Below are 57,671 nucleotides of genomic sequence, written 5' to 3'. Positions count from 1 at the left end.
GGCCTGCGCCCAGACGGTGACGGCGCGAAGTGCCACTCCCGCGGCCCCCCAGACAAGCTGCTCAGCCCAGCCGGGATTGTGCACCATCAGCCCCGCGAGCATCGACGCCACCGCCTGTCCCATGAGCACCAGCGAGAGTGCCTTCAAGGCGGCGAGCAGGCCCAGCAGATAAAGGGCGGACCGCGTTGCAGGGCCGGCCGGGAACGGTCTCATCAGGTTCTAGTCCTTGGGGGCGAGCGTCTTGGCGGCGATCGCGGGCAGGAAGCTGTGGGCCTGGGGAATATGCGCGGCACTCACGCGGCGCCGGAACACCCAATACGTCCAGGCCTGGTACGCCAGGACCAGTGGCAGCCCGATGCAAGCCACAATGCTCATCAGGCCCAGCGTGTAGTCCGAGGAGGAGGCGTTGGAGACCGTCAGGTCGAACGCGGGGTTCAGCGTGGACGGCAACACCACCGGGAACGCGGCGCCGAAGATTGACGCGCTGCCAAGCAGAAGGAAGACGCCCAGGGACAGGAACGCCCTTCCCTCGGCACCGTTGCGGGCGAAGTTCCATGCCGCTGCGGCCGCCAGCACGGCGAGCACGACGGCGGCCACGGTCCAGGCCTCGCCGCTGAGCAGCTGCAGACTGACGGCCCAGCCCGCAATCGGCAGGAGCAGCACCGGCAGCAGCCGGACGAACCACCGGCGCGCCCGGTGGCGGACGTCGCCGTCGGTCTTCAGTGCCAGGAAAGCCAGCCCGTGCAGGAGCGAGAACCCGACGACGGCGAGGCCGCCGAGCACGGCGTAGCCGTTGAACCACGCGAACGGGCCGCCCTCGCGGTCACCGTTCGCGTTCAGCGGGAGCCCGGTGGTGGTCAGGGCCAGTGCGGCGCCCACGCCGAAGGCCGCCACGAGCGAGCCTGCCGAGATGGCCCAGTCCCAGCGCGCACGCCACTGCGGGGTGTCCACCTTGCCGCGGTACTCGAACGCCACGGCCCTGAAGATGAGCGCGACGAGGACCAGCAGGAGCGGCAGGTACAGTGCCGAGAACAGGGAGGCGTACCAGAGCGGGAAGGCCGCGAAGGTGGCGCCTCCGGCGGTCAGGAGCCAGACCTCGTTGCCGTCCCAGACCGGCCCGATCGTGTTGAGCAGGACGCGGCGTTCGGTGTTGTTCCTGGCGAACCCCTTCATCAGCATGCCGACGCCGAGGTCAAAGCCCTCGAGAAAGAGATAGCCCGTCCACAGCACCGCGATGGCAATGAACCAGATGGTGGGTAGCAGTTCCATGCTGAGAATCCTCTGCGCTTCCAGGTTGCGGTGGCTTAGTAGGCGAAGGCCAGGACGTCGTCCCCGGCTCCGGGTTTGCCGGGTCCCGGCGTCTTGTCTTCGTTTTCGTCGGCGGCGGCGTGGGCGAGTTCGGGCATGGCCGAGACCACCCCGCCACGGATGTAGGTCACCAGGAGCCTGACCTCGACCACCAGAAGCACCGCGTAGACGGCTGTCAGGACCAGGAGCGAGGTCAGGATTTCCCCGGCGGACACTCCCGGGGAGACGGCCGCGGCGGTGAACATGAAGACCTGGTCGATCCCGCTGGGATCAGGGTTCGGGGCGACGACGAAGGGCTGGCGGCCCATCTCCGTGAAGATCCAGCCCGCGGCGTTGGCGCCGAAGGGTGCCAGGATCCCGAAGACGGCCAGGCGCATGAGGCCACGGGAGGCCGGCACCGTCCCCTTGCGGGTGAGCCAGAGCGCCACGAGGGCAGCGAGCGCGGCGACTCCGCCGAACCCGATCATCATCCGGAAGCCCCAGTAGGTGACCTCCATGACGGGCACGTACTGGATGTCCTGGCCGGCGCGGGCACCGTAGATGGGGTTGTCCGGCAGGGTGGTGCCGTACTTTGCCTTGTACTCGTCCAGCAGGCTGTTGACGCCTTTGACCTCGGTGGTGAAATCGCCCTTGGCCAGGAACGACAGGATGCCGGGGACCTCGATCACGGCGACGATGTCGTTGCAGTTCTTCGATCCGAGGTTGCCGACGCTGAGGACGGAGAATCCGGTGCCGTCGTGGCAGGCGGCTTCGGCGGCAGCCATCTTCATGGGCTGCTGTTCGAACATCAGCTTGCCCTGCAGGTCGCCGGTGACGGCGGTTCCGGCGAAGGAGATCATTGCAACGACGGCACCGATCCTCAGCGAACGGATCCACACGGCGTGATCGGTGCGGTCGCGACCGGAGATGGCGGCCTCGCCGGGAATCACCTTGCCGTCGGGCCCGACGGTGTCGATCCCGTCGTGCCGGCGGCGCCACAGGTGGTACCAGGCGATGCCAAGCAGGAAGCCGCCGGCAACGGCCAGTGCGCCGAAGAGGGTGTGGGGGACGGCGACAAGGGCCGTGTTGTTTGTGAAGACGGCCCAGGCATCCGTCATGTGGGGCCGGCCGTTGACCATTTCGACGCCCACGGGGTGCTGCATCCAGCTGTTGGCAACGATGATGAAATAGGCGGAGAAAGCGGAGCCGATCACGGTGACCCAGAGGCAGGCCAGGTGGACGCCGCGTTTGAGCTGCTTCCAGCCGAAGATCCACAGGCCCAGGAACGTGGACTCCACGAAGAACGCCAGGAGGGCCTCCATGGCCAGCGGGGCACCGAAGACGTCGCCCACGAAGCGGCTGTATTCGCTCCAGGCCATGCCGAACTGGAATTCCTGCACAATGCCGGTAGCGACACCCATGATGAAGTTGATCAGGAAAAGCTTGCCCCAGAACTTCGTCATCCGCAGGTACTCAGCCTTGCCGGTGCGGTACCAGAGCGTCTGGATCACGGCCACGACCAGGCCAAGGCCGATCGTCAGGGGCACCATCATGAAGTGGTACACGGTGGTGATTCCGAATTGCCAGCGTGCGATTTCCAAGGCGTCCAAGGCAGTCCCTACTTTTGGCTAGGTTCGAGCAAGTTCTACACAGCGTAGAACTGATACTTCTACAGAGTGTAGAACACATCGGCGCTTCCCAGTAACCCAGACTCCCACGGCCCGTCACAGCCCGCAATGGGGCCGCGCGCCCGACGCCGACACCGCCGCGCGATGCCGCGCAACGCCGCCCGACACGCCGAAGCGCCACAGTTCTACCTCATGTAGAAAGAATGCGCAAAACACGGTAAATTTAAGAGTGAAGTATTCACGCCCCGCCCCGGCCACAGACGCATCACGCCGGAGCGGCCATCAAAGAAGGACGATCGAATGGCAAGTCTCGGTGAACTGGAACGGGCAGTGATGGATCTGCTCTGGGCAGGCCAAGAGGCTGCAACGGCCAACACCCTGCGTGACCTGCTCGCGCAGAGCACTCAAGCCCAGGACGGCACGGCCGGCCACGAGGGCAAGGACCTGGCCGTCACCACGGTGCTCACCGTACTCTCCCGCCTTGAGCGGAAGGGCCTCGTCGAGCGCGAACGCGGCACGCGTCCGCACCGCTACCAGGCGGTCTCCAGCCGTGCAGACCACACCGCGGAACTCATGCATGAGGTCCTGGGCTCCGCGCCGGACCGTGAAGCTGTGCTGGCACGGTTCATTGGCTCGGTCACGGACACTGAAGCGGAGACACTGCGCAAACTGCTGGGCCGCAGCTAGCGCCCGATGTTCTGGACCTCATATCTTCTGGCGGTCCTGGCGGTAGTACTGGCCTGGCCGGTGCCCATCGTTCTTTCGCGCGCCCAGTGGCCGGCCCGCTCCCCCTTCACGGCGATGCTTCTTTGGCAGGCAATCGCGCTCGCCGGCGGGCTGTCCATGATCGGCGCCATGCTGGTCTACGGGCTGGAGCCGGTCGGGGACAACCTGCTGGCAGGTCTCAAGGCCCTGGCCGGAATGGTCTTCAACAACGCGCCCACGACGGACCTGGGCTTCTGGCACATCTTTGCGCTTTCCGCCGCGGCACTCCTGACGGCCCACCTCGTCTTCACCCTGCTGCTCACCTACTACAAGATCCAGCGGCAGCGGCGGCGGCACCGGGAACTCCTGGCCCTCCTCGCCTCGCCGTCCGATGACGGCCCGGGGACCATGGTCATCAGCGTGGACTCCCCGGTGGCCTACTGCCTCCCGGGCGGGGCACGGTCCGTGACGGTCTTGTCGGACGGGCTGATGGCGGCCCTGGAACCCGCCGAACTGCGTGCCGTGCTCATCCACGAAAACGCCCACTTGAGCCAGCGGCACCACCTTCTGCTGTGGGCTTTCGCCGCCTGGCGCCAGGCACTTCCCTGGCTTCCTACCACGCGGCTGGCCCAGGAAGCGGTCAACTCCCTGATCGAGATGCTGGCCGACGACGTCGCGCTGAAGACCGAGAGCCGGGCCACCCTCATCAAGGCGATCGCCATCGTGGCGAGCGGCTCCACGGGCACGCCGGCCAGCCGGCTGGCCTTCAGCGAAAATGGGATGGCCGACGGCGATACCGGCCAGCCGGGCGCAACGGGAGGGTCCGGATCGGCAGGCACGACGGCGTCGCGCGTCAGCCGCCTGCTCTCGCCGCAGCCTCCGCTTCCGGAAGCACTGCGTACCGTGGTCCTGGCGGCCTGCGTGCTCCTGCTGGCGCTGCCGACGGCGCTGCTGCTCGTCCCGGGCCTGCTCGGCTGAACCAGTCCGCTCAATCACGGCACCCGGTTCAAGCGCACATCCCGCCCAAATCAGCGTGAGGGCCGGCCTGGAGCCCGGCTTGACACGCGCCCCGGTTTAGATGACGCTCAGGCGTCGATCCGTTCCCGGTCCAGGCTCGCGGCGCCGGCGATGATGAAGTCCTTGCGCGGCGCCACGTCGGAGCCCATGAGCAGGTCAAAGGTGTCCTCGGCCTGCTTCGCGTTCTCGATCCCCACTTTGCGCAGCGTGCGGTGCCGGGGGTCCATCGTGGTCTCGGCCAACTGCTCCGCGTCCATCTCCCCAAGGCCCTTGTAGCGCTGGATCGGCTCCTTGTACCGCTTGCCCTCCTTGGCCAGCCTGGCCAGCAGGACGTGTAGCTCCGCCTCCGAATAGGTGTAGATCATCTCGTTGGCCTTCTGGCCCGCGTTGACGACCTCGACGCGGTGCAGCGGCGGGACGGCGGCAAAAACACGGCCCTCATCGATCATGGGCCGCATGTAGCGGAAGAACAGCGTCAGGAGCAGCGTCCGGATGTGGGCGCCGTCGACGTCGGCGTCCGTCATGAGGATGACCTTGCCGTAGCGGGCGGCGCCAATATCAAAACTCCGGCCCGAGCCGGCACCCACCACCTGGATGAGGGCGGCACATTCGGCGTTGGAGAGCATGTCCCCCACCGAGGCCTTCTGGACGTTGAGGATCTTGCCACGGATGGGCAGCAGCGCCTGGAAGTCCGAGGAGCGCGCCAGCTTGGCCGTGCCGAGGGCCGAGTCGCCTTCCACAATGAAGAGTTCGGAACGGCCGACGTCGTCCGTGCGGCAGTCCGCGAGCTTGGTGGGCATCGACGAGGTCTCGAGCGCGTTCTTGCGGCGCTGCGTTTCCTTGTGGACGCGGGCCGAGATGCGCGACTTCATCTCGCTGACGATCTTCTCCAGGAGCAGCGCGGACTGGGCCTTGTCGTTGCGGTTCGCGGACGTCAGCTTGGCGTTGATCTCCTGCTCCACTACCTTGGCCACGATGGCGCGGACGGCGGAAGTGCCGAGGATTTCCTTCGTCTGCCCCTCGAACTGCGGCTCGGCCAGGCGGACTGTCAGGACCGCAGTGAGCCCGGCGAAGATGTCGTCCTTTTCGATCTTGTCGTTGCCGGCCTTGAGCTTGCGGGCATTGGTCTCGACGGCTTTTCGGAAGGTCTTGAGCAGCGCCTGCTCGAAACCGGACTGGTGGGTTCCGCCCTTGGGCGTGGAGATGATATTGACGAAAGTGCGCACCGTGCTGTCGTAACCGATCCCCCAGCGGAGCGCGACGTCGACCTCGCAGTCCCGCTCGACCTCCGCGAGCTGGCTGTGGCCCTTTTCGTCGATGACGGGCACCGTCTCCTTGAACTTCCCGGCCCCGTGCAGGCGCCAGATGTCCGTCACGGCGGGGTCTGCGGCGAGGAAGTCGACGAACTCGGAGATGCCGCCGTCGTGGTGGAAGATTTCCTCGTGCGGCCCCGACTCCCCCGGCGTGCCCGCAATCCTGCGTTCGTCCCGGACCGTCAGCTTCAGCCCGGGGACCAGGAAGGACGTCTGGCGGGCACGCGCGGCGAGCTCGTCATAAGAGAACTTGGCGTCCGGCGTGAAAATCTGCCGGTCCGCCCAGTAGCGGATGCGCGTTCCGGTGACGCCGCGTTTGGCCTTGCCCACGATGTCCAGTACTGAACCGTCCACGAACGGCTCGAAGACTGCTGCCGGGTCCGGCTTGGTGCCCGGGTCCTTGAAGCGGCCGGGCTCGCCCCGGCGGAAGGACATCTTGTAGGTCTTGCCGCCGCGGTCGACTTCGACGTCCAGCCGGGAGGACAGGGCGTTCACAACCGACGCGCCGACGCCGTGCAGGCCGCCGGACGCGGTATAGGAACCGCCGCCGAACTTGCCGCCGGCGTGCAGTTTCGTGAAGACCACCTCGACGCCGGAAAGGCCCGTCTTGGGTTCGATGTCCACCGGGACGCCGCGGCCGTCGTCGTGGATTTCCACCGAATTGTCCGCGTGCAGGATGATTTTGATGTCGTGGCCGAAGCCTGCGAGGGCCTCATCGACGGAGTTGTCGATGATTTCCCAGAGGCAGTGCATGAGGCCGCGGGAGTCCGTGGAGCCGATGTACATGCCCGGGCGCTTGCGGACGGCCTCGAGGCCCTCCAGCACGGAGAGGTGCCGGGCGGTGTAATCAGAACTGGGTGCCACTGGTCGTGAACTCCTTTTGCAACGGGACCTGCCACAGCGGGCAGTCAGAGCATTTTGACGCTCTTCCTAGGGTAGTCGGACTGCCGCCGTTCACCGGGTTGCCACTCCTCCGGGGGCCGCACACCGGGGTACCCGTTACCGAGACGTGATACGCGTACAGCGAAAGTGGGCCATCCTTGCGATGGTTCCGCAGCGAATGCTGGTTATATAGGTATACCGAACTACCAAGGAGGCCGAACATGACAACAGCAGTTGCGAACCGCACACTCACCACCGTTGACCGGTGCGATCGTTGCGGAGCACAGGCATATGTCCGGGTTGTTCTCGGAGCCTCCGGCGGTGAGCTGCTTTTCTGCGGCCACCACGCCCGCGCCGTAGAACCGACACTCAAGCCGCTCAGCTCAGACTGGCACGACGAGACTGCACGGCTGAATGAGAAGGCGCCGGTTCCGGTCGACTAGTTCCGTTAGCGTTCAGCCGAGCTGACCTGAGACCAAACTGGCCAGGGCCCCTCCACTCCGGAGGGGCCCTGGTACTTTAACAACGCGGTGCCACTCCCCGCCCATTCATCCGAAGATTATGGGCGCGAAGTGACTCCGCGCTGCGCTGTGCGGGTTCTAGTCCAGGTAGTCGCGCAGGACCTGGGACCGCGACGGGTGCCGCAGCTTGGACATCGTCTTTGATTCGATCTGGCGGATCCGCTCGCGCGTGACGCCGTAGACCTTGCCGATTTCGTCTAAAGTCTTCGGCTGTCCGTCGGTCAGGCCAAAGCGCATCGCCACGACGCCTGCTTCACGCTCGGAGAGCGTGTCCAGCACCGAGTGCAGCTGTTCCTGCAGGAGGGTGAAGCTCACGGCATCCGCCGGAACCACGGCCTCGGAGTCTTCGATGAGGTCGCCGAATTCGGAGTCGCCGTCCTCGCCGAGCGGGGTGTGCAAGGAGATGGGCTCGCGGCCGTACTTCTGGACTTCGACGACCTTCTCGGGGGTCATGTCGAGCTCGAGGGCCAGCTCCTCGGGGGTGGGTTCGCGGCCGAGGTCCTGAAGCATCTGCCGCTGGACGCGGGCCAGCTTGTTGATGACTTCCACCATGTGCACCGGGATACGGATGGTGCGGGCCTGGTCTGCCATGGCACGGGTGATCGCCTGGCGGATCCACCAGGTGGCGTAGGTCGAGAACTTGAAGCCCTTGGTGTAGTCGAACTTCTCGACTGCACGGATCAGGCCCAGGTTCCCTTCCTGGATGAGGTCCAGGAACAACATGCCGCGGCCGGTGTACCGTTTGGCGAGCGAGACCACGAGGCGGAGGTTGGCCTCCAGCAGGTGGTTCTTGGCGCGCTTGCCGTCGTGGATCACGAACTCGAGCTCACGCTTGAGCTTCGGGTCCATGGTGCCGTCGTCGGCGTTGATCTTTTCTTCGGCGAACAGGCCGGCTTCGATCCGGAGAGCGAGGTCCACCTCCTGCTCGGCGTTCAGCAGGGCGACCTTGCCGATCTGCTTGAGGTAATCCTTGACGGGGTCGGCCGTGGCGCCGGCCGACATGACCTGCTGCACCGGGGCGTCGTCGTCATCAGCGTCGGAGTAGACGAAGCCGGAGCCGGTGGTGGCTGCTGCCTTGCCTGCTGTTTCTTCGCCGTCCTCACCGAGTTCGGCGGCGCCGGGCGTGATGTCATCGAGGTCCTCGTCGACGTCGGCATCGTCCGAGTCGTCGTCGCCACGGGCGGATTTGCCTGCGGCTTCTGCCGCGGCTTTAGCGCCGGGCTTAGGCCCGCGCTTCTTGGGCTCAGGCTTGGCGGCCGCCGAAGCGGTCTCGCCGCCCTCGGCGGAAGCTGCGTCTTTGACAGCCTTGTTGGCTGCACGCGTGGCGGCGCGTTTGGCGTTCGTCGCCGCCTTCTTCTCCTCAGGGGACAATTCGGCCTGGTCGGCGGGTTCCTTCTTCGCGGAAGACGGGGTCACAGAAAACCTTTCTAGCAGCGGTCTGTGGAATCACCATACGGGCAACACCACTATGACCCTGTCAAGTCCGTGTTTCACATCATGTGCAACCACGGCCAGCAGAGCCACTAAGTAGAACTGCCGGGGCGGCCATAATGTTCCCTGTTTCCAAGGTTCATTGCGGGCACTTGATACACGGACCCAACCGGGTCTCGGCAACCATTGTCTCACGGTTTTTCGAATCGGCCCCCTTCCCCGGGCCCCGCGTGCGCAATATTTGGGCAGCTCCTCACGCTGCGTCCGGTGTGAACTTCTGCCACGCCGCGTCCCGCTTCGACGCCCAGCCGCAGACCGTGCCACGCCGGGCCAGTTCAGCCAACAGGTCCGCCAGCCGGTAACCCGGGCATTCCTGCAGCGCCCGGCTGAACAGCGCGTCCGCGAAGGACCCGCGGCCGCGGCACCACTCGATCCAGCCACGCGCCGTGAGCGAGGCGGCCCGCGATTCCCCGCTGCCGTCAGCGCCCAGCAGCGTGAGGACACGTTCCAGCCGCACCATCAGGGCCCAGTCCGGGACCGCGGGCGCGAGACCCAGCAGAACCTCTCCATAGCCGGGAGCCTCAGGCGGATGGCCGCCGGTCCCGCCGGGCGGGCTGCCCGCGCCAAGGGGTGGCGCCGCGGCAGGGAAGCCGTCCAGCGGCGGCATCGGCGCGGGCGGCCCGGCGCTGCCGTCGAAGATCCCGAATTCCACGGGGCCGCGTTCGGCCGCCGCGTGGCCCGCGGCAGCCATCACCAGCACGGCGTCGCGCCAGGCCTGGACGCAGAGGCTGGCCCGCAGATAGCCGGCGAGCCCCACAGGCAGGTCCGGGGTAGGGCCGGGCCGCAGTTGCCGGGCCGGCACGGCGTGCAGGACCCGGGCCCAGACGTCGAGCACCTGCGTGAACTGGGTCCGGCTCCGCCGGCGTCGGAAGAATTTTTTCGCCCAGTCGAGCTCGGCTTCAAGCGCCGCCGGATCCTCAGGCTGCGGGGGCTCGGCGGCGGCACCCGGGGCGGCCCCGACCATACTGCCGCGCAACACCATCTCGGCGTTGAGCCTGCTGTTCCTGATCTCCTCGACAGGCCGGCCGGGAGCGCAACAGTCCGGATCAGTGCAGTATGCGTTCCGCCAGAAGTCGGCCCCGATGATCCAGGCGTCCCGCACCGGCATGCCGCCTTCCCTGAGGGCGAGCTCCAGCTCAGCCAGGAGCGGGGCCCAGGGACCGGCGCCGCCGTCGCGGCCGGTAAAGAGGGCCAGCAGCGAGCCGTCGGCCTCGTCGTCGGCCGCCAGATAGGACGCGACGGTGCGCGCGAAGTCAGCGAGGGCGGAAACACCGCCGGGCATCCCGCCCTTGCTGCCGGCTGGACCGCCGGTTGGACTGCCGCCGGGAAGGTCGAGCCGCAGGGTAGCGCCGAGCCGTTTGCCCTGCATGGTCATGGCCACGAGGCTATTCTCCGGCCAGTACCCCAGGGAATGCGGGATGAATCCGAGAATGTCTTCCGGGCCGGTGATTTTCAGATGATCGGGAGGTGTCATGAGGCCAGCTTCGCCGCGGCCGGGTCCGTGTATAAGCCCGGAAAGCCGCTATGTGGACAACCCCGGAGGATCAGGCGTCACGGGGTGCGGCGGCGCTCCACATTGAGCCGGCGCTGCCGGGCCAGGGCGGTCAGCAGCGGCGGCACAACAGTTCCCTGGGCCGCCATCTGGCGGCGGACCTTCCGCCGGGTCGCGAGGACGGCACCGGCACCGCCCGCCAGCAGCAGGAACTGCACGCCCAAGGCGATGCGGAACGGCTCAAGGCCATACAGCTCGCCATGGGAGAACCCGGTGGAGTGCAGGACGTCGAGCACGAGGCCGATCAGGAAGATGGCCACGAGCGAGGCGATGAAGCCGCCGACGTTCACGATCCCCGTCGCTGTCCCGAGCCGGTGGGCCGGGTTGAAGGTCCGTGCGAAGTCGAAGCCGATCATGGAGCCGGGACCCCCCACGGCCAGCACCACGACCAATCCCGCCAGCAGCCACAGCGGGGACCGGCCCGGCATCAGCAGCACCGCCGCCCAGGCCGCGCCCGTGGCGGCCGAGATCAGCAGCACCATGGTGGAACGCCGCAGGGGGTGCCGGGCAACGAAGCTGCCCATGAGCGGCCCGGCGGCGATGGCGGAAGCCACGTAGAGCGTCATGAGCGCCGAAACCGTCCCGCCGTCGAGTCCCTCGGCCGAAATCAGGAAAGGGTAACCCCAGGTCATTGCGAAGACCGTGCCGCTGAACTGGACGGTGAAGTGGCTCCACAGGCCGAGCCGGGTTCCCGGCTGCCGCCAGGCATGTCCAAGGGAAATGCCCGTGGCACGCAGGCCTTGCAGAGGCTGGGGTGCCGGATGACCCGGAGGCAGGTCCTGGAGCAGGACGAGCACCAGGACCGCAGCAAGTGCGGACATCGCGGCGAGCGTCAGGAAGGCAGGCGTCCAGCCGGCCGAGTGCAGGATCATGGCGAACGGCACGACGCTGAAGAGCTGCCCCAGCTGCCCGGACATACCGGTCAGCTGCGTGAGCAGCGGCACCCGGGCGGGGGCGAACCACAGCGGGAGGAGCCTGATCACGGAGATGAAGGTCATGGCGTCGCCCGCGCCGACGAGCACGCGCCCCATGACGCCGCCCGGAATGTTGTCAGCAAACGCCAGCTGGAGCTGGCCGAGTCCCATCAGAATGGCGCCGCCGGCCACCATCGCCCGGGAGCCGAACCGGTCCACGAGCACACCTACCGGGATCTGCAGGGCGGCATAGACGAGCAGCTGAAGCACGGTGAAGAAGGAGATCTGGGCCGCGCTGGCATGGAAGCGTGCCGTGGCTTCCAGGCCCACGACGCCGAAGGACGTTCGCTGGCTGACTGCCACGAGGTACGCGAAGATCCCGATGATCCAGATCAGCCAGGCGCGGGGGGAAGTCACTCCCCCATTATGCCCGCCCTCCGATAAATAATATTTATTCTCCGGGTTCTTTACGGGCCAGATAGGCCTCGACTGCTGCTCCGAGCGCGTCAGCGTTAGGAAGCTGGTCGTTCTCGTCGGCGAGCAGGGATCGCCGCACTGTCCCTTCAGCCTTCTCGTCATACCGCGTCTCCAGCCGGGCCACAACCTGCTGGACTTCCTCCGAGGCGTCAATCTGCTCGGCGATCTGGCGGCCCACCTCCCGGCCGGCCTCCCGGAGCCGGTCCGTGGGAAGTATGAGCGACGTGGCCGCGCCCAAGTACTCCAACCCGGCCACGGCGGCCGTCGGGTATTCGGCCTCGGCAAGGTAGTGCGGCACGTGGATCACGTAGCCGGCAACGTTGCGGCCCGCTTCCGTCAGCCGCAGTTCCAGAAGGTGCCCGACGGCGGCCGGCACCTCCACAGTCGGCTTCCAGACCGAAATACCCTCGATCAGGTCCGGCCGGTTTCCGTGGACGGTGACCCCGACCGGCCTGGTGTGCGGCACCGGCATGGGGATGGAATGGATCCAGGTGGCGAGATTGACGTCCAGCTCTTCCACGATCCCGACGACGGCACGCGCGAACCGTTCCCATTGCAGGTCAGGTTCGAACCCGGCAAGGAGAAGGAAGGGACTTCCCAGCCCGTCCACGAGCCGGTACAGTGCCAGGCTCGGGGCCTGGTAGTCCTGCAGGTGGTCCTCGACGAAGCTGATCTGGGGGCGCCGGGTCCGGTAGTCAATGAGCTGGTCGGCGTCGAACTCGGCGATCATCTCGGAGTCCAGGGTGTCCAGCAATTCGGTGGTGATCTGCCTGACGACATGGCCGGCATCAGCGAACCCGGTGAAACCCATGACCAGATTCAGTCCGCGCAGCCCGGGGCTGTGGAACAGCGCGGCATCACGCGAATAAAGCGATCGGGGGTCCAGCAAAGAGCCGGAAATCCGTTCAATCACGGCATGTTCCTTTCGCGGTAGCGGCGGCGGGGGCGGGCCCGAAACCCTGCGGGCAGACAGTGCACCGCATGGCGGCACCGCCGATAACTTCTACAACGCCCCGAAGTCCGGGCTAATTCCTGCCCCGGGTGTGCTCCAGCTCTCATTAAATTGAATTCCCGCACGGCGGAGAGGCTACGATCGGAACTGGCCTTATTGATGGCTTTGAAGACACCAGGTTGCGTCTCAAGCCGACGCCGGCCCGGCTTCCCATGGCAGGGCGCCGAACATGCAGTTCCTGCCGAAATATCTCAGAGAATAGAGGACTGTCCTCGTGGTCAAGAATACCGAAGTCAAACTCAGTGCAGTCGCAGGGGATCTCAGGAAGTCCCCCAGCGACGCCCTCGTCATCGGCGTGGGACAGGGCCCGGACGGCCCCGTCCTGCTGGACAACCCGCTGACGGCCAAGGCTGCGGAGGCACTGGCCGAAACACTGAGCGTTCTTGGCATCACCGGGGCCGCTGACCAGGCCCACCGCCTGCCGGGCCTGCCCGAAGCCGGAGCCACCATCCTGATGCTCGCCGGCGTCGGCAAGCTGTCCGCCGGGCAGCCGCTCACCGAGGAAGCCCTGCGCCGGGCCGCCGGCTCGGCCGTGCGCCAGCTGGCCGGCGTCGCAACGGTCACCCTGGCCCTGCCGACGGCGTCCCGCGCCGATGTGGCGGCCGTCGCCGAGGGTGCCGCCATGGGCGCCTACGCCTTCACCGAATACCGCTCCTCCAAGGATGGACTGAAGGACCCGGTCAAGAACGTCGTCATCCACACCGACCTCGCCACGGACAAGGCCCTGGCCCCGGTCCTGGACCGCGCCGCCCTGATCGGCAAGGCCGTCAACGCCACCCGCACGCTCGTCAACCAGCCGCCCAGCCACCTCTACCCCGAGACTTTCGCCGAGGCCGCGAAGGAACTGGCCAAGGGCCTGCCGGTCAAGGTGACCGTCTGGGACGAGAAGCGCCTGGAAAAGGAAGGCTTCGGCGGCATCCTCGGCGTCGGCAAGGGCTCCACCCGGCAGCCGCGCCTGGTCAAGGTTGAATACGCGCCCGCCAGGGCCACCGCCAAGATCGCCCTCGTGGGCAAGGGCATCACCTTCGACACCGGCGGCATCTCGCTCAAGCCGCACCTCGGCATGGGCGAGATGAAGTCCGACATGGCCGGCGCCGCCGTCGTACTGAACACCGTGCTGGCCCTCGCCGGCCTCGGCCTGCCCGTCAAGGCGACAGCCTGGCTATGCATCGCCGAAAACATGCCCTCCGGTGCTGCCCAGCGGCCCGCCGACGTCATGACCATCTTCGGCGGCAAGACCGTCGAGGTCCTGAACACCGACGCCGAAGGCCGCCTGGTCATGGCCGACGGCATCGTCGCCGCGAGCCAGGAATACCCCGACGCCATCATCGACGTCGCCACTCTCACCGGCGCGCAGCTGATCGCCCTGGGCGACCGCACGGCCGGGGTCATGGGCTCGGACTCGGTCACGGGCCCGATCAAGGCCGCGGCGGACCGCGCGGGCGAGCTGGTCTGGCCGATGCCGCTGCCGGAGGAGCTGCGGGCCAGCCTCGACTCCCAGGTCGCCGACATCGCCAACATCGGCGAACGCCATGGCGGCATGATGACCGCGGCTGTCTTCCTGCGCGAATTCGTGGGCAAGGGCAAGGACGGCGAGCAGATCCCCTGGGCCCACATCGACATCGCCGGCCCGTCCTTCAACAACGGCAGCCCGTACGGCTACAACCACAAGCAGGGAACGGGCTGCACTGTCCGCACCCTGGTCGCCTACGTCGAGGATGTCCTGGCCAAGGCCGTCTAGCTGACCCGCGGACTTTGTGGCCAGGGCACCGGTGCCTTGGCCACAAAGCCGCGTGACACTGGACACAAGCGCTCCACAAACACGACGACAAGGTGGAGCATGTATTAGTGGTTCGCTAAGGTGAACTCCGGTAGTCCTAAATCAAGTAGTTCCAAACGAAAGGGAACCGGCCGGCCGGAACAATCACGGCAGGCAGGGTCCACGACCAGATGATGCGTACTCTCGTGTCATCGTTCACGCGAGGGAGCGTTTTAGTGGCCGATCAGGCAACTGCGCAAGAATTCGACATCCTGGTACTCGGCGGCGGCAGCGGCGGCTACGCCACTGCACTGCGTGCTGTCCAGCTTGGCCTCACCGTCGGCCTCATCGAAAAGGGCAAGCTCGGCGGTACGTGCCTCCACAACGGCTGTATCCCCACCAAGGCCCTGCTGCACTCGGCAGAGCTGGCCGACCACGCCCGCGACTCGGCCAAGTACGGCGTCAACGTGACCCTTGACAGCATCGACATCACCGCTGTCAATGCGTACAAGGACGGCATCATTGCCGGCAAGTTCAAGGGCCTGCAGGGTCTGATCAAGGGCAAGAAGGGCATCACCGTCATTGAGGGTGAAGGCAAGCTCCAGGGCACCGACACCGTCGTCGTGAACGGCACCGCATACAAGGGCAAGAACATTGTCCTCGCGACCGGCTCCTACTCCCGAACGCTGCCGGGGCTGGAAATCGGCGGCAAGGTCATTACCTCCGACGAAGCCCTCACCATGGATTACATCCCCAAGAGCGCGATCATCCTGGGCGGCGGCGTGATCGGCGTCGAGTTCGCTTCGGTCTGGAAGTCCTTCGGCGTCGACGTCACCATCGTCGAAGGCCTCCCGTCGCTGGTTCCGAATGAGGACGCCACGATCGTCAAGGCTTTCGAGCGCGCCTTCAAGAAGCGCGGCATCAAGTTCTCCACCGGTGTCTTCTTCCAGGGCGTCGAGCAGAACGACGACGGGGTCAAGGTCACCCTTGTAGACGGCAAGACCTTCGAAGCCGACCTCCTGCTCGTCGCTGTCGGCCGCGGCCCCGTCACGGCGAACCTCGGCTACGAAGAGGCCGGAATCACCATCGACCGCGGCTTCGTCATCACCAACGAGCGCCTCCACACCGGCGTCGGCAACATCTTCGCCGTCGGCGACATCGTCCCCGGCGTGCAGCTGGCGCACCGCGGCTACCAGCAGGGCATCTTCGTCGCCGAAGAGATCGCCGGGCTGAAGCCGGTCATCGTCGAAGACGTCAACATCCCCAAGGTCACCTACTCCGAACCCGAAATCGCCACTGTCGGCTACAGCGAGAAGGCCGCCAAGGAAAAGTTCGGCGAAGACCAGATCCAGACCCAGGAATACAACCTGGCCGGCAACGGCAAGAGCTCCATCCTGGGCACGTCCGGCCTGGTCAAGCTGGTCCGCCAGAAGGACGGCCCCGTGGTGGGCGTCCACATGATCGGCGCCCGCATGGGTGAGCAGATCGGTGAAGCCCAGCTGATCGTGAACTGGGAAGCCTACCCGGAGGACGTGGCCCAGCTGGTCCACGCCCACCCCACCCAGAACGAATCCCTGGGCGAGGCGCACCTGGCGCTGGCGGGCAAGCCCCTCCACGGCTAGCAGCTCCGCCCGCACCACCGCAAGAACTCAGAGCTTGGTGCACCCGGCCGGAAATGCCGGGTGCACTAAGCTCGACCAAGGCAGCAATCATCCGCACTAAAGATCAATAAGGAGAACGGGGACGACATGTCTGAATCCGTTAACTTGCCCGCCCTCGGTGAGAGCGTCACCGAAGGAACCGTCACCCGCTGGCTCAAGCAGGTCGGTGACCGGGTAGAGGTGGACGAGCCGCTGCTCGAAGTCTCCACCGACAAAGTAGACACCGAGATCCCCTCTCCGATCGCCGGCGTGATCGAGGAAATCCTCGTCGCCGAAGACGAGACCGCTGAAGTAGGCGCTCCGCTGGTCCGCATCGGCTCCGGCTCCGCCCAGGCAGCCGCACCGGCAGGGCAGGCACCTGCCGCCGCGGCACCCGCCGAATCGCCGTCTGCTGCCGAAGCCCCGGCCCCCGAAGCGGAAGCACCCGCAGCCGCCGCCCCCGAGGCTCCTGCCGCTGCGCCCGCCGGCGAAGGCCACGAGGTCACGCTCCCCGCCCTGGGCGAGAGCGTCACCGAAGGCACCGTCACCCGCTGGCTGAAGAGCATCGGCGACACCGTGGAGGTGGACGAGCCCCTGCTCGAGGTTTCCACCGACAAGGTCGACACCGAGATCCCGTCCCCGTTCGCCGGCACCCTCCAGGAAATCCGCGTCAACGAAGACGAAACAGCCGAGGTGGGCTCCGTCCTGGCCGTCATCGGCTCCGGCGCCGCCCCCGCAGCAGCACCGGCAGCCCCGGAAGCTCCGAAGCAGGAAGCTCCGGCTGCACCAGCACCGGCAGCAGCACCGGCACCCGCCGAGGCGCCCCAGCAGGAAGCTCCCGCCGCCCCGGCGGCAACCCCCGCCGCTGCTCCGGCACCCGCCCCCGCAGCCCCGCAGGCTGCTGCCGCACCGGCAGAGTCCGGCTACGTCACTCCCCTGGTCCGCAAGCTGGCCAACCAGCAGGGCGTGGACATCGCCTCCCTGACCGGCACCGGCGTCGGCGGCCGCATCCGCAAGCAGGACGTGCTGGCAGCAGCAGAAGCCAAGGCCGCCCCGGCCCCGGCTGCAGCCGCGCCGGCAGCATCCGCCGCACCCGCAGCACGACCGTCCGCTGAGCTCTCCTCGCTCCGCGGCACCGTGCAGAAGGCCCCCCGCATCCGCCAGGTCATTGCCCGCCGCATGCGCGAGTCCCTGGACCTCTCCACCCAGCTGACCCAGGTGCACGAAGTGGACATGACCAAGGTCGCCAAACTGCGCGCCCGGGCCAAGAACTCCTTCCAGGCGCAGAACGGCTCCAAGCTGACCTTCCTGCCCTTCATCGCCAAGGCAGTCGCCGAGGCCCTGAAGCAGCACCCGAAGGTCAACGCCTCCTACGACGAGGACAAGCAGGAGATCACCTACCACAACGCCGAGCACCTGGCGATCGCGGTGGACACCGACAAGGGCCTCCTGGTTCCCGTCATCGCTGACGCCGGCAACCTGAACCTCGCCGGGCTGGCCGGCAAGATCGCCGACGTCGCGGACCGCACCCGCAACGGCAAGATCGGTCCGGACGAGCTGTCCGGCGGAACCTTCAGCATCACCAACATCGGTTCCGTGGGCGCCCTGTTCGACACCCCGATCATCAACCAGCCGCAGGTCGCAATCCTGGGCACCGGCGCCATCGTCAAGCGCGCCGTCGTGGTCGCGGACGAGAACGGCGATGACTCCCTGGCGATCCGCTCGATGATGTACCTCTCCCTGACGTACGACCACCGCCTGGTGGACGGCGCCGACGCAGGACGCTTCCTGCAGACGCTGAAGGCACGCCTCGAAGAGGGCGCGTTCGAGGCAGACCTGGGGCTCTAACCGCCAGAACCGCAGTTCCCGCAGTGACTGGCCGCGCAGCCGGCCAGGGAGGGCACCTTCCCGCCAGGGAGGGTGCCCTCCCTCTTTATGGACACTTTGTCGCTAAGCTAGGGCCCATGACCATTCTTTTCTACATCCTGCTCTTCCTGCACATCGTCGGCGCCTCCATGGTGGTCGGTATCTGGATCGCCACCATGAAGACCCCCACGGTGCATCCCCGCCAGCGGGACGGTGCCTTCGTGCAGCTGATCACCGGCATCGCCATGATGGGAATCCTGCCGATTCTGCACAACCAGAACCCGGCCGATTTTGACCCCAACTACTTCAAGCTCGGCATCAAGTTCGCCATCGGCCTGGCCGTGGCCGCGCTGGCCTTCATTGGTGCCCGGAAAGCGAAGAAGGGCGAAGCCGTTTCCACGGGCCTCGCCCACGGTGTCGGCGGCCTGGGGCTGCTCAACGTGGCCATCGCCACCCTCTGGCAGTAGTCCTCCCCCACCGCTGACGGCGGCGGCGCACCCTGCCCGGGTGCGGCGCTGCCGTCGTCGTTTAAGGCCTGCCTGCCGCACGGCCGGCGGCGGATCCGATAATCCACTGACAGCGGACACCCGTGCAGCCCCGTTGCTGATTCCCTAGGATAGGAACGGCATGATCCGGCGGATCGCCGGGTCTGCGGGATTTCAACGATCTTGAGGAGTGGACATGGCAGCAACACGCACCGCACACACTGTTTGGAATGGCGACCTGATGACGGGCGCAGGCAACACGACCCTGGACAGCTCGGGGCTGGGCAACTTCGATGTGACCTGGAAGGCGCGCGCCGAGGCTTCCGAGGGCAAGACCAGCCCCGAGGAGCTCATCGCCGCCGCGCATTCGGCCTGCTACTCCATGGCCTTCAGCCTCGCCGTTGCCCAAGCCGGCCACACGCCCGAGGAAGTCAACACCAAGGCCGATGTCACCTTCGTGCCCGGCACCGGTATCACGGACAGCCACCTGACCGTCAGCGCGCGGATTCCGGGGATCACGGAAGACGAATTCCAGCGCATCGCTGAGGAAGCCAAGACCGGCTGCCCCGTCTCGGCTGCCCTCACCGGCATCAAGATCACCCTGGACGCCACCCTGGCCTCCTAGGACCAGGCATCCGGGCCTGACTCGTGCGGGCCCGGCCGTCTACGTCGAAGGCCCCCGTTCCCCCTCCTGGAGGGAACGGGGGCCTTCGCTGTGGTGTCTTAGGCCAGGCTGCCGTTCTTCCGTGCGGGCAACGGGGCGGGACGCACGCGGCGGTAGCCCTCGCGCAGCGGCGGGCGGTCGGTGGGCAGCTCCTGGATCATTTCTTTGAGCGCGCCGATCCCGTATTCGAGCTGCGGGTCCGTGCCGGCAGCGTAGGCGTGCGGCGGGAACGTGACCTCGATGTCGGGGGTGACGCCGAAGTTCTCGACTCCCCAGCCGACGCCGCCGGCGAACCAGGTGGCGTACCGGGGCTGGGTGACGCCGGTGCCGTCGGCAAGGGCGAAGCGGTTGTCGATCCCCACGACACCGCCCCACGTCCGCGTTCCGATGACCGGGCCGATCCCCCGCAGCTTGGACACCTGCGTGATGATGTCGCCGTCGGAGCCCGCGAATTCATCGGTGAGGATGATGACGGGCCCGCGCGGCGCGTGGTGCGGGTAGGTCCGGGGCTTTTCGCCGCGCGGCATGCTCCAGCCGGTCACCTTGCGGCCGATGAGCTCCGCGACCAGCTGGGAGGTGTGGCCTCCGCGGTTGCGGCGGACATCGACGATCAGCCCGTCCAGGGCCGTCTCGGTGTCGAGGTCACGGTGCAGCTGTGCCCAGCCGTTGGCCATCATGTCCGGGATGTGGAGGTAGCCGAAGGTGCCCTGCGAGGCTTCCCGGACGGTCCGGCGGTTTGCGGCAACCCATTCCTGGTAGCGCAGGCGTTCCTCGTCCCTGACGGGGATAACTGCCACGCGCCGCTGCTTTCCGGCCAGTTCCCCGTGTCCGGAACCGTTCCTCAGCGTGAGTTCGACGGCCCGGCCTGCGGCGCCAAAGAGCTGCATGGCGGGAGTCCGGGATTCGCTGAGTTCCACGCCGTCGATCGCCAGGAGCACGTCGCCGGTTTTGGCATCGGCGCCGGGCCTGGTCAACGGGGAAGTGGCCAGCGGGTCGGAGGACTCCCCCGCCAGGATCCGGGTGATTTCCCAGCCGCCGCCGGTGAAGGCAAGGTCCGCGCCGAGGCGGCCCTGTCCGTTGCTGCCGTTCTCCGTGACCGCTGCCGGCCGCACGTAGGCGTGGGAGGTGCCCAGCTCGCCGTGGAGCTCCCAGAGCAGGTCCACCAGGTCGTCGTGCGAGCCGAGCCGCTCCACGATCGGCCGGTAGCGCGCGTGGATGGAGTCCCAGTCCTGGCCGGCCATGTCCTCGGTCCAGAAGAAATCGCGCTGGAGGCGCCAGGCCTCGTCAAAGGCCTGGCCCCAGACGCTGAGGGGATCGAGCTGAACGCGGATGCGGCTCAGATCCACCTTAACCAGGTCGCCGGACTCTTCGTCTGCCTTCGACGCGGCCGGGGCGACGCGGATCTGCTTGTCCTGGATGAAGATGGCCTTTTCGCCGTCGCCGGAGAGCCGGTAGCTGTCCAGGGCGTCCACGATGGTGGCGGCCTTGCGCCGGGCCAGGTCGAAGCGGACGAGGCTGGGCGCTGCGTTCTTGTCCTCGAGGCTGGCGCGGCCTTCGCCGGTGACTCCGGAGAGTTCGCTGTCGAGCCAGAGCAGTGCCCCCTTTGCCGCTGTGAGGGCAGAGTAGTTCCCCTGGGGAACGGGAACGCTGATGACACGGTGGGCGAGCCCTTCGGCGTCGACCCGCACAGCGGGCACGTCGTCCTTGCCGGTCTCAGCCCCGGCGGGCCCGGCGTCTACTGCCAGATCGACGGTCGGGCCGAACGGCGACGGTGTGTCGGCAGCGAGGGCCACGAGGTAAGGCTTGATCGGGCTCGGGAAAGACAGGTCGAACGAGTGCCCGTCATAGACCGGGTCGAAGCTGCGGTTGGAGAGGAAGGCCAGGTACTTGCCATCCGGGGTGAAGGCCGGCGACTCGTCGCGGAACCGGCCGTCGGTGACGTCGATGATCGTGCGCTTCTCCCCCGCGGCCATCTGTGCGTCGTCGACCGTCGTGATGCGCAGCCGGCTCCTGGACCCGAAGGACGTGACGGGCTCGGACCAGCCCAGCCAGACCGAATCCCGGGACCAGGTGAAGCCCTCAATGCTGCCTTCGCCGATGCTGCTCAGCAGCGACATCGTGCCCGTCCGCGTATCGGCGAGGTAGATGTCCCCGAAAGCGGTGCCGACGGCAAGCCAGTTGCCGTCCGGGCTTGCCTCGATGGCGCTGGCACGGGTGGCCTTGGGGAAGTCGATCCTGGTCAACTGACCTGACGCCTGGCCGTCCTGCGCCGGGGCGTCGTTTGCGTCCGCGGGGCCAACGGTGTCGGCAGCGTCATCCCCGGTGCCGGCGGCGGCCGGGCCGGCAACAGGCGCAACAACGGGGGCGGGGGTACCGGAACCGGTCAGGGCTGCGGCGGACACCGGCTTCGGCAGGGGCGTTCCGGCGTCGGCGGCCTCGGACTTCGGGGCCGGGCGCGACGGCCCGGCCGAGCCGTGCCCGCCAGGCAGCGGGGCCGTGATGGCTTTCAGGTACAGCGCTTCGACGCCGTCGTGGTCGGCGACGTAGGCGATCCGGCCCTCGCCAAAGGGCCGCGGCAGGCGTGCCCGGACTCCTGGTGTGGCCTCGAGAACGCGGGACGGGCCGTCCTTGTGCCGAAGCCAGTGCAGCGTGCCGTGGGCTTCCACCACGCTGGATCCGCCGGTACGGTCCGGAATGACCTCGCCCAGGTGCCGCGACGGCTTCAGCGGGGCAGCGCGGCGCGCCTGCGAGGCGGAGCCCAGCGAAATCCGGAGCTTGACGGCGTCGGAGCCGAGGTCCGGCAGGAGCCAAAGCTCGCCGGCCGACTCAAAGACCACGCGATCCCCGTCGGTGGCGGCATGCCGGACATAGAAGTCCTCGTGGTCTGTGTGGCGACGGAGATCGGAGCCGTTCGGGAGGACGGAGTAGAGGTTCCCGTAGCCCTCGTGGTCGGAGAGGAACGCGATCCGGCCGTTAACCCACATGGGGTCGGTGAGGTTGCCGTCGAGCCCGGCGGCGAGACGCTCGAATTCGCCGTTGCCGTCGCCGTCGATCCACAACTTGCCGGCGGCGCCGCCGCGGTAGCGCTTCCACCAGGCCGGCTCGCGCGAGAGCACGCTGGCCAGGACGACGGGGCGTTCATCGCCGACGACGGGACCGAACGCCACGGACTCGACGGGGCCGAACGGAAGTTCCTGCGCCCAGCCTCCGGTGACGGGCAGGCTGTAGGCGTGGGTGTGGCGGCTGTCGGCCTGCCGGAACGCGCTGGTGACCACGACGTCGCCGTCGGGGGTGAAGCCCTTGACCCGGGTGGAGCTATGCCCGAAGTAGCTCAGCTGGCGGTACCCGCCGCCGTCGACGTCCGCCGTGACGACTTCCGGCGCGGTCCCCTGCACCACGGTCCACACGAGGCGCTTCCCGTCCGGGGTGAAGCGGGGGTTGCGGGCAGGCAGCTGCAGTGAGGAGACGCGCCAGGCACGTCCTCCGTCGAGAGGCGCGATCCAGACGTCGTCCTCGGCCACGAAGGTGACCAGATCGCCGTGCACATGCGGGAAACGGAAGTAGCTCGAAGAGGTCATCGTTCGATCATAGTCAAGACGGCCCCTCCCCCCGGGAGGTTTCCCCGCCGTGCCGGGCATGGTGAGATGGATCATGCGAATCCTTGTTGCCGGCGCCTCCGGGCTGATCGGAACCGCCGTTTCCCGCACCCTGCGCAGTGGAGGCCACGACGTCGCCACGCTGGTCAGGCGGGCCCCTGCCTCCCCTGCCGAGTTCCGGTGGGACCCTGCCGAGGGCCGGATCGATGACTCCGCCCTCCAGGGAGCGGACGCGGTCATCAATCTCTCCGGCGCCGGGATCGGCGGCCGGCCCTGGACACGTGCGCGGATTACTGAACTGCGTGCCTCGCGGCTGGGGCCGACGCGGACCCTGGCGGCCGCCATGGGCCGCATGGACACCCCGCCGGCCGTGTTCCTCAGCCAGTCCGCCTCCGGCTACTACGGTAATGCGGGCCCAGTGGTCCTTCGCGAAAATGCGCCTGCCGGTGCCGGCACCCTGGCCCGGATCTGCGTCGACTGGGAGGCCGCGGCACATGAGGCGCCGGCCGGAGTCCGCGTTGTGACACCCCGCACGGGCGTCGTCCTGAGCCGTTCCGGCGGAGCCCTCGGCCGGCTGATGCCGCTGTTGCGCCTCGGGGTGGGCGGCCCGCTCGGCAACGGGCGGCAGTACTGGCCGTGGATCACGCTCCCGGACGTCGCCGGCGCCTTCTCGTTCCTGCTCACGGCCCCCGTCTCCGGACCGGTGAACGTCTGTGCCCCCGAAAGCGCCGATGTGAACTCGCTTATCGCCCAGCTGGCCGGGGCCTTGCACAGGCCCGCGCTGCTGCGCGTGCCGGCACCTGTGCTCCGCCTCGTGATGGGACAGCTCGCCGAGGAACTGCTGCTTGCGAGCCAGCGCCTGGAGCCGGCAGCGCTTAGCGACGCCGGCTTTCAGTGGCTGCACCCGTCCCTTGCGCAGGCCGCCGTGTGGGTGGCCCAGCGGGACGCGGACTCCTGACCGCGGATTCCTGGCCGCCGGCCCGGGGAGGCCGCCCGAGGGCTGACTTTCCCGGGGCTGACTTTCCCGGGGCCGGCCTTCCGGGCTAACCAGCAGCGGGATCCCCGGGGAGGATGTCCTGGATCCGCCACCGCCCGTCAACGGGGACCAGCACCAGCTGTAGCCGGACTTCGCTTCCGGCTGCGGCTTCGGCGACGACCGTCCCGGCCGCGTCCCGCTCCTGGTACGCGGAGGGCACGGCAGTGATCGCCACGACGGCCCGCGTCGGGCTGCCCTCCGGGGAGGCCTTCACCTGCGTCAGCGCGGTCGTGAAGTCTGCCAGGACGTGCCCGGACTCCGACAGCCGGGAGCTGATCGCGCCGTCGGCCTGGGCGGCGGCCGAGGACGGGACGTTGACCTCCTGGAGCAGCCCGAGATCCCCTGAGCTGAGCGCCAGCGCCCGGAGCCGCGCCAGGCCGCGGACGGCGTCCTCGGGGTCCTTTGAATCCAACAGGGCACGGAGGTCGGGATGGACGGCCGCCGCTTCCCGTTCCGGAGCCCCTTGTCCTGCCGCTTCCTGTTCCGGAGCCCCTTGTCCTGGGGCCTTCTGTTCCGGGGCCTTCTGGGCCGGTGCCTTCTGGGCCGGTGCCTTCTGGGCCGGGGCCTTCTGGGCCGGGGCCTCGCCCGACGGCGGAGCCGCCGGCACGGCCCCGGCGCCGTCCGCCACGGAGGTCTGGCCGAAGGCAGGAAAGGACACCGGGGTGCGCACGCCGCCAAGCATCCATGCCGCGGTGAGCACGCCACCGGCCGCCAGGACAAGCGCCAGCCCGGCGGGCATCCCCATGGGCCGGCGGCGGCGTCCTGCGCGGCGGCGTCGCCTGATCCCGCTCAGCCCGCTCCGGAGCCGGCCGGCCCTGAGTTCCTTGGCGTTCCGGGGCAACGAGCGTCGGGTCAGCAGTTGCGGAATGACCGTGGGGTGGACGGAAACGGAGAGGTCCACCGGAACCGGCTCGGCGCTGCGGTAGACCGCGGCCGCCAGCTCGGCCGCCGGGGGCCGCAGCCGGCGGTCCTCGTTGAGTCCTGCCTCCAGCGCTGCCGCCAGCGCCGCCGGAACGCCGGGCACCAGAAGGGGCAGCGGCGGGCGCTCGGCGCCGGGGCCCGGGACGCGGCCGGTGAGGCAGTACCAGCCGACCGCCGCCAGGGAGTAGACATCGCTCTCCGGCTGCATTCCCGCCCGGACGGCGTCCACGGGAGCAGGATCGCGGAAGCCGTCCGTCCCGGCAGCCGATGCCTCCGCGGGGTCGGCCACCATCCGCGCGACTCCCAGATCCGACAGGAGCGGCTTGCCCTGGGCCGTCAACAGCACATTTCCGGGCGAGACATCGCCGTGGGTGAACCCGTGCGCGTGCAGGTACGCCAGGGCCCGGGCGATGGGGGTCAGGACTGTCACCGTCTCCCCCGGACCCAGCCTGCCGTGGCCGGCCACGAGGTCCGTGACGGATCCCCCGGCAGCGTAGTCGAGCAGGAGCCCGGGCCCGGCACCTACCCCCTGCACGCGCACCACTCTGTGGACCCTCACAAGGTGGTCGTGGTCCAGGGCGGACAGGACCTGGACTTCACGCCGCAGTCCCGCTTCCGCTTCCGGAGGCCCTGCGGCTCCGCCGTCCCCGTGCTGGAAACACTTCAGGGCGAATTCGCGGCCCGTCGACTGCTCGGTGACGAGCCACACCACTGCGGTGCCCCCGCGGCCCAGCAAGCGGCCGACGTCGTAGCCCGGAACGACGGGGGCGGGGTGGCCTGCCCGACCGGAATCTTCCCTACCTACTTCCATACCCTAAGGAATAGCCGATCCCGCCGGATCCTGCAGAAGTTATCCACAGATCTCCCACGCAGGCGGGGACCGGGCATCCTGAGAGCTTAAGCACACAATCGGGCACGGCCCACGGCGGGGACTAAGCTTGATGCCATGACTCTTGAGTTCTCCCAGCTGGGTCTCGCCCCGGACTTCATCGACTACACGCACGGCTGGGATATCCAGCGCGAACTCCACGGAAAAGTCGTTGCCGGCGCGGCGCCCAGCAGCGTGCTGCTGCTCGAACATTCCGCCGTCTATACTGCCGGCAAACGTACCGAAGACCACGAACGTCCCTTCGACGGAACTCCCGTGGTCGCGGTGGACCGCGGCGGCAAGCTCACGTGGCACGGTCCCGGGCAGCTGGTGGGCTACCCCATCATCAAACTGAAGAACCCGGCCGGCATCCGCGACTACGTGGAACGCCTCGAAGCGGTCATCATCGCCGTCCTGGCCGACTACGGCATCGACGCCGTGCGCATCAAGGGCCGGGCCGGGGTGTGGATCGACGAGGACAGCAGGGGCCCCGCCCGGAAGATTGCCGCCATCGGCATTCGCGTCCATGAGGGCGTCACCATGCACGGCTTCGCAATCAACTGCAACAACGACCTCGCCCCGTACGGCCAGATCATCGCCTGCGGCATCACCGACGCCGGAGTCACCACCATCGCCCAGGAGACCGGCCGGGACGTCACCCCGGCCGACCTCGTGTCGCGGATCACCGAAGAACTGCGCAACAATGAAGAAGCCCTAGTTGCGACCCACGAAGGAGCTCTACTGTGACACTGGCACCAGAAGGCCGGAAAATGCTGCGCATTGAACAGCGCAATGCGGCCACCCCGGTGGAACGTAAGCCGGAATGGATCAAAGCCAAGGTCCAGATGGGCCCCGAGTTCGTCCAGCTCAAGAACCTCGTGAAGAAGGAAGGCCTCCACACCGTATGTGAGGAGGCCGGCTGCCCCAACATTTTCGAATGCTGGGAAGACAAGGAAGCGACCTTCCTGATCGGCGGCTCCGAATGCACCCGGCGCTGCGACTTCTGCCAGATCGACACCGGCAAGCCCTCCCCGGTGGACATGTTCGAGCCCACCAAGGTGGCCCGCTCCGTCCAGGCCATGCAGCTGCGCTACGCCACCGTCACGGGCGTGGCCCGCGACGACCTCGCCGACGAGGGTGTGTGGCTCTACGCCGAGACGGTCCGCAAGATCCACGAGCTGAATCCGGGCACCGGCGTTGAGCTCCTGATCCCCGACTTCTCCGGCAAGCCCGAGCACATCGAGGCCATCTGCGACTCCAAGCCCGAGGTGTTCGCCCATAACGTGGAGACCGTCCCGCGGATCTTCAAGCGCATCCGCCCCGCGTTCCGCTACGACCGTTCGCTGGATGTCATTACGCAGGGACGCAAGTTGGGCATGGTGACTAAGTCCAACCTGATCCTGGGCATGGGCGAGACCCGCGAGGAGATCTCCGAGGCGCTGCGCGACCTGCACGACGCCGGCTGCGACCTGATCACCATCACCCAGTACCTGCGCCCGTCCGAACGGCACCTGCCGGTGGACCGCTGGGTCAAGCCGCAGGAGTTCGTGGACCTGCAGCAGGAGGCCGACGAGATCGGTTTCCTCGGCGTGATGAGCGGTCCGCTGGTGCGTTCCTCCTACCGCGCCGGCCGGCTCTGGGCCACGGCAATGCGCAAGAAGGGCTGGGAAATCCCGGCCGAGCTCGCGCACATCGAATCCTCGGGCAGCACCCGGCAGGAAGCCAGTTCGCTGCTCGCCGCACACTCCTGAATCATTTTGTAAAAATTTGCGGCCAAGGGCCGGACGCCGGACATTTCCGCCGTCCGGCCCTTGGCCGTGAATCACGTAGAATTAAGGCACTATGGCGAATTCCTCTGATTCCAGCACGTCCAGCCCGGCTTCTGATGCTTCGAAGCGTGGCCTTTTTTCCCGCAAGCCCAAGGAAGCAAAGGCCAAGAAGCCGAGCCGGCTGAAGCAAATCGGCGAGGTCTTCCAGATGACCCGCCGCCACGATCCCATGGTCCAGTGGCTCATGCTGCTGGCATTCCTGGGCGTCGTGGCCGTCAGCCTCCTGGTTGGCTTCCTGCTGGACAACTGGATCACCGGACTGATCATCGGCATTGCACTGGGCACTCTCGCCGCAACCCTGATCCTGTCACGCCGGGCAGAGCGCGCCGCCTTCGCACAGATCGAAAACCAGCCCGGCGCATCCGGAGCTGCGCTCGGCACGCTCAAGCGCGGCTGGATCACCGAGGACCAGCCCGTCGCCGTGAATCCCCGGACCCAGGACGCCGTCTTCCGCGCTGTTGGCCGTCCCGGCGTCGTGCTCGTCAGCGAAGGTCCCAGCCACCGGGTCAAGCCGCTCGTCGACGCCGAGCGCAAGCGCCTGGCCCGCATCCTGCCCAACGTCACCATCCATGTGATTGAGAGCGGCCGCGGCGAGGGCCAGGTGCCCATTAGCCAGATCGCCAGGAAGATGAACAAGCTGAACAACGAACTGACCAAGATCGAGGTCAGCGCCGTGTCCAAGCGCATTTCATCGCTCGGCGGCCGCCTGCCCATCCCCAAGGGCATCGATCCCTACAAGGCCCGTCCGAGCCGCGGACGCTAGGCCCACAACGCTTGAGAGGAACGCCCCGGTTCACGGCCATACCAGGCCGGGAACCGGGGCGTTTTCGTATGATGTGCCCGGCTGTTCCGGACGAACGGCTGGGCGTCCGCGGGCGTCACTCACGTTTGCCGCGTCCGGCGTGGCCTCTAACGTTACGTTCGCCGCTACAGGCGGACGAGGAGCGTATTGACTGCCTTGTCGTGGAGGCCGCGGTGGTCCGGGTCGAAGACGACGGCGGGGATCACAAGGCACAGCAGCAGGCTGCGGACCAGGGCCGCCAGCGGCCCGGCGGGTCCGCCGCCCAGCCGCACCACATGGATGCCCACGACCCGGTGCCCGATGCTGTACCCGAGCGTGCCGATCAGCAGCGCCTGTTCGATCGCGAACACGGCGAGGGTGGCCCAGGGGTTACCGGCGAACGCGAAGTTGCTGATCAGCAGCGCAATGCCCCAGTCGATGCAGATCGCGAGGATCCGGCGTCCTGCGCGGGCGATAGAGCCGGGCCCCGATTCGGGAAGTCCCAGCCGCTCCCCCGGGTACTTGGAGATGCCGGACGTGTCCGGTCCGCTGAGCCATGAGCCTATGTCTTTACGATCAACCACCCACCAAGACTAGCGGTTCAGGCGTGGTCACACTGTGGACTTTCCGGGCTCACACTGTGGAACCGAATAGGTCGCGCCATGGACACGGACTACGGTTTACCTCCTAGGGCATTCTGTAACGTGCCCGAAACAATGCGGACACCATGGGGAAATCCCGTGTCCTTAGGGTGGTAACAGTTGCTAGCGGCTAAGGAGCGGGGATGCTTTTTGCTTTCCCGCTGTCGGACTGCGCTGGACCATAGTGCCTGACGGCCAGTTATTCTCATATGCGTAAGGAGCATAGATGTTCAAGACTGCGGACGAAGTCCTCAAGTTCATCAAAGACGAAGACATTAAATTCGTCGATATCCGCTTCACCGACCTCCCTGGCGTTCAGCAGCACTTCAACGTGCCCGCCAAAAGCGTCGACGCGGACTTCTTCGTCAACGGCCAGCTGTTCGACGGATCTTCGATCCGTGGCTTCCAGGGCATCGCCGAGTCTGACATGCAGCTCATCCCGGACGTGACGACGGCGTTCCTCGACACGTTCCGCATGGAGAAGACGCTCGCGCTGAACTTCTCCATCGTGAACCCCCGCACCGGTGACCCGTACCACCGCGACCCCCGCGGCGTGGCAGAGAAGGCTGAGGCCTACCTCGCATCCACCGGCATTGCCGACACCGCATTCTTCGCGCCGGAGGCCGAGTTCTTCGTCTTCGACAACGTCCAGTACCAGTCGTCCCCGCAGGGCAGCTTCTACAAGATCGACTCCGAAGAAGCCCACTGGAACACCGGCCGTGAAGAAGAAGGCGGAAACCTCGGTTACAAGACCCCCGTCAAGGGCGGCTACTTCCCTGTTTCCCCGACCGACAAGCAGGCCGACCTGCGCGACGCCATGTGTGTCGCCTTGGACGAAGCCGGCCTTGAAGTCGAGCGAAGCCACCACGAAGTCGGTTCCGCCGGCCAGGCCGAGATCAACTACAAATTCACCACGCTGACCCACGCGGCTGATGACCTTCAGAAGTTCAAGTACGTCATCAAGAACACCGCCGACGCCTGGGGCAAGTCGGTCACGTTCATGCCGAAGCCGGTCTTCGGCGACAACGGCTCGGGCATGCACTGCCACCAGTCGCTGTGGAACGGTGGCGAGCCGCTGTTCTACGACGAGAAGGGCTACGCCGGCCTGTCCGACATGGCACGCTGGTACATTGGCGGCCTGCTGAAGCACTCCTCGGCCGTGCTGGCCTTCACCAACCCGACGGTCAACTCCTACCGCCGCCTGGTCAAGGGCTTCGAGGCCCCGGTCAACATGGTGTACTCGCAGGGCAACCGCTCCGCCGGTATCCGTATCCCGATCACGGGTTCCAACCCGAAGGCCAAGCGCATCGAGTTCCGCGCTCCGGACCCCTCCTCGAACCCGTACCTGGCATTCGCTGCGCAGCTGATGGCCGGCATTGACGGCATCCGCAACCGCATCGAACCGCCGGCTCCCATCGACAAGGACCTCTACGAGCTCCCCGCTGAGGAAGCCAAGGACATCCCCAAGGCTCCGGGCACGCTCGAAGAGGCCCTGGACGCCCTGGCTGAGGACAACGAGTTCCTGCAGGCCGGCGGGGTCTTCACCCAGGACCTGATCGACACCTGGATCGAGTACAAGTACGAGAACGAGATCCGTCCGCTCTCACTGCGCCCGAACCCGTTCGAGTTCGAGCTCTACTACGGGGTCTAGCCAGATCATAGGGCTAAACAGGCTTTAATCCGCGAGGAGTCCGCAGAACGTGGATTCCGAGGATCAACAAAGGGAGGTTGCCGCCGGCGTCGTGCCGGTGGCCGCCTCCCTTTTCTTCTGCCGGCACACGGTGCGTGTGCCGGCGGCAATCGTCCGTCCGCATGCCGGGATTCACGACGCGCATGCCGGCCCGGGAACAACCCGCGGACGGTTTCCCGGCCTCCCCGATCGCGTCGGACACTACTATAATTTTGTTCACACCCCGCGGCGGGAGATGAGCGATGATACGCGGATTTGGCAGACGTCAAACGGGCAGACAGGGAATTGGCCTGATCGGGTTCGTGTACCTGGCCATCGGCCTGATCGTGGCCGCCACCCACGGCTACCTCGTGGCATGGAACATTCCCGGTAACATCCTCGAAGGCCTGGTCGCGATCGTGCTCTGGCCGCTCGTGGCCATCTTCGGAGTCGATCTGCACACACTGATCGCCTAGAGCGGCAGGCCCCCGCTGCAGCCGCGGCATCGCGTACGGCGCGCCGCGCGGTGCCGGAATGCTCGCGCCCTCGAGGCGTTTACCGGGCGGGGCGCTCCCCCTCCGGTGAGGCGCGGCGATACCATTCGCGGGCGCGCATCGCGAGCTTGGCGCTGTTGCGGCAATTGAGATTGCTGCAGTGCGAGGGGGTTTCGGACTGCGGCCCATTGGTGTTTGGCCCGCCATAATTGAGCCGGGCAAAAGCAACGGCTGATCCGCACGCAGAACAAACGAGGACTGGCCGCATCGTCAGGCGCCCGCCCCGGGACGTGTCCGCGCCAGGGTGCCGGCCGGCTCGATGATGCCCCTGCTGCCGCCGGGTTCGCGTGTGCGACTATGACGTCCGGCTTCCATACATCCCCTTGTTTTGGCGTGCGATCAGCCTACAGCGCCAGAGCGAATCGCAGAAGGGGCCGGAGGCAAAAGCCCACTTCAACCCCGATCCGGAAAACCGGTCTAGTCCAGGTTTGAATCGGCCGGCCCCGGAGTGCAGCGACACGGGGCGCGAGGCGAAAGGTGCCGCCCCTGCATCATTGGGGGACTTTGCAGGGACGACACACTACAAAGCTACCCCCGGCAAGGGCCCGCACCCGGTGTCCCTGGGAAAGTCTTAACGGGTTCATAACGCCGGCACCGCGAAAGGAACCCGCCAGCCGCGACGGCTGGCGGGTTCGTGGTTGCAGCGGCGGCCGCGAACGTGGCTAACGCCGCTTGCCGAACCTGAACGACAGGCCTGGAAAGATCCGGATGCTTCCACGGCCCCGGCTGTTCAGCGTGACCGGCCCCGACCGCCCGGAAAGGCTCGCCCCGGACCTGGAAAAATTGAGCGCGGATCCCTTGCCGAGCCTGATCCGTTTCCTGAACACAAAACCCACGAATATACCCCCATCATTTGTCGTACCCCGAGAGTACTGTCATCCGCGTGGTGAAGATAGATGTGGATGCGGTCGGCGCGATGCTGGATCAGCTGCTGGCGGACCCTGGCCGTTCCCTGTTCCAGGATCTGGAGCCTGACTACGAGTTTCTGGAACCTTTGGCCTGCTGCACCTGCCGGTGTCACCGTTGAGCACTGCCGCCCGAGCCGCCGTCCCCGGCAGCCGGGGCCTCGCCTGTCAGCCGGCAGGTGTCCCGTACGCCCGGCTCAGAACGCCGAAAACATGGTCCGCTGCGGCCCGGCGTCACCGGCCAGGTATTGGCCGCGGTCCTCGAATCCCGCCTTGCGGTACGCGGCCAGCCCGGCCGGATTAATTTCGTTGACGGAGAGCACGACGCCGGCCTGTCCCGAGCCCAGTCCCGCCGTCAGTTTCGCTGCCTCCCGCACGGCGGCCGCGACGGCGAGCGTGCCCAGCCCTTTCCCCTGTTGGCGTTTGTCGATCAGGAAGCCGCGGAGCAACCACACGGAGTCGTCGTCCGGCCAGCCCGCCAGGGTGGCAGCACCCCTCTGCAGGGTCAGCACACCGACGGCGGCCCCGTTGGAGTCGACCACGAACGGATACCGGGACTTCTCTTCCAGTGCCACGAGGACCATGCGCAGCGGATCCCCGACGAATGTCCGCTGTTCCTCCCCCACGTCGAGCTCGGCGATCTCGCCCAGTTTGATGGCCCGGGCGTCGGCGCCGAGATTCTTCAGGGCCAGAAGCCACACGTTGTCAGGCATGCAACGAGCCTACCCAAGGTCACCAGCCCCGGTGCTCCGCGCAGGCCGGCACTCCGGAGCGTCGGAAAGCCCGGGTGGGCTCCGCCGTCGTCGTGGTCAGGCCGGCTCCTACAGCGCGGCGTCTTTCGGGGGCCCTGCGGGATCCATCCACATGACCTCCCAGAGGTGCCCGTCGGGATCCTGGAAGCTGTGGGTGTACATGAAACCGTAGTCCTGGGCCTCCTGGGAGGGCGCACCCCCGGCGGTCAGGGCCTGGCGGACCATCTCGTCGACCGCCTCGCGGCTGTCCACCGAGCAGGTCATGATGGCCTCCGTGGCGCCGGTGGCGTCCGCGAGGTCTTTGGAGGTAAATGTCTTGAAATACGCTTCCACGAGCAGCATCACGCAGGCGCCATCGTTGACGATCAGGCACGTGGCATTCTCATCGGTGTAGTCCGGGTTGAACGTGAAGCCGAGAGCTGCAAAGAATTCAACGGATTTGTCGAGGTTCCTGACGGGGAGGTTCACAAACAGTTGCCTGGCCATGCGCCCAAGGTAGCACCGGGCGCGTGGCGTGTCAGCAGGTGCGCCCGCCTTGTGCCCTCCCCGCCGGCGTCCCCTCCGGAGTCCCGGCCGGAGGAAAATGCCCGTACCGACGCTACTGGCCGTAGAAGACCCGCTCGAACACCGCGCGGGCCCGCCGGCTGAGCCGCAGGTAATCCTCCTCCAGCGCCGTGGCATTGCCGTGCCCGTAGCCGCACCAGCGCGCCACGGCCTCAAGGTCCCGTCGGGAGGACGGCAACAGGTCCGAGGGCCGGCCCGTCCAGATCACGTTGGCGGAGCGGATCCGGCTGGCCAGCCGCCAGGCCCGCAGCAGGATGACGGCGTCCCCGGCTTCGATCAAGTCCAGCGCCGCAGCGGCCTCCAGCGCCTCCACAGTGGAGGTGCTGCGCAGCTCCGGGTGCTTGCCGGCATGCTCGAGCTGGAGCAGCTGGGCGAGCCATTCGACGTCGCTGAGTCCTCCCCGGCCAAGCTTCAGGTGACGGGCCGGATCGGCGCCTCGCGGCAGCCGCTCCGCCTCGACCCGTGCCTTCACCCGCCGGACTTCCCGCACGTCCTGGTCCGAGAGCGAGTCCGGATAACGGATCGGATCGATCAGTGCGACGAATTCGGCGGCCAGATCGTCATCGCCTGCCATGGGACGGGCCCGCAGCAAGGCCTGCGCCTCCCACACCAGGGACCAGCGGCGGTAGTATTCGGCGTACGAGTCCAAGGACCGGACCATTGGTCCGCTCTTGCCCTCGGGACGCAGGTCGGCGTCCACCACAAGGACGCGCTCGGCCAGGATGGCCGGCTTGAGCGGCTGGGTCAGCAGGCTCGAGACCCGCCCGACGATTTGTGCGGCCTGGTTCTGGGCTTCCTCCTCGGGCACCCCGGGCAGACCGCGATGGACGTACATGACGTCGGCGTCCGAACCGTAACCGATCTCGCGCCCGCCCTGGCGGCCCATGGCCACGACCAGCACGCGTGTCTTGAGGGGTCCCTCGGCAGCAACCATGGTCTCGGCAACCCGGAGCGCCCCCAGGACGGCAGCGCGGTCCGCGTCGGCCAGCGCGGCGCTCACCTGGTCCTGGTCGATCAGTCCGGCACTGTCCGCGATGGCTATCCGGAGGATCTCCCGGCGCCGGATCAGGCGGATGAGGCGCATCGCGCTCTCAGGATCCGGGTGCCGGGACATCTTCGAGGTGATCTCCAGCCATTGCGCCTCGTAGCTCAGCGGCGCCAGGTCCTTGTCCGAGCCCAGCCACGCCACGGACTCGGGTGAGACCTCCAGGAGGTCAGAGATCAGCCGGGAGTTGGCCAGCACGTGGCACAGGCGCTCCGCGGCCGCCGTCGAGTCCCGCAGCATGCCCAGGTACCAGTGCGTGGTGCCGAGGCCCTCGCTGACCCGGCGGAAGGCCAGCAGCCCGGCGTCGGGGTCCACGCCTTCCGCGAGCCAGCCCAGCAGAATCGGCAGGAGTTGCCGCTGAAGTGCCGCGCGCCGGCTGACGCCTGCGGTGAGCGCCTCGATGTGCCGCATGGCACCTTGCGGATCGAGGTAGCCCAGCGCCGCGAGGCGCCCCTGGGCGGCCTCGGGGGTCAGCCGGGCCTCCTCGCTGCTCAGGGTCGCGACCGTGTTGAGCAGGGGACGGTAGAAAATGCGTTCGTGCAGCTCGCGGACCGAGCGCTTGGTCGTTCGCCAGGCGGCGACCAGGGCGTCGGGCTTGGGCCGCTCGCTCGAGAAAGGACCCAGCACGGCCTTCGCGAGGGCGCGGAGCGAGGCTTCGTTCACCGGCATGAGGTGCGTGCGGCGCAACTGGAAGAGCTGGATCCGGTGTTCGAGCAGCCGCAGATAGCGGTAGTTGCGGTCGAATTCCGCCGCGTCGGAGCGGCTGATGTAGCCGCCGGCGGAGAGCGCCGCGATGGCCGAGGTGGTGTCCCGGCAGCGCAGCGATTCATCGGCCTTGCCGTGGACGAGCTGCAGCAGCTGGACGGTGAATTCGACGTCGCGCAGCCCTCCCCGCCCCAGCTTGATCTGGCGTTGCTCTTCCTCGGCGGGGATGTGCTCGGTCACCCGGCGGCGCATGGCGCGGACGGATTCGACGAACCCCTCGCGGCCTGCCGAAGACCAGATCAGGGGCGCGACGGCGGCTTCGTAGCGGGCACCCAGCCCGGAATCACCGGCTATGGTCCGGGCCTTGAGCAGGGCCTGGAACTCCCAGCTCTCGGCCCAGCGGGCGTAGTAGCTTTCGTGCGAGGCCAGGGTCCGGACCAGCGGTCCGGATTTGCCCTCGGGGCGCAGGTTGGCGTCCACTTCCCACAGGCCGGGTTCGCGGCTCGTGGACATGATCGCCCGGGAGATGCCGGAGGCGAGGGCCGTGCCGATCGTGTTCGCGTGGGAATCTTCCAGCGCCCCGGACTCGATCACGTAGATGACGTCGACGTCGGAAATGTAGTTCAGTTCCCGGGCACCGCACTTGCCCATCCCGATCACCGCCAGCCCGACGTCGGCCACCTCCGCGGCGTCGAACTTTTCCGCCGCCTCGGCCCGGGACACGGACAGGGCCGCCTCGACCGCAGCCCCTGCCAGGTCGGCCAGTTCCGCTCCGGCGGCAGGCATGAAATCCAGCGGATCGGCGGCGCAGAGGTCCTTGATGGCGAGCTCCACGAGTCCGCGCCGGTAGGCGGTCCGGAGCGCCGCGTAGGCTTCCTGGCCGGTCAGCGCCGCGACGGGCCGGGCGGACTTCGGATCGGCGCGCACGGACTGCAACAGACGGGCCCGCAGCGCCACGGGATCGGCGGCCCCGGGCTCCGGGCTGGCGGTGACCTCGAAGGCGTCCAGATGTTCGGGATGCCGGATGAGGAATTCGCCCAGCGCCTCGGAGGCACCGAGCACCCGGTACAGCGGCTCGCTGGTCTCCAGCTCCGCCACCGCCAGCTTCCGGAGGTCCGGATGTTTTTCGATCAGCCGGACCAGGGACTGCAGGGCCGTGTCCGGGTTCGCCGCCAGCTGGAGCCCGGCGAACAGCGCGTCCCGGTCGAGGCCCTCAAGCTCCGGCGCCGCGAGGAACCGCTCCCCCTTGTCCAGGTCGCTGAAACCGGCAGCAATGAGGCGTCGTGCCAGGCTCACCGGGGCCGCCTAAAGGATGCCGAGGTTGCGCTGCAGCTCGTAGGGCGTGACCTGGAGGCGGTAGTCCTGCCATTCGGCACGCTTGTTGCGCAGGAAGTGCTCGAACACCTGCTCGCCGAGGATCTGCGGCATGAGCTCGGAGTCTTCCATGCTCCGGATGGCGTCGTGGAGGCTGGCGGGGAGGGGATCGTGGCCCATGGCGCGGCGCTCGGCCGAGCTCAGCGACCAGATATCGTCCTCCGCCGCGGCCGGAAGCTGGTAACCCTCCTCGATCCCCTTGAGGCCGGCGCCCAGCAGCACGGCGTAGGCGAGGTAGGGGTTGGCCGCGGAGTCGATGCCACGGTATTCGATCCGGGCGGACTGGCCCTTGCCGGGCTTGTACAGCGGAACGCGGACGAGGGCCGAGCGGTTGTTGTGGCCCCAGCTAAGGTAGCTCGGCGCCTCGCCCCCGCCCCAGAGCCGCTTGTACGAGTTCACGAACTGGTTGGTGACCGCCGTGAATTCGGGGGCGTGCTTGAGGATGCCGGCAATGAACTGGCGGGCCGTCTGGGAGAGCTGGAACTCGGCGCCGGCTTCGAAGAACGCGTTGGTGTCGCCTTCAAACAAGGAAAAGTGTGTGTGCATGCCGGATCCCGGGTGCGCCGTGAACGGCTTAGGCATGAACGTCGCGTACGTGCCCTGCTGCAGCGCGACTTCCTTGATGACCGTGCGGAAGGTCATGATGTTGTCCGCGGTCTGCAGGGCGTCCGCGTACCGCAGGTCGATCTCGTTCTGGCCCGGACCGGCCTCGTGGTGGCTGAACTCCACCGAGATGCCCACCGATTCGAGCATGGTCACCGCGGTACGGCGGAAGTCCTGCGCGACGCCGCCCGGCACGTGGTCGAAGTAGCCGCCCTCGTCCACCGGCACGGGCGAACCGTCCGGACCGGGTTCCTGGGACTTGAGCAAGTAGAACTCGATCTCCGGGTGGGTGTAGCAGGTGAAGCCCATGTCCGCGGCCTTGGCCAGGTTGCGCTTGAGCACGTTGCGGGGGTCCGCGGCGGAGGGTTCGCCGTCTGGGGTCAGGATGTCGCAGAACATCCGCGAGGTCGCCTCCGTCTCGCCGCGCCACGGCAGGATCTGGAAGGTGGCGGGGTCCGGCTGGGCCAGCATGTCGGATTCGAAGACGCGGGCGAGCCCCTCAATGGACGAGCCGTCAAAGCCCAGGCCTTCTTCAAAAGCGCCTTCAACCTCGGCCGGGGCAAGCGCCACGGACTTGAGCGATCCCACGACGTCGGTGAACCACAGGCGCACGAACCGCACGTCTCGCTCTTCGATCGTCCGCAGGACAAACTCTTGCTGGCGGTCCATAGTGGCCTCTTTCTGGTTCTTTCGTCCGTGCCCCAGGCCCTACATGCATGGATCCCGCAGCTGCTCACGTTTCACTTTACTAAGCATTGCCACCGATTGCTGGAGCAGCCGTCGCGCGTAACACAGCGTTAACACAAGGGCCCTGAAATCGGGTGCCGCTGCCCACCCGGAGCCCCCATGACCGCCCGTGTGACATGATTCACCGGCCACGGCCCGGAACCCCGGTAGCTAGTACGCGCGGTATCGCACTACGGTGGTGCCATGGCCACTAGCAACAGCTCCGATTCCAGCACGCCCGCAGAAATGGCGGCCCCCTACGGCAACGGCCCGGCGGCAACTGCTGCGGACACCACCGCGGATCCGGCGGAGGCACCCAGGAAGCGTGTGGCCAGGATCCGCACCCACCACCTGCGCGAGGCCAAGCTGAACGGCGGGCGCTTTGCCATGCTGACCGCCTACGACCAGTACGCCGCGGAGATCTTCGACCAGGCGGGCATCGAAGTGCTCCTCGTGGGCGACTCGGCCTCCAACAACGTCTTTGGCAACGAGACCAGCCTTCCCGTAACGGTGGACGAACTGATTCCGCTGTGCCGCGCCGTCGCGCGCTCGGCGCGGCGTGCCCTCGTGGTGGCCGACCTTCCGTTCGGCAGTTACGAGGTCTCCGCCCAGCAGGCCGTGGCGACCGGTGTGCGGTTCCTCAAGGAGGGACTCGCGCACGCCGTCAAGATCGAGGGCGGCAAGTTCTACGCCGAGACCGTCCGGGCGATGGTCCAGGCCGGAATCCCGGTCATGGCGCACATCGGCTTCACGCCGCAAAGCGAACATGCCCTCGGCGGGTACCGCGTCCAGGGCCGGGGCGACGACGCCCGGCGGCTGATCGAGGACGCCGTGGCGCTGGCCGACGCCGGCGCGTTCTGCGTGCTCATGGAAATGGTCCCGGCAGCCACAGCGGCCGCCGTGGACGCCGCCGTCGACGTCCCCACGATCGGGATCGGGGCCGGCAACGCGACCACCGGGCAGGTGCTGGTGTGGCAGGACATGGCCGGACTCCGCGGCGGCCGGATGGCGAAGTTCGTCAAGCAGTACGCGGATCTGCGCACCACCCTCAGTGACGCCGCGAAAGCCTACGGCGACGACGTCCGGTCCGGCGTCTTCCCCGGCCCGGAGCACTCCTTTTAAAGACCGTCTTAGAGGTCGTCGCCTTCCACAGGTCGTCGTCGTGGCCGGCACGGTGCACCGGCCGCCGCCGCGGGCGGCAACAGGCTAGTCGTCGTCGCCCTTTTCCCAGGTCTCGTTGCGTGCCTTGACCTTCTCAAGGGCGTGTTCGGCTTCTTCCCGGGTCTTGTAGGGCCCGATGAGCTGGCTCCAGTCCGACATGGCGTCTTCTTCGACCTCATGGGTGTTGACGTTGTACCAGTACTCCGGCATTGGTGCTCCTCACGTGTTGCGCTTCATGCTGTTCGGGCCGCAATTCTTTGCGCCTGCTCCGCGGCCGTTAATGCCCGTATTTCTTGGCCGTTGGCCCGGCCTTATATGATCAATCTATGCCTTCTCTAGCCTCGACTGCACCCATCGGCACCCTGGTCCCGGGAACTGTGAGTCCCCAGCTTCCCGTACCGTCGTCCATCCCGCGTCCCGAATACGTCGGCAAGCCGGGACCGGCGAAGTTCACCGGATCGGAGATCAAGCCGGCGGAAACGATCGAGAAGATCCGGATCGCTTCACGGATTGCCGCCCAGGCCATTGTGGAGGTCGGCAAGCACATAGAACCCGGCGTCACCACGGACCGGCTGGATCGTGTGGGGCACGAATTCCTCCTTGACCACAACGCATACCCCTCCACCCTTGGATACCGGGGCTTCCCCAAATCTTTGTGCTCCTCGCTCAACGAAGTGATCTGCCACGGGATTCCGGACAGCACCGTCGTCCAGGACGGCGACATCCTCAACATCGACATCACTGCGTTCGTTGGTGGCGTGCACGGCGACACCAACTACACGTTCCTGGTCGGCGACGTCGACGAGGAGTCCCGGCTCCTCGTCGAGCGCACCGAGGAATCGTTGAACCGGGCCATCCGGGCCGTGGCACCGGGACGGGAAATCAACGTGATCGGCAGGACGATCGAGTCCTATGCCAAGCGCTTCGGCTACGGCGTGGTCCGCGACTTCACCGGCCACGGCGTCGGGGAAGCCTTCCACACCGGGCTCATCATCCCGCATTACGATGCGGCCCCGGCCTACAACACCGTCATTGAAGCCGGTATGGTCTTTACGATCGAACCCATGCTGACCCTGGGCACCGTCGACTGGGACATGTGGGCCGACGACTGGACCGTCGTGACACGCGACCGCAAACGCACTGCCCAGTTCGAGCACACCCTGCTCGTCACCGAATCCGGCGCCGAAGTCCTTACGCTGCCCTGAGGCTGCACCACACCGCACCTGCAAATACCAGCCCCGCCCGCCCCTGCCACGAACGGAAACACATTGCCCAAGAAGGACGAGAAGTCGAAGAAGAACCCCCCGCTGATCGGCATCGACATCGGCGGCACCGGGATCAAGGGCGGGATTGTCGATCTCAAGAAGGGCAAGCTGATCGGTGATCGGCTGCGCGTCCCCACCCCGCAGCCCTCAACCCCGGAATCCGTCGCGGAAGTGGTGGCACAGGTCGTGGCCGAGCTCTCGGCCCGCCCCGAGGCCCCGGCCCCGGATTCCCCCGTCGGGGTCACCTTCCCGGGCATCATCCAGCATGGCGTGGTCCACTCGGCCGCCAACGTGGACAAGTCGTGGCTGGAACTGGACATCGATGGCCTGCTTACCGCCCGCCTCGGGCGCCCCGTCGAGGTCATCAACGACGCCGACGCCGCCGGCCTGGCCGAAGCCCGCTACGGTGCCGGCGAGGGCGTCTCAGGCACCGTCCTCGTGGTCACCCTGGGCACCGGCATCGGCTCGGCCTTCATCTTCGACGGGAAGCTCGTTCCCAACGCCGAACTGGGCCACCTGGAGATTGACGGTTTCGACGCCGAAAGCAAGGCCTCCGCGGTTGCGCGCGAACGCGACGGCCTCAGCTGGGAACAGTACAGCGTGCTGCTGCAGCGGTACTTCTCCCACGTGGAGTTCCTGTTCTCCCCCGAACTGTTCATCGTCGGCGGCGGCATCTCCAAGCGGGCGGACGAATACCTGCCGCACATGAAGCTGCGCACTCCGATTGTTCCCGCCGAGCTGAAGAACGACGCCGGCATTGTCGGCGCGGCCATCGAGATAGCGCTGAAGCACAAGCTGGCCAAGTAGCCGGATGAGCCGTCACTCCGCGTCGTTCTGGGCGCCGGGAACGACCCGGAGTGATAGCTCAACGTGTGGGGTGGCGTGTTCGGGTGGGACCGGGCCCGGGTCCTAGAGCGGGCTCTTCTGCGGGTTCTTCCCGTCCAGGCCCTTCGCCGTTGCCTCATGGCGAAGCAGCGAGATGGCGGACTCGAAGTCCTCCAGGGATTCAAACGCCTGGTAAACACTGGCGAAGCGCAGGTAGGCGACCTCATCAAGCTTCTGCAACGGGTTCAGGATGGCGAGCCCGACTTCGTGGGCGTCGATCTCGGCGGCACCGGAGGCACGGATCGACTCCTCCACCTCCTGGGCAAGCATGGCCAGGTCGTCTTCCGTGACGGGACGGCCCTGGCATGCTTTGCGCACCCCGTTGATGACCTTGCTGCGGCTGAACGGCTCACCTACGCCGGAGCGCTTGATGACGGTCAGGCTTGTGGTTTCCACCGTGGTGAAGCGGCGGCCGCATTCGGGGCACTGCCGGCGGCGGCGGATGGCGGAGCCGTCGTCCGCGATGCGGCTGTCGACCACACGCGAGTCAGGGTTTCGGCAGAACGGGCAATACACGTCTTTTCTCCCTGTCGCAGTCTTGTGTCCATACCCAGTTTACGGCCATATATAGCTGAATAACAATCTTGTCATTACTACATGTAGTGGTCAGCGGCACTAATTAGCGGGTGCCGGCGAACCGTGCCGTGACCGCTTCCCCGTGTGCCGGCAGGTCCTCCGCGCCGGACAGGCTCAGGATGTGTCCGCTGACCTGCTCCAGCGCAGCCTGGCTGTAGTTGATGACCTGGATGGCCCGCAGGAAGGTGGTCACGTTCAGGCCGGAGGAAAATGCCGCCGTGCCGCTGGTCGGCAGCACGTGGTTGGAGCCGGCACAGTAGTCCCCCAGGCTCACGGGGCTGTAGTCCCCGACAAAGATGGCCCCTGCGTTGCGGATCCGGGCAGCCACCCTGGCGGCATCCGCCGTCATGATTTCCAGGTGCTCCGCCGCGTAGGCGTCACAGGCGGCGATCCCCTGCTCCAGGTCCTCGACCAGGACGACGCCGGACTGCGGCCCCGAGAGCGCCTCCCGGACCCGGCCGCTGTGCTTGGTGGCGGACACCATGCGGTCCAGCTCCACGCGCACTGCCGCCGCGAGGGTCCCGGAGTCGGTGATCAGCACCGACGCCGCTTTGGGGTCATGCTCAGCCTGGCTGATGAGGTCCGCGGCGACGAGGTCCGGGCGGGCGGTGGCGTCGGCAAGGATCGCGATTTCCGTGGTGCCTGCCTCGGAGTCGATCCCCACGACGCCCTTGACGAGGCGCTTCGCGGTGGCGACAAAGATGTTGCCGGGACCGGTGACGACGTCCACCGGGTCCAGCCCCGCATCCTCGCCTGACCCCGGGATGCCGTAGGCAAAGGCCGCGATGGCCTGCGCGCCGCCGATGGCATAGACCTCATCGATGCCAAGCAGGCAGGCAGCCGCAAGGATGGTGGGGTGCGGGAGGCCACCGAAGTCCTTCTGCGGCGGCGACGCCAGGGCAATGGACTCGACGCCGGCAGCCAGGGCCGGAACGACGTTCATGATCACCGAAGACGGATAGACGGCCAGGCCGCCGGGGACGTACAGGCCCACGCGGGCCACCGGCACCCAGTTCTGGCTGACGACGGCGCCTTCGCCGAGTTCGACGTCGACGTTGGCCGGACGCTGGCTGTCGGCGAAGCGGCGTGCCCTGCGGATGGACTCTTCCAGTGCGGCCCGCACGGCCGGGTCCAGGCCGTCCAGGGCCGCCCGCAGTGCCTCGGACGGGACGCGCGGATGGGTCTGGGCTACACCGTCGAAGCTCAGGGCCAGTTCCCGGAGCGCGGCGAAGCCCCGCGTGCGGACGGACGAAATGATGTCCAGGACCTTTTCCTCGGCGTCGGCCATGGTGCCCGACTGTGCCCGCGGGACGGCGGCGCGGAGTCCCGCGAGAGTCAGATGCTGGCCGCGCAGGTCCACGGTGCGGAAGTCGATGGCGGCTGGAACCGTGCGCACGGGGCTGTCAGGATTATGGGTCACCCGTTCATTTTACGTGCCCGGCGGCAGGGTCCCGACGCGGTTGCGGCCGGAAGTCGCTATGTCAGTCATCGCAGTCCCGCGTGCGGCCGGACGGCGCGAAGACGCTCTGCAGGAAGATGGCCAGGGCGATCGCGGCCGGCCAGATGGCCAGGACGGCATAGGACCGCAGCGAGAACGCGATGCTCGCGTTTGCCGAGGCGTCCACCGGAGCACCCCACCAGCGGGAGCTGAGCACGCCGGTCGCGCACGCGATCACGGCTCCCAGTGCGCCGGCCAGCACCACCAGTACGACGGTCCCGGACGTTGGGCTTTCGTGCTTCGAACCGGACACCAGCGCTCCGGCAACGCAGCCCGCCAGCAGGAACAACCCCGCCAGCACCAGATCCCGGGGCAGCCAGGTCGCGGTGTTACTGCCCGCAGCCAGCGCGGGGTCCCCCGTCAAGAGGTTGAGCCCCGACGGCGCCAGGATCCACCAGAGAAGCCCCACCGGCACACCGGCCACCGTGATGGCCGCGGCCTGCCGCCAGGGCGCGACGCGCCGCCGGGGCGCCTGCCCGGGTTGCATGGGGTCCTCGGTGTCCTGCTGAACCCGGCCGTGTACTGCGGACTGTGTCATGCAACAAACGGTAACAAGGATTCGGCCGGCCCGGCGCACGACGCAGCGCGTCATCATCTGGCGCGGCAGGTAAAAAGGCGCAGCGCCCGGTCCTGGGCGCAATACGCTGGCAGCTAGGAACAATCGCACGCAAATACAGCAGGGAGTTCGATGGCAGTGGCCACAAATGACGGAGTCTTCGAGGGGACGTTCAAGGAAATGTTCCGCCGGCACGCGGCCGGCGTGGCCATCATTACCGCCAATTACGACGGCGTCCCGTTCGGTTTCACGGCGACCTCGGTGGCTTCCTTGTCCGCCAAGCCGCCTCGGTTCACGTTCAACATGGCGCGCACGTCACGCTCGTGGCCGGCCGTGGCGAATACCACGTACATCGGCGTGCACATGCTCGGGCTGGAAAACCAGGAGTTGGCCGATCGATTCGCCCGGGCGGGCAACCGCTTCGACGGCGACCACTGGGAGCTGGGACCCCATGAGGTTCCCGTCCTCAAAGGCGTCGCCGGCTGGCTCATCGGGAAAGTCCAGATGCGCCTCTCCTTCGAGAACAACGCGGTGGTGGTGGTCGAGGTGGTCGAGGGCCAGGTCGGCGCGGACGGCGCTCCCCTCCTGTACCACTCCGGGGCCTACAGCCGGCCTGTCCCGCTCGACTACGAGATCTGAGCGGAACAGGCGGACGGCGGCAGGGCCTAGTTATCCAGGCACGTCGGGCCGAGTAGCACCTTCAGGTCGCCGAACAGGGACGGGCTCGGGTTGACCCTTAGGTGCACCGGAAGGCCCATGACCTCCACGCGGGAGTCCCCCTGCAGGTGGAGGCGGACCTCGGACTTACCGCGGTGCGTCCTGAGCACATCTCCGAGTTCGGTCACTACGGCCTCGGTTGCCTTGTGCGTGGCCATGGTGATCACCACGGGACCGTTGAGGCCCTCGCTGAGGTCCGGGACCGAGAGTTCCATGCAGTTCAATGCGACGGCACCGTCATCGCGGCGCTGCAGCCGGCCCTTCACCACCACGATCAGGTCCTCCGCCAGGACGGAGGCTATGGGCCCGTAGACCTGGCCGAAGAACATGACCTCCACCGAACCGCCGAGGTCCTCGATCTCGGCGCGGGCGTAGGCGTTGCCGCTGGCTTTGGCGATCCGCCGGCTGAGCGAGGTGATCATGCCCGCGATGGTGACGATGGCGCCGTCGTGCGGTCCGTCCTCGGCGATGATCGAGGTGATCGACTGGTCGGCGTGCTGGCTCAGGAGCCCTTCCAGGCCCTGCAGCGGGTGGTCCGAGACGTAGAGGCCGAGCATGTCCCGCTCGAAGGAGAGCTTGTCCTTCTTCTCCCATTCCGGGAGGTCCGGGATCTCGATGCTCAGGGAGGACTCGGATTCGGCCTCGTCGAAGCCGGCGAAGAGGTCGAACTGGCCGATCGCCTCGTTGCGCTTGAGGGTGATGACCGAGTCGATGGCTTCTTCATGGATCATGGCCAGCGCGCGCCTGTGGTGGCCCAGGGAGTCGAAGGCACCGGCCTTGATCAGTGATTCGATCGTGCGCTTGTTGCACACCACCGCCGGAACCTTCATGAGGTAGTCCTTGAAGGACGTGTAGGCGCCTTCCTTCTCGCGGGCCGCCACCATGGCTTCGACGACGTTGACGCCGACGTTGCGGATGGCTCCCATGCCGAAGCGGATGTCGTTGCCCACCGGGGTGAAGTTCAGCGCTGACTCGTTGACGTCCGGCGGCAGCACCGTGATGCCCATGCGCCGGCACTCGTTGAGGTAGATCGCGGACTTGTCTTTGTCGTCACCGACCGAGGTCAGCAGGGCCGCCATGTACTCCGGCGCGTAATGCGCCTTCAGGTAGGCGGTCCAGTAGGAGATCACGCCGTAGGCGGCCGAGTGCGCCTTGTTGAAGGCGTAGTCGGAGAACGGCAGCAGGATGTCCCAGAGGGTCTTGACGGCGGCCATGGAGTAGCCGTTGTCCTGCATGCCCTGGGAGAAGCCGGCGAACTGCTTGTCCAGCTCGGATTTTTTCTTCTTGCCCATGGCGCGGCGCAGGATGTCGGCCTGGCCGAGGGTATAGCCGGCGAGCTTCTGCGCCACGGCCATAACCTGCTCCTGGTACACGATCAGCCCGTAGGTCCCGCCCAGGATTTCCGAGAGCGGCTCCTCAAGCTCCGGGTGGATGGGGATGACGTCCTGGATCTTGTTCTTGCGCAGCGCGTAGTCGGTGTGCGCGTTGGCGCCCATGGGCCCGGGCCGGTACAGGGCCAGCACGGCGGAGATGTCTTCGAAGTTGTCAGGCTTCATCAGCTTGAGCAGGGAGCGCATCGGCCCGCCGTCGAGCTGGAACACGCCCAGGGTGTCGCCGCGGGCGAGCAGTTCATAGGACGCCACGTCGTCCAGGGCCAGGGACTCCAGGTCGAGGTCGATCCCGCGGTTCATCTTGATGTTTTCCAGGGCGTCGGAAATGATCGTGAGGTTCCGCAGGCCCAGGAAGTCCATCTTGATCAGGCCGAGGCCCTCGGACGTCGGGTAGTCGAACTGCGTGATGACCTGGCCGTCCTGGAAGCGGCGCATGACCGGGATGACGTCGATGATCGGGTCCGAGGACATGATGACGCCGGCCGCGTGGACACCCCACTGGCGTTTCAGGCCCTCGATGCCGAGCGCCGTTTCGAACACTTTGGCGGCTTCCGGGTCCGTGGCGATCAGCTGCCGGAAGTCCCCGGCCTCGCTGTAGCGCTTCGATTCCGGGTTCTGGATGTCCGCGAGCGGAATGTCCTTGGCCATCACCGCCGGCGGCAGCGCCTTGGTCAGCTGTTCGCCCATGCTGAACGGGTAGCCCAGCACGCGCGAGGAGTCCTTCAGGGCCTGCTTGGTCTTGATAGTGCCGTAGGTGACGATCATCGCGACACGTTCGTCGCCGTATTTGCGCGTGACGTAGTCGATCACCTCGGACCGGCGCCGGTCATCGAAGTCGACGTCGAAGTCAGGCATGGAGACGCGGTCCGGGTTGAGGAAGCGCTCAAAGATCAGGCCGTGGTGCAGCGGATCGAGGTCGGTGATGCGCATGGCATAGGCCACCATGGACCCGGCGCCCGAGCCGCGTCCCGGACCCACCCGGATGCCGTTGTTCTTGGCCCAGTTGATGAAGTCGGCCACCACCAGGAAGTAGCCCGGGAAGCCCATGGACGTGATGACGCCCAGTTCGTAGTCGGCCTGGGTGCGCACCTTGTCCGGGATGCCCTGGGGATAGCGGTACTGGAGTCCTTTGTCGACTTCCTTGACCAGCCACGACGTTTCGTCCTCCCCCTCCGGGCAGGGGAACCGGGGCATGTAGTTGGCTCCGGTGTTGAACGACACCTCGCAGCGCTCGGCAATCAGGAGCGTGTTGTCGCACGCCTCCGGGTGGTCGCGGAACAGTTCCCGCATTTCCTGCGGAGACTTCAGGTAGTATCCGCTGCCGGAGAAGGCGAAGCGCGAGCCGCCGTTGTCGTACGTCGGCTCCAGGAGGGTGGAACCCGACTGGATGGCCAGCAGGGCCTCGTGCGCCTTCGCGTCGTGCTCATGCGTGTAGTGGAGGTCGTTGGTGGCCACCAGGGGCAGGTTCAGTTCCCTGGCCAGGCGCAGCAGGTCACCCGTGACGCGCCGCTCGATGTCCAGTCCGTGGTCCATGAGTTCGCAGAAGTAGTTCTCGGCGCCGAAGATGTCGCGGAACTCGGCGGCCGCCTCGACGGCTTCCCGGTACTGCCCGAGCCGGAGCCTCGTCTGGACCTCACCGGAAGGGCAACCGGTCGTGGCGATCAAGCCTTCGGAGTAGGTGTTGAGCAGTTCGCGGTCCAGACGCGGCCATTTGCCGAAGACCGAGTCCAAGGAGGCGATCGACGAGGCCCGGAACAGGTTCCGCATGCCCACATTGTTGTAGCTGAGGAGCGTCATGTGCGTATAGGAGCCACCGCCGGAGATGTCATCCTTGCGCTGGTTCTCCTCGCCCCAGCGGACGCGGGTCTTGTCCGTGCGCGCGGTGCCGGGGGTGACGTAGGCCTCGACGCCGATGATCGGCTTGATGCCCTGGTCCGTGGCCCGCTTCCAGAAGTCGAAGGCGCCGAAGAGGTAGCCGTGGTCCGTCGTGGCGAGCGCGGGCATGCCGAGCCGCTCGGTTTCGTCGAACAGTTCTCCGAGCCGGGCGGCGCCGTCCAGCATCGAGTACTCGGTGTGGTTGTGGAGATGGACAAACGAGTCGTTGCTGGAAGTCACCGGACCATTCTAGTGCCGTCCGGGCCGCTTCCCGCGCCCGGCACGGTGTCAGGCCTTTCCGGACTCCAGGACCTCGAGCGCGTAGCGCAGATCCTGCGGGTACTCGCTCGTCACGGTGACCCGCTCCCCCGTCCGGGGGTGGTCGAAGGACAGTTGCCGGGCGTGCAGCCATTGCCGGGTGAGCCCCAGGGTGGCGGCGAGCCGCGGATCCGCACCGTAGGTCAGGTCGCCGGCGCAGGGGTGGCGCAGGGCGGAAAAGTGCACGCGGATCTGGTGGGTGCGTCCTGTCTCCAGGTGGACCTCCACGAGGGAAGCCTTGCCGAAGGCTTCGAGGACTTCATAGTGCGTGACGGAGTCACGGCCGTCCTCGGTCACCGCGAAGCGCCAGTCGTGGCCCGGGTGGCGGCCGATCGGGGCGTCGATGGTGCCGGCCAGCGGATCCGGGAGGCCCTGGACGACGGCGTGGTACACCTTGTCCACGGTGCGTTCCTTGAAGGCGCGTTTAAGCACCGTGTAGGCGTGTTCGGTCTTGGCGACCACCATGACGCCGGAGGTCCCGACGTCGAGCCGGTGGACGATGCCGGCGCGCTCGGGGGCGCCGGACGTCGAGATGCGGTAGCCCAGCCCGGCGAGGGCTCCCACGACGGTGGGGCCCACCCAGCCGGGCGAGGGGTGGGCCGCTACGCCGACCGGTTTGTCGATGACGACGAACTCGTCATCATCAAGCAGGATCAACAGGTCGTCCACTACTTCCTCCACGATTTCCAGGGGGTCCCGGCGTTCCGGCACGACGACGTCGAGCACGGCGCCGGGGGCGAGCTTGAGGGACTTGCCGACCGCCTTGCCCCCGCAGCTGACGTTGCCCTCGGCGATCAGCGTGGCGGCCTGGGACCGGGAAATATCCATCAGCTTCGCCAGCCCGGCATCCACCCGGGTTCCGGCAAGTTCCTCCGGGACAACGACGCGCAGCGGTCCCGCCGGCTCAGACATCGTGCCCGGCCTCAGGTTTTGTGTGGCGGGTACCGTCCAGGGAGACGCCCCGGAGGGTGAGCAGGCAGATGATCACGACAGAGGACACCACAGCGGAGTCCGCGATGTTGAAGATTGCGAAGTTGGGCAGCTGGATGAAGTCGACCACGTGCCCCATGGCGAAAGAAGGCTCGCGGAACAGCCGGTCGGTGAGGTTGCCCAGGGCGCCCCCGAGCAGCAGCCCGAGCGCCAGCGCCCACCAGGCCGAGCCGAGCTTCCGCAGCTGCAGCAGGATGGCGATGGAGACGGCCGCCATGATGATGGTGAACACCCAAGTGACGTTCTCGCCGATCGAGAAGGCAGCCCCGGAATTGCGGATGTAGTACCAGTGCAGCAACGGGGGCAGCACGGGGGTCCGCTCGCCCTCGACCATCGTGTTGGTGACCCACAGCTTCGTGAGCTGGTCGAAGAGGTAGACGAACACCGCGAAGGCAGCGAAAACGGAGAACAGGACGGCCCGGCGGGGCCGCGCCAACGGCGCCTGCGCCGGAACCTGGGACCCGGATACGGGCCGGCCGGCGTCGGCGGGCTGTGCGGCGTCAACGGGCTGCGTGGCGTCGGGTGATGATGCGTCAGTCATAGGGCTTTCGTTCGGGAGCCAGTGCGGGACTGGGAGATTGCTGCCTGGCACAGGCCGGCTCCGGGACCGGAAGGCGGCACTATGCGGCATAAATGTGAATAGCCGGCGGCCGAGGAATCCCCGGCCACCGGCTTTCAGAATACGTGCTTAATACCTTAGCTGGCTTCGCTGACCTCGGGGGCCGCGACGGAGCCGCGGGCATCCAGGTCGCGGAGCTGGCCTTCGATGTAGGCCTTCAGGCGTGAGCGGTAGTCGCGTTCGAAGCCGCGCAGCTGCTCAACCTTGCGTTCCAGGACGGAGCGCTGCTGCTCGAGGGCGCCGAGGATCTTGCGTGACTTTTCCTGTGCGTCGTTGACGAGGCTGCTGGCTTCGATCTGGGCTTCGGCAATGATCTTGTCCCGCTGCTGCTCGCCGTCGGCGACGTGCTTGTCGTGCATCTGCTGCGCCATGGCGAGCAGGCCCGCTGCGGACTCGGCTGCGGGGGTTGCGGCGGCACGTGCCGGGGCGGCTGCCTGGACGGGAGCCTGCTCGGCTTCCTTCTTCTTGGCAGCTTCAGCGGCCTTTGCCTCGGCTTCTGCCTTGGCGCGCTCGTCCTTCTCGTCCTTGACGGGCGCGGGGACTTTCTCCACGACCGGAGCCGCAGCAGCGGAGCTGGCAGGCGTGCCCGCGCCGAGTTCGGCAAGCTTCTTCCGGAGCTCGTCGTTCTCCTGGTTCAGGCGCCGCAGTTCGACGACGATTTCATCCAGGAAGTCATCAACTTCATCCTGGTCGTAGCCTTCGCGGAACTTGGTCGGCTGAAAGCGCTTGTTGACAACGTCTTCTGGCGTCAAAGCCATCTGGTCACCTCGTTGGTCTAGTTAGTCAGTAGGCCTTCCGGCCGTCAAAACTACGGTACCTAAATATGGTCTGGTTCCTCTAATTCAACACCTGAGTGTCAAACCGGAGTTTCTATCGGTTCGGGCCGCGGAGCAGGTCCGCCGTCCGTACAACATCTCCTTATGCCAGGCTCCTGGCGACCGCCATCGCCACGCTCACCGCCACAAAGAGCAGCAGGAAGCCAAGGTCCAGCGAAATCCCGCCCAGCCGCAGCGGCGGAAGGACCCGCCGGAGCAGCTTGAGCGGCTTGTCCGTGACGGAATACACAGCGTGCGCCGTCACAAGCGCCGCACCGCGCGGCCGCCAGCTCCGGGCGAACATCTGGACCCAGTCAAAGACCAGGCGGATGATCAGGGCAACGAAAAACAGCAACAGCGCGATATAGACAAGTCCGAAAACAATTCCCATGAGCTAACTCATATCTCCATGTTCATTCCGGATACCGCAGTGTCCTAAGAAAGTATCGCTTCTATTTCAGCACGGATATTTCAGCACGGATGCCAGGCAGGTGTCCCTGCCTGGCATCCGTGCTGAAAACCTGACTAGCTCTGGTTGAAGAAGCTGGCCTGCGTTTCGCTGACCTTCTTGTCATCGCCGATGACTTCAACGTACGACGGCGAGAGCAGGAACACTTTGTTCGTGACCCGCTCGATGCTGCCGCGCAGGCCGAACACGAGTCCTGCCGAGAAGTCGACGAGGCGCTTGGCGTCGGCCTCGCCCATGTCGGTGACGTTCATGATGACGGGGATTCCGTCACGGAAGCTTTCACCGATGAGCTTGGCGTCGTTGTAGGACCGCGGGTGGATCGTGGTGATCTGCCGCAGTCCGGTGGTCTCTTCGCGGCTAGAGGCCGCACGCTTGATGGGTGTCACAGGTGCGCGATATTCCTCTTCAGCGGCGTAGGACTCTTCCTTGGGGACCTCGCGGACAGGGGCCGGCGCGCGGCGTTCCTCGCGGTCGTGTTCCATGGATTCGTCCTCATCCTTGTGCGATGTTGGGTGCTCAGACTCGTAGTGTTCGTCGCCATCAGCGAGCCCAAGATAGATCATTGTCTTGCGCAGAGCGCCGGCCATGGTCGACTCCTAATCGTGTCCGTAAGCGGGCCGCTCGTATGACTAGACAGCCTTGGAATCCCCGCCATTACCTTCCAATACGTTGAACCTACCCCAACGCCGGACGCGGACCCAGAATATCCGAGCCAATGCGCAGGTGTGTCGCCCCGAACTTGATGGCCGCCTCGAGGTCCTGGCTCATGCCGGCGGAGATTCCCGCGGCCTCCGGATGAAGGGCTGCCAGCCGGGCCGAGATGCCGGCGAGCCTGGCAAAGGCCGCTGCCGGATCCGCCCGGAGCGGGGCCACCGCCATGACGCCCGCCAGCAGGAGGCCTTCCGCCCCGGCGAGCCGGTCCGCCAGTGCCGGCACGTCGGCCGGCCGGGCTCCCCCGCGGCGGCCGTCGGCGTCCTCGTCAAGGCTGACCTGGATGAAGCACTCCAGCGGGGCACGCCCGGTGCGCTCCTGCTCGGCGGCCATGGCCTTTTCCAGTGCGGCGGCCAGCTGGGGCCGGTCCACGGAGTGCACGGCGTGGGCGTATTTCACCACGGACTTGGCTTTGTTGCTCTGCAGCTGCCCGATGAAGTGCCAGCGCAGGTGCAGGTCAGCCAGCTCCGCCGCCTTGCCGGCGGCTTCCTGGTCCCGGTTCTCGCCGACGTCCGTGACGCCCAGTGATACCAGCCGCCGGACGTCCTGCGCGGGGTGGAACTTCGTGACGACGATCAGCTGGGGCGGGGTGTCCTGCCGCCCTGAGGCCGCCACGGCCGCGCCGATCCGCTGCCTGACGGCGGCCAGGTTGCGTCCGAGCTGCGCGAGTCGGGCGTCCTCGGGGGCGCCGTCCCCTGTCTCAGCCATGGTCCTGCGCCGGGTCATCCGCGGCCGGGAGGGTCCACACGAGCCCTGCAAAGCGCCCTGTGTGGCTGCTGCGGCGGAAGGAGAACAGGGTTTCATCCTCACGGGTGCAGCCGCCGGAGTACTCGACGGCGACGCCCTCGGCCTCGAGCTGGCTCCGGACGCCGGCCGGGAGATCCAATCCGGCCGTGCCCCGCGAGGTGGTGCACCAGGTGGCGGGAACGGCGGCCGCGACCTCGGCGCGCATCCCTTCGGGGACCTCGTAGCAGAGACCGCAGATGGACGGCCCGATCCAGGCGCTGATCCGGACCGCTCCGAGCTCCCGGAGCCGGGCGAGGGCCGCGGGAACCACTCCGGAGGCCACACCGGGCCGTCCCGCGTGCACAGCGCCGAAGACGTGCGCTTCCGCTCCCAGCGCCCCGGCCCGGTCCCCCACGAGCACCACGGGGACGCAGTCAGCTACCATGACGGCCAGCGGCGCGCCGGACGAGACCAGGGCGTCTGCCGTCGGGGCATCCCCTGGCGCGTCCACGGCGGCGGCGGGCGGGCCGGCGATCGTGGCGACGTCATTGCCGTGGACCTGGTTCATGAACTGGAAGTGGCGCCCGTCGAGTCCCGCGGCTTGTTCGAGCTCCCCGCGCCTGCTCCTGACCTCAGCGGGGTCGTCGCCGACATGGAGCGCAAGATTGCCGGCGCCGGCGTCGGTGAAAGCCACCCAGACGCCGGGCCGGACTTCAGCTCGCCACGAAAACACTCAGTACACCGCCATCATTCGTTTGCAGAACTTCGATCCTACGAGAAAGCACCATGGCACTGCCATCCGGCAGTGCCATGGTGCTTCAGGATCTACTTGAGGAAGTCGGGGACATCCAGGTCGTCGGAGTGGCGGCCGGACAGGTCCGGCTCCACGACGGAGGGCAGGTCGACGTCGAAGCCCGAGTCGGCCGGCACTGCGGACGGGCGCTGCTGGCCCCAGCCGCCGTAACCGGACGCCCCCACGGTGGCGTGCAGCGGCTGGACGTGGGCGGAGGCCGGAGCCTGCGCCGGGGCCGGAGCCGCCGGGGTTGCCGGACGCTGCGGCGCAGCCGGCAGGGACTGGTCCATGGACGGCGAGGTGGCCTTGACGTCGTCGAAGCCGGCGGCAATGACGGTGACGCGTGCTTCGTCGCCGAGGGCGTCGTCAATGACCGCACCGAAGATGATGTTGGCCTCCGGGTGCGCGACTTCCTGGACGAGCCGGGCGGCCTCGTTGATCTCGAAGAGGCCCAGGTCCGAGCCGCCCTGGATGGACAGCAGGACGCCGTGGGCGCCGTCGATGGAAGCTTCGAGCAGCGGCGAGGCGATGGCCAGCTCCGCGGCCTTGACGGCGCGGTCTTCACCGCGGGCCGAGCCGATACCCATGAGGGCCGAGCCGGCGCCCTGCATGACGGACTTGACGTCGGCGAAGTCGAGGTTGATCAGGCCCGGCGTGGTGATCAGGTCAGTGATGCCCTGGACACCGGACAGCAGGACCTGGTCGGCGGAGCGGAACGCATCCAGGACCGAGACGTTGCGGTCGCTGATGGACAGCAGACGGTCGTTCGGGATGACGATCAGGGTGTCGACTTCGTCGCGCAGGGCGTCGATGCCGGCTTCGGCGGAGCCGGCGCGCCGGCGGCCTTCGAAGGTGAAGGGGCGGGTGACGACGCCGATGGTCAGGGCGCCGAGCGAGCGGGCGATCCGGGCCACGACGGGCGCGCCGCCGGTGCCGGTGCCGCCGCCTTCGCCGGCGGTGACGAAGACCATGTCCGCGCCGCGGATGACCTCTTCGATTTCGTCGGCGTGGTCCTCCGCAGCCTGCTTGCCGACCTCAGGGTTTGCACCGGCACCCAGGCCGCGCGTCAGCTCACGTCCGACGTCGAGTTTGACGTCGGCGTCGCTCATCAGCAATGCCTGGGCATCGGTGTTGATGGCGATGAATTCGACGCCGCGAAGACCGACTTCGATCATGCGGTTGACTGCGTTCACGCCACCGCCGCCGATGCCGACGACCTTGATGACGGCCAAGTAATTCTGCGGAGCTGCCACGTTACGTGTCCCTTGTTCGTGTTCTATTGCGAAAACTGATGGAGTCGAGCTTGAGGCTTTGAACCTTAACCTTCGACTTGAAGGTTATAGTTATGTCAAGTAACTCATGTCTGTGACGGTATTTCCTATGTAGGGGACATTCAATGACCGGGGCCGCGTGTCGCGGGAATACCGGGCAAATACCCTCTGCGGGTGGCGCCTTCAACCCTCCGGGCAGCTGCCTGGCGGTTGCCGGCGCGAATCCCTGGATAAGTGATTGCCTGCTACCGGGTGACAGGGTGCCGGGGCACGCTGACATCGTAGACCCGGACAGGGTTTTTCGGGTCCGCCGGGGCCTTGAGAAGGGCCGCGAGCACCCGGGCCTTGAGCTCCTTCTCCCCGGCGTTGCCCCAGACGATCGTCTGCCCGTCAACGAGCTTGAGTTCGACGGCGTCCGCGGACGTGGCCGAGGCCTTGGACAGCTTCGCGAGGACATCCGCCGGAAGTGCGCCCAGCACAGCGGTGATGGCGTGGAACAGATCTTTCGCCAGCGTCCCGCTGCCTCCATCGATGACCGGCAGCGGCACGGAGGCCGGGTCTGCTGTGGTGCTGAGCTGGACGCCGTCGACGTCCACGAGCTGGAAGCTCTCCCCCTGCTTGACCAGGGCCACCGGAACACGTTCGGTGATACGTACCTGCAGCGTGGAGGGCGGGCGCGCCTGGGTGCTGATGTCCTTGACCTGGACCAGCGGCTTGAGGAGGGCGGCGACGTCCGCCTCGCTGACCTGCGGCAGGGGTTTGCCTTGAAGCGGCGCGAGGGCCGACTGGATCTGGTCCGGGCTCAGCAATTTGGTGCCTTCCACGGTGACAGTCCGCAGGGCCAGCACCGGGGAGTAGACGGCGGCCGCCACGATTCCCGCCATCAGGACCGCCAGAATGCCGATCGTGCTCAGGAGGATGCGCTTGCGGCGCCTGGCCTTGGGTTCGGGAAAGGACAGCACATTGTCCGGGGCGTGGTCCGGAACCGTGTCCGTGTCCCCGGCGTGCCTGGATGCCGATATGACCTCCGGGCCGTGGCCGCCGGACGGCGCTGAGGGCCGGGGGGACGCGGGACCGCGGGTTCCGGCCTTATAGGTGGGGCGGCGGGTGCTAGGCACCAGCGTCCCCCGCCGTGAGGGCTTCGACGATGAGCGGACCGTACGCTGTGACGTCGCCTGCGCCGGCGGTCAGCACGATGTCTCCCGGCGCTGCCGCGGCCAGCACGGCTTTGACGGCCTCCCCGCCCGCGCCGACGAGCCTGCCGCCGGGTCCCAGATGGTCGGCAATCAGCTGGCTGCTGACTCCGGGGATGGGATCTTCGCGGGCCGGATAGATGTCCAGGAGCAGCGCCGTGTCGGCGGCGTTCAGGGCCTCGGCGAAGTCGCGGGCAAACTCCCGGGTCCGGGAGAACAGGTGCGGCTGGAAGAGCACGTGCACCTTGTGCTCGCCGGCAACGGCCCGCGCTGCGGACAGGGCGGCACGGACTTCGGTGGGATGGTGGGCGTAGTCGTCGTAGACGCGGACGCCACGGCCGCTGCCCTTGAATTCGAATCGGCGCGAGGCGCCGGAGAAATGCGCCAGGGCCTTGGCCGCGGCCTCGGGCTTGACGCCGAGTTCGAGGGCGACGGCGAACGCTGCGGCGGCGTTGAGCGCGTTGTGCCGCCCGGGGACCTGAAGCTCGACGTCGAACCGGCCCGCCGGCGTCGTGATCCACACCCGGCCCGGGCCCTCGTCGTGCAGTTGGACCTGGGTGCCGTCCGCGGTGCCGTAGAGGACCACCCTCGTGTTGCCGCGCGCCAGGGTGCGCTGAGCCAGCGCCGCCGCCCCCTCGTCGTCCGCGCAGGCCACGAGGACGCCGTCTGCCGGCAGCAGGGCCGTGAAGCGGTCGAAGGATGCGTAGACCGCTTCGGCGGTGCCGTAGAAGTCCAGGTGGTCTGGTTCGACGTTGGTTACCACGGCGATCTGCGGACGGTAGTTCAGGAAGGAGCCGTCCGACTCGTCGGCTTCGGCGACGAAGATCCCGGAGCTGCCGTGCGCGGCGTTCACGCCCAGCGCCGGGACATTCGCGCCGATGGCGAAGGAAGGATCCAGGCCGGCGCCCTGCAGCAGGACGGTGATCATCGACGTCGTCGTGGACTTCCCGTGCGTTCCGGCGACGGTCACGACCGTGTCGTCCGCCATGGTCGCGGCCAGCGCGACGGAGCGGTGGAGCACGGGGAGGCCTGCGGCCTGGGCTGCCGCGAGTTCGGGATTGTCCGGGCGGATCGCCGAGCCGGCGACGACAGTCTCGGCGTCGCCAAGGTTCGCTGCGGCGTAGCCGACCGCGATCCTGGCGCCGGCGGCGGCCAGATCCGCCAGGACAGGCAGGTCCTTGGCGTCCGTGCCGCTCACCGGTATGCCGCGCGCCACCATGATCCGGGCGACGGCTGACATGCCTACTCCCCCGATGCCGATGAAGTGCACGCGGCCCAGGGACTCGAGGTTACGGGCGCCGTGTAGGGGCTGGGTCATTGCATTACCGCTTCCTGCCGTGCTGTTCGAATGGCACTGCCACTTCAAGGACGAGATCGGCCATGCGCCGGTCCGCGTTTCGGATGCCGAGCCGTTCGGAGCTGGCGGCCATCGTCTCCAGCCTGCCGCGCTCCAGCAGCAGGGGGATGATGTTCTCCCGGAGCCAGTCGGCCGTGAACGCGCTGTCCTCCACGGTCAGGGCGCCTCCGGCGTCGACCAGGCCGCGGGCATTGAGGGCCTGTTCTCCGTTGCCGATGGGCAGGGGGACGAAGACGGCCGGCACGCCTACGGCGGCAACTTCGCAGACCGTGGCGGCGCCGGCACGGGCCAGCAGCAGGTCCGCGGCGGCATAGACCGTTTCCATGCCGTCCACGTATTCGACCTGCCGGTAGCCCGGCGCGGCCAGGGGTTTGCCGTCGGCGTCGTGCACGGACTTGCCGCGTCCGGTGATGTGCAGGGTCTGGACGCCCGCATCGGCGAGGGCGCCGACGGACGCCGCGAGGGTCCGGTTGATACTCTGGGCGCCAGAGGATCCGCCGGTGACGATCAGGGTCGGCTTCTGCGGATCCAGTCCAAGTGCCGCCCGGGCGGAGGCCCTGGCCGCCGGGCGGTCGAGGCCGGAAATCTCGGGGCGCATCGGCATGCCGACATGCCGTGCGCCGCGGAGGCGGGTGGCGCTGAAGGCCACGGCCACATGCCCGCCCAGCAGGGCGCCCACACGATTTGCCAGCCCCGCCCGGGT

Annotated in this window: 49 protein-coding genes and 1 pseudogene (2 of these 50 cut by a window edge); 18 read left to right on the top strand and 32 right to left on the bottom strand. The window is 67.3% G+C overall.

Going from position 1 to position 57,671, the window contains the following annotated elements:
- The 3 genes in view from cydD to AC1DES_RS13015 are tightly spaced (at most 35 nt apart) and all read right to left on the bottom strand, a layout consistent with a single transcriptional unit that may run on beyond the window.
- Positions 1 to 213, bottom strand: the beginning of a protein-coding gene (gene cydD / locus AC1DES_RS13025; RefSeq protein ID WP_476896120.1) for a thiol reductant ABC exporter subunit CydD. 3,405 nt of this gene lie to the left of the window's left edge; the window shows 213 of its 3,618 coding nt (coding positions 1-213); its start codon is at positions 211 to 213; the stop codon falls past the left edge of the window.
- Positions 214 to 219: 6 nt separating this feature from the next.
- Entirely contained in the window at positions 220 to 1,269 is a 1,050-nt protein-coding gene (cydB, locus tag AC1DES_RS13020; RefSeq protein ID WP_476896119.1) for a cytochrome d ubiquinol oxidase subunit II, read from the bottom strand.
- Between the two features lie 35 nt (positions 1,270 to 1,304).
- A complete protein-coding gene (locus AC1DES_RS13015) occupies positions 1,305 to 2,897 on the bottom strand; it encodes a cytochrome ubiquinol oxidase subunit I (protein ID WP_476896118.1) in 1,593 nt (530 codons plus the stop codon).
- A gap of 318 nt (positions 2,898 to 3,215) precedes the next feature.
- On the opposite strand from AC1DES_RS13015, the gene AC1DES_RS13010 reads away from it, so the two are divergent.
- Both AC1DES_RS13010 and AC1DES_RS13005 read left to right on the top strand, forming a co-directional pair.
- Entirely contained in the window at positions 3,216 to 3,602 is a 387-nt protein-coding gene (locus AC1DES_RS13010; protein WP_476896117.1) for a BlaI/MecI/CopY family transcriptional regulator, read from the top strand.
- A 6-nt stretch (positions 3,603 to 3,608) separates the two neighbouring features.
- The gene (locus AC1DES_RS13005; RefSeq protein ID WP_476896116.1) at positions 3,609 to 4,598 is read left to right on the top strand and encodes a M56 family metallopeptidase; all 990 of its coding nucleotides are present in this window, start codon (positions 3,609 to 3,611) and stop codon (positions 4,596 to 4,598) included.
- A 107-nt stretch (positions 4,599 to 4,705) separates the two neighbouring features.
- Here the strand turns inward: AC1DES_RS13005 and AC1DES_RS13000 are convergent, their stop codons facing one another.
- Positions 4,706 to 6,814 (bottom strand): DNA gyrase/topoisomerase IV subunit B, encoded by a 2,109-nt coding sequence (locus AC1DES_RS13000; protein WP_476896115.1) that lies wholly within the window; start codon positions 6,812 to 6,814, stop codon positions 4,706 to 4,708.
- 239 nt (positions 6,815 to 7,053) lie between these two features.
- Between AC1DES_RS13000 and AC1DES_RS12995 the strand changes: the two genes are divergently transcribed.
- Positions 7,054 to 7,275: a DUF7455 domain-containing protein gene (locus tag AC1DES_RS12995; protein ID WP_476896114.1), complete on the top strand. Its 222-nt coding sequence runs from the start codon at positions 7,054 to 7,056 to the stop codon at positions 7,273 to 7,275.
- 156 nt (positions 7,276 to 7,431) lie between these two features.
- Here AC1DES_RS12995 and AC1DES_RS12990 read toward each other — a convergent pair whose 3' ends face one another.
- The 4 genes from AC1DES_RS12990 to AC1DES_RS12975 all read right to left on the bottom strand — a co-directional run bounded on the left by AC1DES_RS12990 (position 7,432) and on the right by AC1DES_RS12975 (position 12,700).
- Positions 7,432 to 8,769, bottom strand: a complete 1,338-nt coding sequence (locus tag AC1DES_RS12990; protein WP_476896113.1) for an RNA polymerase sigma factor — start codon at positions 8,767 to 8,769, stop codon at positions 7,432 to 7,434.
- 268 nt (positions 8,770 to 9,037) lie between these two features.
- Positions 9,038 to 10,318, bottom strand: a complete 1,281-nt coding sequence (locus tag AC1DES_RS12985; RefSeq protein ID WP_476896112.1) for a DUF4192 family protein — start codon at positions 10,316 to 10,318, stop codon at positions 9,038 to 9,040.
- 77 nt (positions 10,319 to 10,395) lie between these two features.
- Positions 10,396 to 11,727: an MFS transporter gene (locus AC1DES_RS12980; protein ID WP_476896111.1), complete on the bottom strand. Its 1,332-nt coding sequence runs from the start codon at positions 11,725 to 11,727 to the stop codon at positions 10,396 to 10,398.
- Positions 11,728 to 11,761: 34 nt separating this feature from the next.
- Entirely contained in the window at positions 11,762 to 12,700 is a 939-nt protein-coding gene (locus AC1DES_RS12975; protein WP_476896110.1) for a proteasome assembly chaperone family protein, read from the bottom strand.
- 313 nt (positions 12,701 to 13,013) lie between these two features.
- Here AC1DES_RS12975 and AC1DES_RS12970 point away from each other — a divergent pair, with 313 nt between their 5' ends.
- The 5 genes from AC1DES_RS12970 to AC1DES_RS12950 all read left to right on the top strand — a co-directional run bounded on the left by AC1DES_RS12970 (position 13,014) and on the right by AC1DES_RS12950 (position 19,174).
- Positions 13,014 to 14,540 carry a leucyl aminopeptidase gene (locus AC1DES_RS12970; RefSeq protein ID WP_476896109.1) on the top strand — a complete coding sequence of 509 codons (1,527 nt, stop codon included), beginning with the start codon at positions 13,014 to 13,016 and terminating at the stop codon, positions 14,538 to 14,540.
- A 254-nt stretch (positions 14,541 to 14,794) separates the two neighbouring features.
- On the top strand, positions 14,795 to 16,180 hold the full coding sequence (gene lpdA / locus AC1DES_RS12965; RefSeq protein ID WP_018772391.1) for a dihydrolipoyl dehydrogenase: 1,386 nt from the start codon (positions 14,795 to 14,797) through the stop codon (positions 16,178 to 16,180).
- Between the two features lie 126 nt (positions 16,181 to 16,306).
- Positions 16,307 to 18,046 carry a 2-oxoglutarate dehydrogenase, E2 component, dihydrolipoamide succinyltransferase gene (sucB, locus tag AC1DES_RS12960; RefSeq protein ID WP_476896108.1) on the top strand — a complete coding sequence of 580 codons (1,740 nt, stop codon included), beginning with the start codon at positions 16,307 to 16,309 and terminating at the stop codon, positions 18,044 to 18,046.
- A gap of 116 nt (positions 18,047 to 18,162) precedes the next feature.
- The gene (locus tag AC1DES_RS12955; RefSeq protein WP_476896107.1) at positions 18,163 to 18,531 is read left to right on the top strand and encodes a hypothetical protein; all 369 of its coding nucleotides are present in this window, start codon (positions 18,163 to 18,165) and stop codon (positions 18,529 to 18,531) included.
- 214 nt (positions 18,532 to 18,745) lie between these two features.
- A complete protein-coding gene (locus AC1DES_RS12950; protein ID WP_476896106.1) occupies positions 18,746 to 19,174 on the top strand; it encodes an OsmC family protein in 429 nt (142 codons plus the stop codon).
- A 98-nt stretch (positions 19,175 to 19,272) separates the two neighbouring features.
- Here the strand turns inward: AC1DES_RS12950 and AC1DES_RS12945 are convergent, their stop codons facing one another.
- Complete coding sequence (locus AC1DES_RS12945; protein ID WP_476896105.1) at positions 19,273 to 22,791, bottom strand: S41 family peptidase; 3,519 nt, start codon at positions 22,789 to 22,791, stop codon at positions 19,273 to 19,275.
- A gap of 73 nt (positions 22,792 to 22,864) precedes the next feature.
- On the opposite strand from AC1DES_RS12945, the gene AC1DES_RS12940 reads away from it, so the two are divergent.
- Positions 22,865 to 23,767 (top strand): TIGR01777 family oxidoreductase, encoded by a 903-nt coding sequence (locus tag AC1DES_RS12940; protein WP_476896104.1) that lies wholly within the window; start codon positions 22,865 to 22,867, stop codon positions 23,765 to 23,767.
- 85 nt (positions 23,768 to 23,852) lie between these two features.
- On the opposite strand, the gene AC1DES_RS12935 is transcribed toward AC1DES_RS12940, so the two are convergent.
- Positions 23,853 to 25,577, bottom strand: coding sequence for a serine/threonine protein kinase (locus AC1DES_RS12935; protein WP_476896103.1), 1,725 nt, complete (start codon positions 25,575 to 25,577; stop codon positions 23,853 to 23,855).
- Between the two features lie 114 nt (positions 25,578 to 25,691).
- On the opposite strand from AC1DES_RS12935, the pseudogene lipB reads away from it, so the two are divergent.
- The 3 genes and pseudogenes from lipB to AC1DES_RS12920 all read left to right on the top strand — a co-directional run.
- Positions 25,692 to 26,381 (top strand): annotated as a pseudogene (gene lipB, locus AC1DES_RS12930) (lipoyl(octanoyl) transferase LipB); the annotation flags it as partial.
- Positions 26,378 to 27,385, top strand: coding sequence for a lipoyl synthase (gene lipA / locus AC1DES_RS12925; protein ID WP_476896102.1), 1,008 nt, complete (start codon positions 26,378 to 26,380; stop codon positions 27,383 to 27,385). The pseudogene lipB and the gene lipA, both read left to right, overlap by 4 nt.
- A gap of 91 nt (positions 27,386 to 27,476) precedes the next feature.
- Entirely contained in the window at positions 27,477 to 28,226 is a 750-nt protein-coding gene (locus AC1DES_RS12920) for a DUF4191 domain-containing protein (protein ID WP_476896101.1), read from the top strand.
- A gap of 164 nt (positions 28,227 to 28,390) precedes the next feature.
- On the opposite strand, the gene AC1DES_RS12915 is transcribed toward AC1DES_RS12920, so the two are convergent.
- Positions 28,391 to 28,828: an RDD family protein gene (locus AC1DES_RS12915; RefSeq protein WP_476896100.1), complete on the bottom strand. Its 438-nt coding sequence runs from the start codon at positions 28,826 to 28,828 to the stop codon at positions 28,391 to 28,393.
- 283 nt (positions 28,829 to 29,111) lie between these two features.
- On the opposite strand from AC1DES_RS12915, the gene glnA (AC1DES_RS12910) reads away from it, so the two are divergent.
- The gene (glnA, locus tag AC1DES_RS12910) at positions 29,112 to 30,536 is read left to right on the top strand and encodes a type I glutamate--ammonia ligase (protein WP_476896099.1); all 1,425 of its coding nucleotides are present in this window, start codon (positions 29,112 to 29,114) and stop codon (positions 30,534 to 30,536) included.
- Positions 30,537 to 30,877: 341 nt separating this feature from the next.
- Positions 30,878 to 31,030, top strand: a complete 153-nt coding sequence (locus tag AC1DES_RS12905; protein WP_476896098.1) for a hypothetical protein — start codon at positions 30,878 to 30,880, stop codon at positions 31,028 to 31,030.
- Between the two features lie 740 nt (positions 31,031 to 31,770).
- Here AC1DES_RS12905 and AC1DES_RS12900 read toward each other — a convergent pair.
- The 5 genes from AC1DES_RS12900 to glnA (AC1DES_RS12880) form a co-directional block, all read right to left on the bottom strand.
- Positions 31,771 to 31,935, bottom strand: coding sequence for a DUF4236 domain-containing protein (locus tag AC1DES_RS12900; protein ID WP_476896097.1), 165 nt, complete (start codon positions 31,933 to 31,935; stop codon positions 31,771 to 31,773).
- 275 nt (positions 31,936 to 32,210) lie between these two features.
- On the bottom strand, positions 32,211 to 32,726 hold the full coding sequence (locus AC1DES_RS12895; protein WP_476896096.1) for a GNAT family N-acetyltransferase: 516 nt from the start codon (positions 32,724 to 32,726) through the stop codon (positions 32,211 to 32,213).
- Between the two features lie 108 nt (positions 32,727 to 32,834).
- Positions 32,835 to 33,251 (bottom strand): VOC family protein, encoded by a 417-nt coding sequence (locus tag AC1DES_RS12890; protein ID WP_476896095.1) that lies wholly within the window; start codon positions 33,249 to 33,251, stop codon positions 32,835 to 32,837.
- A 112-nt stretch (positions 33,252 to 33,363) separates the two neighbouring features.
- Complete coding sequence (locus tag AC1DES_RS12885) at positions 33,364 to 36,375, bottom strand: bifunctional [glutamine synthetase] adenylyltransferase/[glutamine synthetase]-adenylyl-L-tyrosine phosphorylase (protein WP_476896094.1); 3,012 nt, start codon at positions 36,373 to 36,375, stop codon at positions 33,364 to 33,366.
- A 9-nt stretch (positions 36,376 to 36,384) separates the two neighbouring features.
- Positions 36,385 to 37,725: a type I glutamate--ammonia ligase gene (glnA, locus tag AC1DES_RS12880; RefSeq protein ID WP_476896093.1), complete on the bottom strand. Its 1,341-nt coding sequence runs from the start codon at positions 37,723 to 37,725 to the stop codon at positions 36,385 to 36,387.
- Positions 37,726 to 37,986: 261 nt separating this feature from the next.
- Here glnA (AC1DES_RS12880) and panB point away from each other — a divergent pair, with 261 nt between their 5' ends.
- Positions 37,987 to 38,904 (top strand): 3-methyl-2-oxobutanoate hydroxymethyltransferase, encoded by a 918-nt coding sequence (panB, locus tag AC1DES_RS12875; protein WP_476896092.1) that lies wholly within the window; start codon positions 37,987 to 37,989, stop codon positions 38,902 to 38,904.
- An 84-nt stretch (positions 38,905 to 38,988) separates the two neighbouring features.
- Here the strand turns inward: panB and AC1DES_RS12870 are convergent, their stop codons facing one another.
- Complete coding sequence (locus AC1DES_RS12870; RefSeq protein ID WP_476896091.1) at positions 38,989 to 39,153, bottom strand: SPOR domain-containing protein; 165 nt, start codon at positions 39,151 to 39,153, stop codon at positions 38,989 to 38,991.
- Between the two features lie 116 nt (positions 39,154 to 39,269).
- Between AC1DES_RS12870 and map the strand changes: the two genes are divergently transcribed.
- The gene (map, locus tag AC1DES_RS12865) at positions 39,270 to 40,148 is read left to right on the top strand and encodes a type I methionyl aminopeptidase (RefSeq protein WP_476896090.1); all 879 of its coding nucleotides are present in this window, start codon (positions 39,270 to 39,272) and stop codon (positions 40,146 to 40,148) included.
- 63 nt (positions 40,149 to 40,211) lie between these two features.
- Positions 40,212 to 41,015, top strand: coding sequence for a polyphosphate--glucose phosphotransferase (ppgK, locus tag AC1DES_RS12860; RefSeq protein ID WP_476896089.1), 804 nt, complete (start codon positions 40,212 to 40,214; stop codon positions 41,013 to 41,015).
- 102 nt (positions 41,016 to 41,117) lie between these two features.
- On the opposite strand, the gene nrdR is transcribed toward ppgK, so the two are convergent.
- The 3 genes from nrdR to AC1DES_RS12845 form a co-directional block, all read right to left on the bottom strand.
- Entirely contained in the window at positions 41,118 to 41,609 is a 492-nt protein-coding gene (nrdR, locus tag AC1DES_RS12855; protein ID WP_476896088.1) for a transcriptional regulator NrdR, read from the bottom strand.
- Positions 41,610 to 41,712: 103 nt separating this feature from the next.
- Entirely contained in the window at positions 41,713 to 43,089 is a 1,377-nt protein-coding gene (hisD, locus tag AC1DES_RS12850; RefSeq protein WP_476896087.1) for a histidinol dehydrogenase, read from the bottom strand.
- A gap of 61 nt (positions 43,090 to 43,150) precedes the next feature.
- The gene (locus AC1DES_RS12845) at positions 43,151 to 43,705 is read right to left on the bottom strand and encodes a hypothetical protein (RefSeq protein ID WP_476896086.1); all 555 of its coding nucleotides are present in this window, start codon (positions 43,703 to 43,705) and stop codon (positions 43,151 to 43,153) included.
- Between the two features lie 150 nt (positions 43,706 to 43,855).
- Here AC1DES_RS12845 and AC1DES_RS12840 point away from each other — a divergent pair, with 150 nt between their 5' ends.
- Positions 43,856 to 44,362, top strand: a complete 507-nt coding sequence (locus AC1DES_RS12840; protein ID WP_476896085.1) for a flavin reductase family protein — start codon at positions 43,856 to 43,858, stop codon at positions 44,360 to 44,362.
- Between the two features lie 26 nt (positions 44,363 to 44,388).
- Here the strand turns inward: AC1DES_RS12840 and dnaE are convergent, their stop codons facing one another.
- The 12 genes from dnaE to AC1DES_RS12780 all read right to left on the bottom strand — a co-directional run.
- Complete coding sequence (dnaE, locus tag AC1DES_RS12835; protein WP_476896084.1) at positions 44,389 to 47,946, bottom strand: DNA polymerase III subunit alpha; 3,558 nt, start codon at positions 47,944 to 47,946, stop codon at positions 44,389 to 44,391.
- Between the two features lie 48 nt (positions 47,947 to 47,994).
- Entirely contained in the window at positions 47,995 to 48,936 is a 942-nt protein-coding gene (locus AC1DES_RS12830; RefSeq protein WP_476896083.1) for an RluA family pseudouridine synthase, read from the bottom strand.
- Entirely contained in the window at positions 48,929 to 49,555 is a 627-nt protein-coding gene (gene lspA / locus AC1DES_RS12825; RefSeq protein ID WP_476896082.1) for a signal peptidase II, read from the bottom strand. Before lspA ends, AC1DES_RS12830 begins: the two co-directional genes overlap by 8 nt.
- A gap of 155 nt (positions 49,556 to 49,710) precedes the next feature.
- Positions 49,711 to 50,391, bottom strand: a complete 681-nt coding sequence (locus AC1DES_RS12820) for a DivIVA domain-containing protein (RefSeq protein WP_476896081.1) — start codon at positions 50,389 to 50,391, stop codon at positions 49,711 to 49,713.
- 160 nt (positions 50,392 to 50,551) lie between these two features.
- Positions 50,552 to 50,839: a YggT family protein gene (locus AC1DES_RS12815; protein ID WP_476896080.1), complete on the bottom strand. Its 288-nt coding sequence runs from the start codon at positions 50,837 to 50,839 to the stop codon at positions 50,552 to 50,554.
- 134 nt (positions 50,840 to 50,973) lie between these two features.
- Entirely contained in the window at positions 50,974 to 51,504 is a 531-nt protein-coding gene (locus tag AC1DES_RS12810; RefSeq protein WP_476896079.1) for a cell division protein SepF, read from the bottom strand.
- An 88-nt stretch (positions 51,505 to 51,592) separates the two neighbouring features.
- The gene (locus AC1DES_RS12805; protein WP_476896078.1) at positions 51,593 to 52,336 is read right to left on the bottom strand and encodes a YggS family pyridoxal phosphate-dependent enzyme; all 744 of its coding nucleotides are present in this window, start codon (positions 52,334 to 52,336) and stop codon (positions 51,593 to 51,595) included.
- Positions 52,329 to 53,087, bottom strand: coding sequence for a purine nucleoside phosphorylase YfiH/LACC1 family protein (locus AC1DES_RS12800; RefSeq protein ID WP_476896077.1), 759 nt, complete (start codon positions 53,085 to 53,087; stop codon positions 52,329 to 52,331). The genes AC1DES_RS12805 and AC1DES_RS12800 overlap by 8 nt, the downstream gene beginning before the upstream one ends.
- A 92-nt stretch (positions 53,088 to 53,179) precedes the next feature.
- Complete coding sequence (gene ftsZ / locus AC1DES_RS12795; RefSeq protein WP_427132599.1) at positions 53,180 to 54,400, bottom strand: cell division protein FtsZ; 1,221 nt, start codon at positions 54,398 to 54,400, stop codon at positions 53,180 to 53,182.
- Positions 54,401 to 54,663: 263 nt separating this feature from the next.
- Positions 54,664 to 55,536 carry a cell division protein FtsQ/DivIB gene (locus AC1DES_RS12790; protein WP_476896076.1) on the bottom strand — a complete coding sequence of 291 codons (873 nt, stop codon included), beginning with the start codon at positions 55,534 to 55,536 and terminating at the stop codon, positions 54,664 to 54,666.
- Positions 55,529 to 56,929, bottom strand: coding sequence for a UDP-N-acetylmuramate--L-alanine ligase (murC, locus tag AC1DES_RS12785; protein ID WP_476896075.1), 1,401 nt, complete (start codon positions 56,927 to 56,929; stop codon positions 55,529 to 55,531). The genes AC1DES_RS12790 and murC overlap by 8 nt, the downstream gene beginning before the upstream one ends.
- A gap of 4 nt (positions 56,930 to 56,933) precedes the next feature.
- Positions 56,934 to 57,671, bottom strand: the 3' portion of a protein-coding gene (locus tag AC1DES_RS12780) for a UDP-N-acetylglucosamine--N-acetylmuramyl-(pentapeptide) pyrophosphoryl-undecaprenol N-acetylglucosamine transferase (protein ID WP_476896074.1). The gene runs 390 nt beyond the window's last position; only the last 738 of its 1,128 coding nucleotides appear in the window; its start codon lies beyond the right edge, outside the window; the stop codon is at positions 56,934 to 56,936.

It is taken from the genome of Arthrobacter sp. 05T442 (assembly GCF_056395945.1).
The sequence above is the reverse complement of the archived record's forward strand: the minus strand, read 5'-3'. Positions and strand labels throughout refer to the sequence as shown.

Coding starts and splice junctions, on each gene's coding strand:
- cydB (WP_476896119.1), bottom strand. CDS start 1,269: ATGGAACTGCTACCCACCATCTGGTTCATTGCCATCGCGGTGCTGTGG.
- AC1DES_RS13010 (WP_476896117.1), top strand. CDS start 3,216: ATGGCAAGTCTCGGTGAACTGGAACGGGCAGTGATGGATCTGCTCTGG.
- AC1DES_RS13005 (WP_476896116.1), top strand. CDS start 3,609: ATGTTCTGGACCTCATATCTTCTGGCGGTCCTGGCGGTAGTACTGGCC.
- AC1DES_RS12995 (WP_476896114.1), top strand. CDS start 7,054: ATGACAACAGCAGTTGCGAACCGCACACTCACCACCGTTGACCGGTGC.
- AC1DES_RS12985 (WP_476896112.1), bottom strand. CDS start 10,318: ATGACACCTCCCGATCATCTGAAAATCACCGGCCCGGAAGACATTCTC.
- sucB (WP_476896108.1), top strand. CDS start 16,307: ATGTCTGAATCCGTTAACTTGCCCGCCCTCGGTGAGAGCGTCACCGAA.
- AC1DES_RS12955 (WP_476896107.1), top strand. CDS start 18,163: ATGACCATTCTTTTCTACATCCTGCTCTTCCTGCACATCGTCGGCGCC.
- AC1DES_RS12950 (WP_476896106.1), top strand. CDS start 18,746: ATGGCAGCAACACGCACCGCACACACTGTTTGGAATGGCGACCTGATG.
- AC1DES_RS12945 (WP_476896105.1), bottom strand. CDS start 22,791: ATGACCTCTTCGAGCTACTTCCGTTTCCCGCATGTGCACGGCGATCTG.
- AC1DES_RS12940 (WP_476896104.1), top strand. CDS start 22,865: ATGCGAATCCTTGTTGCCGGCGCCTCCGGGCTGATCGGAACCGCCGTT.
- AC1DES_RS12935 (WP_476896103.1), bottom strand. CDS start 25,577: ATGGAAGTAGGTAGGGAAGATTCCGGTCGGGCAGGCCACCCCGCCCCC.
- AC1DES_RS12920 (WP_476896101.1), top strand. CDS start 27,477: ATGGCGAATTCCTCTGATTCCAGCACGTCCAGCCCGGCTTCTGATGCT.
- glnA (WP_476896099.1), top strand. CDS start 29,112: ATGTTCAAGACTGCGGACGAAGTCCTCAAGTTCATCAAAGACGAAGAC.
- AC1DES_RS12895 (WP_476896096.1), bottom strand. CDS start 32,726: ATGCCTGACAACGTGTGGCTTCTGGCCCTGAAGAATCTCGGCGCCGAC.
- AC1DES_RS12890 (WP_476896095.1), bottom strand. CDS start 33,251: ATGGCCAGGCAACTGTTTGTGAACCTCCCCGTCAGGAACCTCGACAAA.
- glnA (WP_476896093.1), bottom strand. CDS start 37,725: ATGGACCGCCAGCAAGAGTTTGTCCTGCGGACGATCGAAGAGCGAGAC.
- panB (WP_476896092.1), top strand. CDS start 37,987: ATGGCCACTAGCAACAGCTCCGATTCCAGCACGCCCGCAGAAATGGCG.
- AC1DES_RS12870 (WP_476896091.1), bottom strand. CDS start 39,153: ATGCCGGAGTACTGGTACAACGTCAACACCCATGAGGTCGAAGAAGAC.
- map (WP_476896090.1), top strand. CDS start 39,270: ATGCCTTCTCTAGCCTCGACTGCACCCATCGGCACCCTGGTCCCGGGA.
- AC1DES_RS12845 (WP_476896086.1), bottom strand. CDS start 43,705: ATGACACAGTCCGCAGTACACGGCCGGGTTCAGCAGGACACCGAGGAC.
- AC1DES_RS12840 (WP_476896085.1), top strand. CDS start 43,856: ATGGCAGTGGCCACAAATGACGGAGTCTTCGAGGGGACGTTCAAGGAA.
- AC1DES_RS12830 (WP_476896083.1), bottom strand. CDS start 48,936: ATGTCTGAGCCGGCGGGACCGCTGCGCGTCGTTGTCCCGGAGGAACTT.
- lspA (WP_476896082.1), bottom strand. CDS start 49,555: ATGACTGACGCATCATCACCCGACGCCACGCAGCCCGTTGACGCCGCA.
- AC1DES_RS12820 (WP_476896081.1), bottom strand. CDS start 50,391: ATGGCTTTGACGCCAGAAGACGTTGTCAACAAGCGCTTTCAGCCGACC.
- AC1DES_RS12815 (WP_476896080.1), bottom strand. CDS start 50,839: ATGGGAATTGTTTTCGGACTTGTCTATATCGCGCTGTTGCTGTTTTTC.
- AC1DES_RS12810 (WP_476896079.1), bottom strand. CDS start 51,504: ATGGCCGGCGCTCTGCGCAAGACAATGATCTATCTTGGGCTCGCTGAT.
- AC1DES_RS12805 (WP_476896078.1), bottom strand. CDS start 52,336: ATGGCTGAGACAGGGGACGGCGCCCCCGAGGACGCCCGACTCGCGCAG.
- murC (WP_476896075.1), bottom strand. CDS start 56,929: ATGACCCAGCCCCTACACGGCGCCCGTAACCTCGAGTCCCTGGGCCGC.